The organism is Mycobacterium sp. (genome assembly GCF_965229265.1).
Classification (GTDB): Bacteria; Actinomycetota; Actinomycetes; order Mycobacteriales; family Mycobacteriaceae; genus Mycobacterium.
Window position 1 is genome coordinate 509907 of the sequence record NZ_CBDDIY010000012.1, and the last position, 55234, is coordinate 565140.

The 55234-nt window shown below is 67.1% G+C and carries 61 protein-coding genes (2 of these 61 only partly in view); 28 read left to right on the forward strand and 33 right to left on the reverse strand.

Features of this window, described 5'->3' with window-relative positions; genetic code table 11:
- The 7 genes from ADBZ9K_RS20130 to ADBZ9K_RS20160 form a co-directional block, all read right to left on the reverse strand.
- A protein-coding gene (locus ADBZ9K_RS20130; RefSeq protein WP_526623554.1) for a catechol 2,3-dioxygenase crosses the window boundary here: on the reverse strand, positions 1–491 show its 5' portion. Its footprint begins 424 nt before the window's first position; 491 of the gene's 915 nt are visible here — the first part of the coding sequence; its start codon is at positions 489–491; its stop codon lies off the left edge, out of view.
- Positions 488–853, reverse strand: a complete 366-nt coding sequence (locus tag ADBZ9K_RS20135) for a 2Fe-2S iron-sulfur cluster-binding protein (protein ID WP_526623556.1) — start codon at positions 851–853, stop codon at positions 488–490. Before ADBZ9K_RS20135 ends, ADBZ9K_RS20130 begins: the two co-directional genes overlap by 4 nt.
- A gap of 1 nt (position 854) precedes the next feature.
- Positions 855–1178 (reverse strand): phenol hydroxylase subunit P4, encoded by a 324-nt coding sequence (locus tag ADBZ9K_RS20140; RefSeq protein WP_526623558.1) that lies wholly within the window; start codon positions 1176–1178, stop codon positions 855–857.
- A 1-nt stretch (position 1179) separates the two neighbouring features.
- Positions 1180–2700 carry a YHS domain-containing protein gene (locus tag ADBZ9K_RS20145; protein WP_526623560.1) on the reverse strand — a complete coding sequence of 507 codons (1521 nt, stop codon included), beginning with the start codon at positions 2698–2700 and terminating at the stop codon, positions 1180–1182.
- Positions 2701–2745: 45 nt separating this feature from the next.
- Positions 2746–3030, reverse strand: a complete 285-nt coding sequence (locus tag ADBZ9K_RS20150) for an MmoB/DmpM family protein (protein WP_526623561.1) — start codon at positions 3028–3030, stop codon at positions 2746–2748.
- Positions 3031–4041: a ferritin family protein gene (locus ADBZ9K_RS20155; RefSeq protein WP_526623563.1), complete on the reverse strand. Its 1011-nt coding sequence runs from the start codon at positions 4039–4041 to the stop codon at positions 3031–3033.
- A gap of 67 nt (positions 4042–4108) precedes the next feature.
- A complete protein-coding gene (locus ADBZ9K_RS20160) occupies positions 4109–4555 on the reverse strand; it encodes a hypothetical protein (protein WP_526623565.1) in 447 nt (148 codons plus the stop codon).
- Between the two features lie 214 nt (positions 4556–4769).
- On the opposite strand from ADBZ9K_RS20160, the gene ADBZ9K_RS20165 reads away from it, so the two are divergent.
- Genes ADBZ9K_RS20165 through ADBZ9K_RS20190 form a run of 6 tightly spaced genes read left to right on the forward strand, consistent with a single transcriptional unit; the run spans position 4770 to position 9693 of the window.
- Entirely contained in the window at positions 4770–6281 is a 1512-nt protein-coding gene (locus ADBZ9K_RS20165) for an aromatic/alkene/methane monooxygenase hydroxylase/oxygenase subunit alpha (protein ID WP_526623567.1), read from the forward strand.
- Between the two features lie 18 nt (positions 6282–6299).
- Positions 6300–6557, forward strand: coding sequence for a toluene-4-monooxygenase system B family protein (locus ADBZ9K_RS20170; protein ID WP_526623569.1), 258 nt, complete (start codon positions 6300–6302; stop codon positions 6555–6557).
- Complete coding sequence (locus tag ADBZ9K_RS20175) at positions 6554–6946, forward strand: Rieske 2Fe-2S domain-containing protein (protein ID WP_526623571.1); 393 nt, start codon at positions 6554–6556, stop codon at positions 6944–6946. Before ADBZ9K_RS20170 ends, ADBZ9K_RS20175 begins: the two co-directional genes overlap by 4 nt.
- A complete protein-coding gene (locus ADBZ9K_RS20180; protein WP_526623572.1) occupies positions 6946–7254 on the forward strand; it encodes an MmoB/DmpM family protein in 309 nt (102 codons plus the stop codon). Before ADBZ9K_RS20175 ends, ADBZ9K_RS20180 begins: the two co-directional genes overlap by 1 nt.
- Positions 7251–8297: a ferritin family protein gene (locus ADBZ9K_RS20185; RefSeq protein ID WP_526623574.1), complete on the forward strand. Its 1047-nt coding sequence runs from the start codon at positions 7251–7253 to the stop codon at positions 8295–8297. Before ADBZ9K_RS20180 ends, ADBZ9K_RS20185 begins: the two co-directional genes overlap by 4 nt.
- A 34-nt stretch (positions 8298–8331) precedes the next feature.
- Complete coding sequence (locus tag ADBZ9K_RS20190) at positions 8332–9693, forward strand: lipase family protein (protein WP_526623576.1); 1362 nt, start codon at positions 8332–8334, stop codon at positions 9691–9693.
- 59 nt (positions 9694–9752) lie between these two features.
- Here ADBZ9K_RS20190 and ADBZ9K_RS20195 read toward each other — a convergent pair whose 3' ends face one another.
- From ADBZ9K_RS20195 to ADBZ9K_RS20225, 7 genes are all read right to left on the reverse strand, one after another.
- Entirely contained in the window at positions 9753–10592 is an 840-nt protein-coding gene (locus ADBZ9K_RS20195; protein ID WP_526623578.1) for a putative endonuclease domain-containing protein, read from the reverse strand.
- 178 nt (positions 10593–10770) lie between these two features.
- Positions 10771–11940: a 17-hydroxy-3-oxo-4-pregnene-20-carboxyl-CoA lyase gene (gene ltp2, locus ADBZ9K_RS20200; RefSeq protein WP_167097356.1), complete on the reverse strand. Its 1170-nt coding sequence runs from the start codon at positions 11938–11940 to the stop codon at positions 10771–10773.
- On the reverse strand, positions 11940–12344 hold the full coding sequence (locus ADBZ9K_RS20205; RefSeq protein WP_526623580.1) for a MaoC family dehydratase: 405 nt from the start codon (positions 12342–12344) through the stop codon (positions 11940–11942). Before ADBZ9K_RS20205 ends, ltp2 begins: the two co-directional genes overlap by 1 nt.
- Positions 12341–13303, reverse strand: coding sequence for an OB-fold domain-containing protein (locus tag ADBZ9K_RS20210; protein WP_526623582.1), 963 nt, complete (start codon positions 13301–13303; stop codon positions 12341–12343). The genes ADBZ9K_RS20205 and ADBZ9K_RS20210 overlap by 4 nt, the downstream gene beginning before the upstream one ends.
- 60 nt (positions 13304–13363) lie before the next feature.
- Positions 13364–14527 carry an acyl-CoA dehydrogenase FadE29 gene (gene fadE29 / locus ADBZ9K_RS20215; protein ID WP_526623584.1) on the reverse strand — a complete coding sequence of 388 codons (1164 nt, stop codon included), beginning with the start codon at positions 14525–14527 and terminating at the stop codon, positions 13364–13366.
- Positions 14512–15531: an acyl-CoA dehydrogenase family protein gene (locus ADBZ9K_RS20220; protein ID WP_526623586.1), complete on the reverse strand. Its 1020-nt coding sequence runs from the start codon at positions 15529–15531 to the stop codon at positions 14512–14514. Before ADBZ9K_RS20220 ends, fadE29 begins: the two co-directional genes overlap by 16 nt.
- A gap of 23 nt (positions 15532–15554) precedes the next feature.
- Positions 15555–16805 (reverse strand): cytochrome P450, encoded by a 1251-nt coding sequence (locus ADBZ9K_RS20225; RefSeq protein WP_526623588.1) that lies wholly within the window; start codon positions 16803–16805, stop codon positions 15555–15557.
- 121 nt (positions 16806–16926) lie between these two features.
- On the opposite strand from ADBZ9K_RS20225, the gene ADBZ9K_RS20230 reads away from it, so the two are divergent.
- The 3 genes from ADBZ9K_RS20230 to ADBZ9K_RS20240 are packed head-to-tail and all read left to right on the forward strand — an operon-like array spanning position 16927 to position 18984.
- Positions 16927–18090, forward strand: a complete 1164-nt coding sequence (locus ADBZ9K_RS20230; RefSeq protein WP_526623590.1) for a steroid 3-ketoacyl-CoA thiolase — start codon at positions 16927–16929, stop codon at positions 18088–18090.
- Positions 18091–18133: 43 nt separating this feature from the next.
- Positions 18134–18514 (forward strand): DUF8021 domain-containing protein, encoded by a 381-nt coding sequence (locus ADBZ9K_RS20235; protein ID WP_526623592.1) that lies wholly within the window; start codon positions 18134–18136, stop codon positions 18512–18514.
- Between the two features lie 14 nt (positions 18515–18528).
- Positions 18529–18984 carry a nitroreductase family deazaflavin-dependent oxidoreductase gene (locus ADBZ9K_RS20240; protein ID WP_526623594.1) on the forward strand — a complete coding sequence of 152 codons (456 nt, stop codon included), beginning with the start codon at positions 18529–18531 and terminating at the stop codon, positions 18982–18984.
- Positions 18985–19134: 150 nt separating this feature from the next.
- On the opposite strand, the gene ADBZ9K_RS20245 is transcribed toward ADBZ9K_RS20240, so the two are convergent.
- Both ADBZ9K_RS20245 and ADBZ9K_RS20250 read right to left on the reverse strand, forming a co-directional pair.
- Entirely contained in the window at positions 19135–20040 is a 906-nt protein-coding gene (locus tag ADBZ9K_RS20245) for an SDR family oxidoreductase (protein WP_526623596.1), read from the reverse strand.
- A gap of 12 nt (positions 20041–20052) precedes the next feature.
- Positions 20053–20871: an SDR family oxidoreductase gene (locus ADBZ9K_RS20250; protein ID WP_526624266.1), complete on the reverse strand. Its 819-nt coding sequence runs from the start codon at positions 20869–20871 to the stop codon at positions 20053–20055.
- 23 nt (positions 20872–20894) lie between these two features.
- Between ADBZ9K_RS20250 and echA20 the strand changes: the two genes are divergently transcribed.
- Genes echA20 through ADBZ9K_RS20285 form a run of 7 tightly spaced genes read left to right on the forward strand, consistent with a single transcriptional unit; the run spans position 20895 to position 26267 of the window.
- A complete protein-coding gene (gene echA20 / locus ADBZ9K_RS20255) occupies positions 20895–21650 on the forward strand; it encodes a (7aS)-7a-methyl-1,5-dioxo-2,3,5,6,7,7a-hexahydro-1H-indene-carboxyl-CoA hydrolase (protein WP_526623598.1) in 756 nt (251 codons plus the stop codon).
- Between the two features lie 34 nt (positions 21651–21684).
- A complete protein-coding gene (gene ipdA / locus ADBZ9K_RS20260; RefSeq protein ID WP_526623600.1) occupies positions 21685–22563 on the forward strand; it encodes a cholesterol ring-cleaving hydrolase subunit IpdA in 879 nt (292 codons plus the stop codon).
- Positions 22560–23309: a cholesterol ring-cleaving hydrolase subunit IpdB gene (ipdB, locus tag ADBZ9K_RS20265; RefSeq protein WP_526623602.1), complete on the forward strand. Its 750-nt coding sequence runs from the start codon at positions 22560–22562 to the stop codon at positions 23307–23309. The genes ipdA and ipdB overlap by 4 nt, the downstream gene beginning before the upstream one ends.
- Positions 23306–24364, forward strand: coding sequence for a (3aS,4S,5R,7aS)-5-hydroxy-7a-methyl-1-oxo-octahydro-1H-indene-4-carboxyl-CoA dehydrogenase (gene ipdC / locus ADBZ9K_RS20270; protein ID WP_526623604.1), 1059 nt, complete (start codon positions 23306–23308; stop codon positions 24362–24364). The genes ipdB and ipdC overlap by 4 nt, the downstream gene beginning before the upstream one ends.
- A 58-nt stretch (positions 24365–24422) precedes the next feature.
- A complete protein-coding gene (locus ADBZ9K_RS20275) occupies positions 24423–24836 on the forward strand; it encodes a nitroreductase/quinone reductase family protein (RefSeq protein ID WP_526623606.1) in 414 nt (137 codons plus the stop codon).
- Positions 24837–24879: 43 nt separating this feature from the next.
- Positions 24880–25530, forward strand: coding sequence for a SatD family protein (locus ADBZ9K_RS20280; RefSeq protein ID WP_526623608.1), 651 nt, complete (start codon positions 24880–24882; stop codon positions 25528–25530).
- Positions 25527–26267, forward strand: coding sequence for a hypothetical protein (locus tag ADBZ9K_RS20285; RefSeq protein WP_526623610.1), 741 nt, complete (start codon positions 25527–25529; stop codon positions 26265–26267). Before ADBZ9K_RS20280 ends, ADBZ9K_RS20285 begins: the two co-directional genes overlap by 4 nt.
- Positions 26268–26381: 114 nt before the next feature.
- Here ADBZ9K_RS20285 and fadA6 read toward each other — a convergent pair whose 3' ends face one another.
- The 4 genes from fadA6 to ipdE1 are packed head-to-tail and all read right to left on the reverse strand — an operon-like array spanning position 26382 to position 30067.
- A complete protein-coding gene (gene fadA6 / locus ADBZ9K_RS20290) occupies positions 26382–27530 on the reverse strand; it encodes a steroid 3-ketoacyl-CoA thiolase FadA6 (RefSeq protein ID WP_526623612.1) in 1149 nt (382 codons plus the stop codon).
- Between the two features lie 10 nt (positions 27531–27540).
- Positions 27541–28146, reverse strand: a complete 606-nt coding sequence (kstR2, locus tag ADBZ9K_RS20295; RefSeq protein ID WP_526624268.1) for a TetR family transcriptional regulator KstR2 — start codon at positions 28144–28146, stop codon at positions 27541–27543.
- A complete protein-coding gene (gene ipdF, locus ADBZ9K_RS20300; RefSeq protein ID WP_526623614.1) occupies positions 28128–28919 on the reverse strand; it encodes a (5R,7aS)-5-hydroxy-7a-methyl-1-oxo-2,3,5,6,7,7a-hexahydro-1H-indene-carboxyl-CoA reductase in 792 nt (263 codons plus the stop codon). The genes kstR2 and ipdF overlap by 19 nt, the downstream gene beginning before the upstream one ends.
- Positions 28919–30067, reverse strand: a complete 1149-nt coding sequence (gene ipdE1, locus ADBZ9K_RS20305; protein WP_526623616.1) for an acyl-CoA dehydrogenase IpdE1 — start codon at positions 30065–30067, stop codon at positions 28919–28921. The genes ipdF and ipdE1 overlap by 1 nt, the downstream gene beginning before the upstream one ends.
- 80 nt (positions 30068–30147) lie before the next feature.
- Here ipdE1 and fadD3 point away from each other — a divergent pair, with 80 nt between their 5' ends.
- From fadD3 to ADBZ9K_RS20335, 6 genes are read left to right on the forward strand one after another with little or no spacing between them, the layout of a single operon-like run.
- On the forward strand, positions 30148–31728 hold the full coding sequence (gene fadD3, locus ADBZ9K_RS20310) for a 3-((3aS,4S,7aS)-7a-methyl-1,5-dioxo-octahydro-1H-inden-4-yl)propanoate--CoA ligase FadD3 (protein WP_526623618.1): 1581 nt from the start codon (positions 30148–30150) through the stop codon (positions 31726–31728).
- Positions 31728–32882: an acyl-CoA dehydrogenase family protein gene (locus ADBZ9K_RS20315; protein WP_526623619.1), complete on the forward strand. Its 1155-nt coding sequence runs from the start codon at positions 31728–31730 to the stop codon at positions 32880–32882. The genes fadD3 and ADBZ9K_RS20315 overlap by 1 nt, the downstream gene beginning before the upstream one ends.
- The gene (locus ADBZ9K_RS20320) at positions 32879–33835 is read left to right on the forward strand and encodes an acyl-CoA dehydrogenase family protein (RefSeq protein WP_526623621.1); all 957 of its coding nucleotides are present in this window, start codon (positions 32879–32881) and stop codon (positions 33833–33835) included. The genes ADBZ9K_RS20315 and ADBZ9K_RS20320 overlap by 4 nt, the downstream gene beginning before the upstream one ends.
- Positions 33832–34791, forward strand: coding sequence for an acyl-CoA dehydrogenase IpdE2 (ipdE2, locus tag ADBZ9K_RS20325; RefSeq protein ID WP_526623623.1), 960 nt, complete (start codon positions 33832–33834; stop codon positions 34789–34791). Before ADBZ9K_RS20320 ends, ipdE2 begins: the two co-directional genes overlap by 4 nt.
- Positions 34792–34800: 9 nt before the next feature.
- The gene (locus tag ADBZ9K_RS20330) at positions 34801–35688 is read left to right on the forward strand and encodes a patatin-like phospholipase family protein (RefSeq protein WP_526623625.1); all 888 of its coding nucleotides are present in this window, start codon (positions 34801–34803) and stop codon (positions 35686–35688) included.
- Between the two features lie 5 nt (positions 35689–35693).
- Complete coding sequence (locus tag ADBZ9K_RS20335; RefSeq protein ID WP_526623627.1) at positions 35694–36857, forward strand: pyridoxal phosphate-dependent aminotransferase; 1164 nt, start codon at positions 35694–35696, stop codon at positions 36855–36857.
- Here ADBZ9K_RS20335 and ADBZ9K_RS20340 read toward each other — a convergent pair.
- The 5 genes from ADBZ9K_RS20340 to ADBZ9K_RS20360 all read right to left on the reverse strand — a co-directional run bounded on the left by ADBZ9K_RS20340 (position 36854) and on the right by ADBZ9K_RS20360 (position 41697).
- The gene (locus ADBZ9K_RS20340) at positions 36854–37213 is read right to left on the reverse strand and encodes a hypothetical protein (RefSeq protein WP_526623628.1); all 360 of its coding nucleotides are present in this window, start codon (positions 37211–37213) and stop codon (positions 36854–36856) included. The two genes, ADBZ9K_RS20335 and ADBZ9K_RS20340, sit on opposite strands and share 4 nt — an antisense overlap.
- A gap of 177 nt (positions 37214–37390) precedes the next feature.
- Positions 37391–38137: a 3-hydroxybutyrate dehydrogenase gene (locus ADBZ9K_RS20345; protein WP_526623630.1), complete on the reverse strand. Its 747-nt coding sequence runs from the start codon at positions 38135–38137 to the stop codon at positions 37391–37393.
- Positions 38134–39489: an MFS transporter gene (locus ADBZ9K_RS20350; RefSeq protein ID WP_526623632.1), complete on the reverse strand. Its 1356-nt coding sequence runs from the start codon at positions 39487–39489 to the stop codon at positions 38134–38136. The genes ADBZ9K_RS20345 and ADBZ9K_RS20350 overlap by 4 nt, the downstream gene beginning before the upstream one ends.
- 133 nt (positions 39490–39622) lie before the next feature.
- Positions 39623–41140, reverse strand: coding sequence for a GMC family oxidoreductase (locus ADBZ9K_RS20355; protein ID WP_526623634.1), 1518 nt, complete (start codon positions 41138–41140; stop codon positions 39623–39625).
- Between the two features lie 119 nt (positions 41141–41259).
- Positions 41260–41697 carry a dioxygenase gene (locus tag ADBZ9K_RS20360; protein WP_526623636.1) on the reverse strand — a complete coding sequence of 146 codons (438 nt, stop codon included), beginning with the start codon at positions 41695–41697 and terminating at the stop codon, positions 41260–41262.
- On the opposite strand from ADBZ9K_RS20360, the gene ADBZ9K_RS20365 reads away from it, so the two are divergent.
- Positions 41623–42513 carry a MerR family transcriptional regulator gene (locus ADBZ9K_RS20365; protein ID WP_526623637.1) on the forward strand — a complete coding sequence of 297 codons (891 nt, stop codon included), beginning with the start codon at positions 41623–41625 and terminating at the stop codon, positions 42511–42513. The genes ADBZ9K_RS20360 and ADBZ9K_RS20365 overlap by 75 nt on opposite strands.
- Before the next feature lie 50 nt (positions 42514–42563).
- On the opposite strand, the gene ADBZ9K_RS20370 is transcribed toward ADBZ9K_RS20365, so the two are convergent.
- Together ADBZ9K_RS20370 and ADBZ9K_RS20375 are read right to left on the reverse strand one after the other, a co-directional pair.
- The gene (locus ADBZ9K_RS20370; protein ID WP_526623638.1) at positions 42564–43406 is read right to left on the reverse strand and encodes an SDR family oxidoreductase; all 843 of its coding nucleotides are present in this window, start codon (positions 43404–43406) and stop codon (positions 42564–42566) included.
- 3 nt (positions 43407–43409) lie between these two features.
- Positions 43410–43772, reverse strand: a complete 363-nt coding sequence (locus ADBZ9K_RS20375; protein ID WP_526623640.1) for a nuclear transport factor 2-like protein — start codon at positions 43770–43772, stop codon at positions 43410–43412.
- An 83-nt stretch (positions 43773–43855) separates the two neighbouring features.
- On the opposite strand from ADBZ9K_RS20375, the gene ADBZ9K_RS20380 reads away from it, so the two are divergent.
- Together ADBZ9K_RS20380 and ADBZ9K_RS20385 are read left to right on the forward strand one after the other, a co-directional pair.
- A complete protein-coding gene (locus ADBZ9K_RS20380; protein ID WP_526623642.1) occupies positions 43856–44773 on the forward strand; it encodes a LysR family transcriptional regulator in 918 nt (305 codons plus the stop codon).
- A 44-nt stretch (positions 44774–44817) separates the two neighbouring features.
- The gene (locus tag ADBZ9K_RS20385) at positions 44818–45588 is read left to right on the forward strand and encodes an alpha/beta hydrolase (RefSeq protein WP_526623644.1); all 771 of its coding nucleotides are present in this window, start codon (positions 44818–44820) and stop codon (positions 45586–45588) included.
- Positions 45589–45598: 10 nt separating this feature from the next.
- Here ADBZ9K_RS20385 and hsaB read toward each other — a convergent pair whose 3' ends face one another.
- From hsaB to hsaA, 4 genes are read right to left on the reverse strand one after another with little or no spacing between them, the layout of a single operon-like run.
- Positions 45599–46165, reverse strand: a complete 567-nt coding sequence (gene hsaB / locus ADBZ9K_RS20390) for a 3-hydroxy-9,10-secoandrosta-1,3,5(10)-triene-9,17-dione monooxygenase reductase subunit (protein ID WP_526623646.1) — start codon at positions 46163–46165, stop codon at positions 45599–45601.
- 1 nt (position 46166) lies between these two features.
- Positions 46167–47078, reverse strand: a complete 912-nt coding sequence (hsaC, locus tag ADBZ9K_RS20395; protein WP_526623648.1) for an iron-dependent extradiol dioxygenase HsaC — start codon at positions 47076–47078, stop codon at positions 46167–46169.
- Positions 47075–47965 carry a 4,5:9,10-diseco-3-hydroxy-5,9,17-trioxoandrosta-1(10),2-diene-4-oate hydrolase gene (gene hsaD / locus ADBZ9K_RS20400; RefSeq protein WP_526623649.1) on the reverse strand — a complete coding sequence of 297 codons (891 nt, stop codon included), beginning with the start codon at positions 47963–47965 and terminating at the stop codon, positions 47075–47077. The genes hsaC and hsaD overlap by 4 nt, the downstream gene beginning before the upstream one ends.
- Positions 47966–47977: 12 nt before the next feature.
- Positions 47978–49162: a 3-hydroxy-9,10-secoandrosta-1,3,5(10)-triene-9,17-dione monooxygenase oxygenase subunit gene (gene hsaA, locus ADBZ9K_RS20405; protein ID WP_526623651.1), complete on the reverse strand. Its 1185-nt coding sequence runs from the start codon at positions 49160–49162 to the stop codon at positions 47978–47980.
- Between the two features lie 146 nt (positions 49163–49308).
- Here hsaA and ADBZ9K_RS20410 point away from each other — a divergent pair, with 146 nt between their 5' ends.
- Complete coding sequence (locus ADBZ9K_RS20410; protein ID WP_526623652.1) at positions 49309–50376, forward strand: 2Fe-2S iron-sulfur cluster-binding protein; 1068 nt, start codon at positions 49309–49311, stop codon at positions 50374–50376.
- Positions 50377–50394: 18 nt separating this feature from the next.
- On the opposite strand, the gene ADBZ9K_RS20415 is transcribed toward ADBZ9K_RS20410, so the two are convergent.
- Positions 50395–52512, reverse strand: a complete 2118-nt coding sequence (locus ADBZ9K_RS20415) for an acyl-CoA dehydrogenase family protein (RefSeq protein WP_526623654.1) — start codon at positions 52510–52512, stop codon at positions 50395–50397.
- Between the two features lie 208 nt (positions 52513–52720).
- Here ADBZ9K_RS20415 and kstR point away from each other — a divergent pair, with 208 nt between their 5' ends.
- Together kstR and otsB are read left to right on the forward strand one after the other, a co-directional pair.
- Positions 52721–53377, forward strand: coding sequence for a cholesterol catabolism transcriptional regulator KstR (kstR, locus tag ADBZ9K_RS20420; protein ID WP_526623656.1), 657 nt, complete (start codon positions 52721–52723; stop codon positions 53375–53377).
- Positions 53378–53383: 6 nt separating this feature from the next.
- A complete protein-coding gene (gene otsB, locus ADBZ9K_RS20425; protein ID WP_526623658.1) occupies positions 53384–54154 on the forward strand; it encodes a trehalose-phosphatase in 771 nt (256 codons plus the stop codon).
- On the opposite strand, the gene ADBZ9K_RS20430 is transcribed toward otsB, so the two are convergent.
- On the reverse strand, positions 54151–55234 hold the 3' portion of the coding sequence (locus ADBZ9K_RS20430; protein WP_526623660.1) for an Rv3575c family transcriptional regulator. It continues 17 nt past the right edge of the window; the window shows 1084 of its 1101 coding nt (coding positions 18–1101); its start codon lies beyond the right edge, outside the window; the stop codon is at positions 54151–54153. The genes otsB and ADBZ9K_RS20430 overlap by 4 nt on opposite strands.

A 55234-nucleotide genomic window follows, 5' to 3' on the forward strand; every position in this document is an offset into this window, starting at 1 on the left:
TTGAAGAAGCGTTCCGAGGTATCCATGTCCTCGCAACAGATCAGCGCGTGGTCGACCCGCGGCACCCCGACACCGATCAGGTCGCGCGGCCAGGCCTCCGGATTGAGGACCCCGGTGGCCGTCCCGGTCTGCTCGGCCTCGTGGTAGAGCTCCAGGACGTGGTCCGAGGGCAGCACGATCCGCAATCCGTCACTGATGGCCAGGTTTTCACCTTTGCTCATCCGCTCCGTGATGGCGCCGAATGCCTGGGCGCGCTTCTCGTAGGTCTCGATGTCCTCCGGGCGCTCGACCTTGTAGCCGAGCTTCACCAGGCCGACACCGCCCTCCTCGAGGACGACCGAATGGTGGTCGTACTCGTCCCACGCCTTCAGGAAGACCTTGCCCGGCTGTTCGGCAACCTTCTGCAGGCCGAGGGTGTGGCAGTAGTGACTCAACGCATCGTCCATGTCGGTGACCCGGGTGTGGACGTAGCCCAAACGCATGACGCTCATTCGACTGTGGTTCCTTTCGATTGGAGACCGGCAGCGGACCTGATGCCGCTGGCCAGCCGGAAGATTCCGGCACGGCGGAGCTGGTCATCGTCGCCGAGCCGGATCACGACGTCGGTGACGGGAACTGCCCGACACGTCAGGCACACGCCGTCGGTGCGATCAGACTCCGGCAGAACGGATTCGGCGACGGTCTTCGGGTAGGTCACTTGACCGGAGACCAGGTGCACCTTGCACACCCCGCAGCCTCCCCGCCGGCAACCGAACTTGTAGGAGTAACCGCGCCGGCAGAGCGCGCCGAGAATGGCTTCGCCCGGCTGAGATTCGACTTCGGCGTCATAGCCCTCGACCGACACCGATGGCATGTCAACCGACCTGGAACGACAGGGTGTGCTTGTGACCGATTCCGAGTTCGGTCAGGGACGCGTCGTCGCGGACCCGCAGCGGGTCGTCGTCGATGAACCAGTCCCGCTCGGATCCCGGCTCGAAGTCGGGATCCGATGCGGCCCAAGGCTCGACAACGGAGCTGACGAAGTCACCGAAGAGCATCGCCTTGGGAACCCGGAACGTTGCGGCCGAGGCCAGGTACCGGTTGTCGCGCCACCAGACGTGGACGAGCTGGTCGTCGCCGTAGAGTTCGACCCGCGACCGGGACGGGAACTTGTACTCCCCGATGGCCCGCACACTCATCTCAGCCACCCACTTTCGCTGTCTCGACACCGGACCCGTTGTGCCAGCCGACCCAGTTGCGGTGGTCGATCGAGCCGAGGTATTCGCCGCCGTCACCCTCCTCGATGCCGTACCAGTCGAGGACCTCGGGGACGCTGGGTCCCCCACAGTTGCCCTGGAAGATCTGGTGCACCGGCAGCCAAGCCTGCACATACTTCTCCGGCTCGCGCTCGAAGATCCACTGGCAGCCGTCGGAACAGAAGTTGTAGTTCTCGCCCTCGAACTCGGTGTTGCGCTGGCAGAGCTTGTTCGGGTCGCCGGGCTCAGTCAGGAACATCGGCAGCTGGCACACCTGGCACAGCTGGGGCAGGCCCTGGAAGAAGGTCCGGCCGCCGTTCTCGGCGATGCGGGCCGCCTTCTCCCACTTGGGCCGGTAGATGGTGTCGAACGTGCCGGGGTACTGCTCGGCGAACCAGTCCATCTCCTCGGGCTCGGGAATGGTGGTGGTGAACGCCGCCGCGAAGGAGAACTGGTAGAGCGTCCAGTACACCTGGTGGCTGTAGATGTCCTTCTCGGCGACCGCATGCTCGACGTGGCGCGGCGGCTTGATGCCGTAGTAGGCCAGATCGGGGAAAAGACCGTTCAGCATCTGCTTTTCGAAGTACAGCTCGAAGGCCTCCTTCCAGCTGATCACCTTCTTGGGCAGCATGTAATCCATCATTCCGGCGATGAGCGAGGTGAGCCGGTATCCGCGCCAGAACCACTTGTCGATCCAGGCCTGCACGATCGGCACGTTGGCCTCATCCTGCTCGAGCAGGAATTTGATGGCCTCCAAGCCGAAGGTCATGTGCCGGCTCTCGTCGCTCTGTGCCGAAAAGCCGAATGTCATCGTCGACAGATCGCCGTTGAAGCTCGCGCCGCTCATGAACGGAACGAACAGCAGGTTGGTCAGCAGGTACTCGAACGAGAATCCGATGGCGATCAGGAACTCGAACGGTCCGGCGGTGACGGCGTCTTCGAAGAACGATTTGGGCACCGACAGGTACCAGACCCGGTCGAACTGCTCGAAGGCGTTGTGCAGCCCGCTGTAGTACTTGTTGTAATTCGACAGGGTGTGGATCTGGGTCTGGGCGTGCCGCATCTCGTCCAGCGACTGACACAACGCCGCGAAGCGTGGCCCCGCGCCGTTGAGTTCCCTTCCCAGATAAGCGAAGTGCCGGTGCGCGGTGTACTCCAGCGAGGTTACGCCCTGCAGGAACAGCTTCATCGCGTTGAGGTAGCGGGCATCGGTCAGGCTCAGATGCCCCTGCGACTGCGCGAACCCGTCGAGCACGGCATAGAGTCGCTTGTCCTTCTCAGCCTGGTATTTGAAGTACGAGTCGACGGTGAGGCGGAACGGATCCTCCCACTTCGACCAGTCGTGGACCTTGATGCCCTCAAAAGTGGTGTGCGGGAACATGTCGTCCTCGCTCACATAGGTGGGGTCCCAGGACAGATCGCGGGTCAGCGCCGAGTAGCGCGCCTTCATTGACATCTTCGCCATGGCTAATTCCCTCGAGATTCGGTGAATGGAATGGTCATTGGAGGCCTAGTGGCCCCAGCTGATGACGATCTCGTCGTCGTCGTAGTCGCTGATGTTGCCGTAGTAAGAGACGATCGACAGCTGGAACTCGTGGGTCTCCCACTCACGGCCCAACTCGTCCTCGATGGTCTCGCGCTTGATCACCAGCCTGCCCGGCGAGAAGACCTTGATCAGCCCCGGCAGGTGCTGGACCCGCATGCCTGGGTTGTCCTTCTCGATGGCGGTCACCATCCGCCGGACGTCTTCGCCGGACTCCTGCAGATCGACGCCGACTTCGCGTGTGGTGGTCACTCAGGCCTCAATTCCGCTGGCGCGCAGCGTCTCGTTGACGGTGTCGGCCGTGCTGGCGACGAATTTCTCAGCACCCACATCGCCGATGCTGTCCATCTCCTGGGCCAGGTCGATCACGGCTGCGGTGGCCTGCGGCAGGTACTTCGCGACACTGGCCTGCAGGGCTTCGATGTTGGCGGTGCCGTGCTCGGGGTCATTGACCCACGCACTGATCAGCGAATCGAGCCATTTGCGCTGGTCGGTCCACCAGAGGCCGAGCTGCTGGATCAGCAGACTGTAGGCGCCGGCGCCGCCCAGCAGGGCCGCCTCGTCGAGGTGCGCGGTCAGCAGCGGGAACAGCAGCCGGTCACACAGGTCCAGGCCCACGTTCGACAGCGCCCAGTCCGGCTCGACCAGCAGTTCCTCGATCAGCCGGCGCAGGCCCTGCAGGCCTGCGTCATCCATCCATGCGGGCTTGGTGCTGGTCAGCACTGCGTCGGTGTTCTCCCCCAGCGCGATGCCGATCCGGCTGAGGATCTGCGCGTTGCCGATCCGGTCGAAGGAAGCGTAGGTGAAAACCTGCTCGATGGTGGTGCCGTAGGCGAACCGGCCGCCCTCGACATTGATCAGCTGTGCACCGGACTCGTAATAGCGCAGTGGCAGTACGGTTTTGGCCACCAGGTCCTGCCACGGTTGAGGCATCTTGGTCAGCAGGCCGCGATCGACGACGTAGCTCAGGTTGCGGCCGAACGCCTCGTGTAGCGCTGCCCGGTTGACTACGTAGGGCGTGTAGTAGAACTGCCGCGGGTCGGTGTAAGCGTCCGGGTCGGACAGCTTGAGCGCCGAGTAGTCGGCGTCGTAGATCTCGTGCTTGGGGTCCCACAGCGGCCGGTAGTGGAAGTGCTCGGTGGACTGGATGCCCACCGAACCCTCCTCGTAGCGAGTTGCCGGCCGGTCGCCGTAGCGCTTGACCAGGGGGGTGAACGTCTGGCGAACAGGCTCGATGACCTGCTGGCGAAGCTCGAACTGCACGGACAGCCTCCGGGTTTCCTAGTGGTGGCTCGGGTGGGTTAGCAAAAGAATGTCGATGCGACGGCGATCACAGTGCCAACGTTCCGGGTGCCGGAACGGCCACGTTGTCGGCGTCATCCGGGTCGCCCCCGATCAGCAGCAGGATCAGCTTCTCGACCTGCTCAGCGCCGGTGAGCTCGACATTGCCCAGGTGCCGGGAGCCGATTCCGTAGAGGTGACCGACCGCCACGTCGTGGCCGATGTTGGTGACGATCCGGGCTTGGCGCTGCCCGTAGGACATGGCGAAAGACAGCTGCCCGGCCTTCACCTCGTCAGTCAGGTCGATGCGTTCGCGGTCGTTGGCCGTCAGCACGACGTTGGCCTCGCATACCAATTGCTCAGCGAGCGAACGACATTCGACGTGCTCGTCGGCACCGATCGCGGCCGGCAGTCGCCGGCTGGCCTGGATATCGGGCAGCTCGACGTCGGCCGGAAGGTCCAGAACGTCGCTCACCCGCAGCATGAAGGGGGTCATTCGCTGAATTGTCGAGCGCTGTGACCGTCGTCTCTCCCCGCGGTTCCGCATTGCGGAACGCCAGATCCGCCACCGCCCCTCGGGCGCCTGTTCCTGCTTGCGGAACAAATTCGACATCTGCCGTGACGGCGTTGACATAGTTCCGAGCACGAACTGTGACCCAAACCACGACTGAGGGCGCCCTTGCCCTCAGACCACACAGGAAGGCGCCGCGATGCCGCAACTAGCCCGTTCGGACTGGTATGAGCTGACTCGAGACATGAACTGGAACTTCTCCTACGTCACCGACGAGCAGGTCTTCCCGCAGGAGATGTCGGATAGTTTCGGCGTGCCCAAGGAGTCCTGGTGGACCTGGGACGAGCCGTACAAGATCACCTATCCGGAGTACGTGCACATCCAGGCGGGCAAGGACACCAGCGTCTACGCCATCAACTCGGTGGTGAACCGGTCCAAGCTCTACGAGCAGCTCGACCCGGGCTGGAAATCGGCGATCCTGGCGCACTACGGCGCGATCGCGGTCGCCGAGTACACCGCCGGCATGGGTGAGGCCCGGATGGGGCGGTTCGGCCGGGCGGCCGCCTGGCGGAACATGGCCATGTACGGGACCCTCGACGAGACTCGGCACGGCCAGATCCAGACCTACTTCCCCTACACCTTGCTGGCCAAGGAACCCAAAGCCGACTGGGCGCACAAGGCGTACCACACCAACGAGTGGGGCGTGCTCGCCGCCCGATCGCTGTTCGACGACATGTTCGCCGGCAACGACGCGGTGTCGACGGCCATCCAGCTCACCTTCTGTTTCGAGACCGGGTTCACCAACCTGCAGTTCCTCGGCATGGCTGCCGACGCGATGGGGGTTGGCGACATCGAGTTCAGCTCACTGATCTCCTCGATCCAGACCGATGAGGCCCGGCACGCCCAGCAGGGCGAGCCGACGATGAAGATCCTCATCGAGAACGGCCAGAAGGACGTCGCACAGAAGCTGATCGACCACATGTTCTGGCGGTCGTGGAAGATCTTCTCGCTGCTGACCGGGCTGTCGATGGACTACTACACCCCGCTCGAGCACCGCAGGCACTCCTTCAAGGAGTTCATGGCCGAATGGATCAACAAGCAGTTCGTCGACCAGTTCACCGACTTCGGCCTGGAGCTGCCCTGGTACTGGAACGACCACTACCAGAAGGAGATCAACTGGCTGCACCACGCCTACCACCTGGGCGTGTGGTTCTGGCGTCCGACCGTGTGGTGGAACCCGGACGCCGGCGTGTCCCCGCAGGAGCGCGACTGGCTGGAGGAGAAGTACCCCGGCTGGAACGACTCGTTCGGAAAGTACTGGGACGTCATCACCGAGAACGCCCGCTCCGGCAACATCGCGATGACCTACCCGGAGACACTGCCGATGGTGTGCAACATCTGCCACGTGCCGGTCTGCACCCCGTCGGGATTCAACGCCGGATATCTGGACAGCCCGGCCCCGCTGATCCACGACCACAACGGCCGGCGCTACACCTTCTGCTCGGAGCCGTGCAAGTGGATCTTCACCGAGAGCCCGCACCGCTTCCAGGGACACCTCGGGATCGTCGACCGCTTCCTGGCCGGCATGATCCAGCCGCCGGACCTCAATGGGGCGCTGGCCTACATGGGCATCTCACCGGAGGAGGCCGGCGTCGACGCGACCGACTTCGCGTGGGCCCACCAGCCCGCTCCGCTGGTGATTGCTCGCTGAGAATCGAAGGGAAACAACATGGCATTGATGCCGGTACAGGGTCAGGTTCTGGGCGACTTCGTCATCAACCTGGTACCGATCGACAGTGACGACACCATGGATGTGGTGGCCGAGAAGATCGCCTACCACTCGGTGAATCGTCGAGTCGCCAAGCAGGACAGGCCGTTACGCGTTCGCCATCACGGGCATGTCCTGCCGGCCGACGCCACCCCGGAAAGCGCCGGGGTGGCACCGCTGGACTACCTGGAGGCGTTCTACTCCGACGGTGCCCAGTGACCGAGCCGGACGTGCGCTGGTACGACGTCGCCGACGCCGACGAAGTGTGGGAAGGCGAGGTCCTCGACTTCGACGTCGCGGGCGAGGAGGTGATGGTCGCCCACCTGCTCGGCGGTGACCTCCGAGCCTTCCAGGGCATGTGTCCGCACCAGGAGATCTCGCTGCTCGACGGCGAATGGAACGCCGACACAAGCGAATTGACCTGTGGCGGCCACGCCTGGGTGTTCGACCTGCGCACCGGCAAAGGCATCAACCCGGCGGGTTGTCAGCTGTACCAGTTCCCGGTGCGGGTGGCCGACGACAAGATCCAGATCGGCGTCCCTCAGGACGGCCAGCGCCACTACAACCGTGACAACGTCACGACAACCAGCGCCCGCGAGGAGGGCTAATGACAACGACCGATGAGCACGTCAAGCGGGTGGGTCCCATCATGCGTGGCGTCGACGGCGAGTTGTGCGATGCGGTGATCAACGCCATCGAAGACGACAACCCGGACTCCGACGTGGAGGTCGACGACCAGGTCGGCTACGTCAAGATCACCACACCCTGGCGCTGCCGGCTGACTCGAGCATCGCTGGAGCGTGAACTCGGCCGGTCCTTCCGGCTGGCCGACATCGAAACCAACCTGGCCGGGTTCGCCGGCCGAATCATCGTCGGCGACGACGAGATCGTCTGGCATCTGGATAGAGAGGCATGATCGTGGCCACCGACACTGGCAGGAATAGGCGCGCTCCCAAGACCTGGAGCATGCTCGGCGATGTCAAGCGCAAGCCCAGCCCGTACGAGGCGGTCACCGCCAAGTTCCACTACCACTTCCGCCGCGATCCGGCACCGTTCGAGATGGACCCCGACACCCCGATCAACCAGTGGTATCTGCGCAATCGGGAGGGATCGCCGCTGCAGCTCGACGACTGGGAGCAGTTCCGGGATCCGCACAAGCTCACCTACAAGGACTACGTCGCCACTCAACGCGACCGGGAGACCTTCGTCGACGGGCTCATCGACCAGGCTGAGGCGTCCCACGTCGCTCGCCAGCTCAGCCCGGGATGGGTCGGTACGCTGCGCGATGTTCTTGTGCCGTTGCGCTTCCCGCTGCATGTGTTGCAGATGGCGGCACTCTACGTCGGCCAGGTGGCCCCGTCGTCGTTCATCACCAACTGCGCCTACTTCCAGGCCTCCGACGAGCTGCGGCGCATCCAGCGCCTGGCCTACTGGACCAAGGTGCTGGCGATCACCCACGGCGACGATCTCGCCGAGACCGCCACCGCCCGCGGTCCGTGGGAGGCGGCGCCACAGTGGCAACCGCTGCGAAAGGCTTTGGAGGAGTTGCTCATCGCCTACGACTGGGGTGAGTCCTTCACCGCGCTGAATCTCACCGTGAAGCCGATGATCGATGCGCTGGTCAACGAGCAGCTCGCCGCCTTGGCGGCGGCAAACGGTGATCCGTTCCTGTCGGCCCTGCTCACCGAGTTCGACCTCGACAGCAGACGCAGCCAGGACTGGTCACAGGCGCTGGTGACCTATGCGATCGACCGCGACCCGAACCTGCGCGACGTCTTCGACGGCTGGCTGGGGCGCTGGCAGCCCGCCGCAAAGGCTGGGATCGACGCCCTGGCACCGCTGTTCGGTGGTGCACCCAACCCGCTTGCGCCGGAAGCGGTGTCGGACAACGTGGCGAGGCGCTATGCGAACTTCGTCGAAGAGTGCGGGTTGACCGTCCACACCCAGACGCCGGCCTAGGCCTGGCCGATCGGCTGTTTGGCAGAAAGTGAGTATGTCTGTGACCCGAACGCTCAACGATGCGCGCCGTGCCCGGTGGGCGGTGCTGCGGCTCCTGACGGTGGCACTGGCCGCCGTCCTGGTGCTGCCCGCCGTCCTGCCGGCGCCGCCGGCGTCCGCGGACGAGACCAAGTACCTCGAGTTCTATACCCCACCGGATCCGCTGCCCGCCGGCAAGCCCGGCGACCTGATCCGCACGGAGCCGATGCACCTGGTCTACGAGCCGTCGGGACAGCTGGGCAGCTGGGTGGCGACCGGGACGCGGATCATGTACCGCACCACCAACGCCAAAGGCCAACCGGTAGCGGCCACCGGGGTGTATCTGGAGCCGGATAACCCGTGGCCGGGTAAGGGGCCGCGCCCGTTGATCGCCTACGCGCCCGGCCCGTACGGCATCGGCGAGCAGTGCGCGCCGTCGCGGTTGATGGATCAGGGCATCCACTTCTCCCAGGGGTTCGACCTGACCTTTAACTACGAGGAGACGTTCCTGGCCACGATGGTTGCCCGTGGGTACGCCGTCGTCGTCGCCGACGGCGTCGGCATGGGAGTGCACATCCCGGGCGGGCCGGAGTTCGCCAACCGGCTCTCGGCCGGCACCGGACTGCTCGACGCCGCGCGGGCGGCCATGCAGCTGCCCGGAACCTCGCTGGATCCCCATGGGCCGGTGGCGTTCTGGGGCTGGCTGACCGGTGGGCAAGCCGCCGGGTCGGCGGTGGAGCAGGCAGCCACCTACGCACCCGAGCTCAACATCGTTGGCGCCGCATTGAACACGCCGGTGGCCAACCTGTCGCTGATGCCGCCGTTCCTGGACGGCAATCTGCTGGTCGGCGCCCTCGGCTATGTACTCAACGGCATCGTCAACGCCTATCCGGAGACCGCCCAGCTGCTGATGGGCACGCTGACCGATCGGGGTATGCACTTCGTGCAATGGTCCAGCTACATCTGCCTGGTGCAATCGGTGGCCGACTTCGGGTTCCGGCATTTCTACTTCCCGGACAACACCGGCTGGTTCAACGTGAACCCCGCCGATCTGTTCGGCAACGACCCGGTCAAGAGCCTGCTCTTGGCACAGAACCTCGGGTCGCTGAAACCAACTGGGCCGGTGTATATCTCGACGAACAGGTTCGACACGTTCAACCCCTATCAAGCGTCGGTGGACGTGGCCAACCAATGGTGTTCCCTTGGCGGTGACGTGCAGCTGTGGACCAACGAGGAGCCACCGTTCCTCAACAAGGTCTCGGTGAACACGCTGCTGCCGTACTTCGTCGACGGGGAGCGCTCCATGCAGTGGTTGTCCGATCGGTTCAACGGACTGCCGACCACACCCAACTGCGGCCACGTGGACTCCAACGTCTAACCGGCCCCGCGACGAACGTAACGCCATGGCGGGCAATGCCCCGAAATTCCGCCATGGCGTTACTTTCGGCGATCCAACGCCAGCTGAATCCGGCGGACAATACCCGCGCGCGTGTCCTCGGCGGTGACGCGCACGACGATCCAGCCCAGTTCGATGAGCGCATCGTGGCGGTGGATGTCCTTGTTGAACTGCCGGCGGTCGGTGCGGTGGTGGTCACCCTCGTACTCGAACGCGATCTTGAGATCTTGGTAGCCCATGTCGACCTCGGCGATCAGCACGCCATACTCGTTGTAGACCGGGAGCTGGGTCCGCGGTCGGGGAAACCCGGCGCGGACGATCAGCAACCGCAACCAGGTTTCGCGCGGGGACTCCGCACCGCCATCGACGAGTTCGAGGGCGGCACGGGCGCGCCTGATCCCACGCCTGCCCCGGTACCGCTCAGCCAGCAGATCGACGTCGGGAATCTTCAGCCGCGTTGCCCGGGCCAGCGCGTCCACCGCCGGTATCGCGGTGTCCGCGGGATACCAGCACAACAGGTCCAGTGCGGTACGCGCAGCAGTGGTGACGGCCATGCCCGCCTTTTCACAGATCTCATCCTCCTGGAGCCGGCCGGCGCGGGCGATCACACCGGGCGTCGGCCGGCGATTCACGTCATTGATCTCCGCGGCTCGTCGGTCGCTGATCCATTTCGCGCCGTGCAGCGCGGCGGCGGAGAACCCGACGAGCACGCCCCGCCTGCGTGACCGCAGCCAGCAGGCCTTCGCACGCACCACCGGCGTCAGCGTCACGTCGGCCGGCAGGTAGACGTCCTGATGCACGACGCGGTACCTGGTTCGCAGCTGATGACGGGTCAGCAGTCCCACCGCAACCGCTTCACTGCCGATGATCGGCTCCTCCATGGCGGCAGTGTGCCGCCACGGACCGACAGAAATGGGACCGCGTTCCGGCGATCACGGCACCAGATTCACTGCAGGCTCACGTGACTGGTTCCGCTCAACGGCTGACGGCCTCACGACAGTAACGCCACGGCGGGAAATCGAGTGATTTCCCGCCGTGGCGTTACGTTCGTTGAGAGACCTAACCCAGGATCAGGCCCGACGTCGGGACTCCGGTGCCGGCGGTGACGAGCACGTGCTCGACGTCCGGCACCTGATTCACCGAGGTACCCCGCAGCTGCCGCACCCCCTCGGCGATGCCGTTCATCCCATGGATGTAGGCCTCACCGAGCTGACCGCCGTGGGTGTTGATCGGCAACCGCCCGCCGATCTCGATCGCACCGTCGGCGATGAAGTCCTTGGCCTCGCCCCAGCCGCAGAATCCCAACTCCTCCAACTGGATCAGGGTGAACGGTGTGAAGTGGTCATAGAGGATCGCGGTCTGGATATCGGTCGGCTTGAGCCCCGACTGCGACCACAGCTGCTTGCCGACCAGACCCATCTCCGGCAACCCGTCCAGCTCCGGGCGGTAGTAGCTCACCATCGAGTACTGGTTCGGGCTGGAACCCTGCGCCGCAGCCTCGATGACGGCCGGCCGGTGCTTGAGATCCTTGGCCCGCTCTGCTGAAACAACCACGATCGCTACCCCGCCGTCGGTTTCCTGACAGCAGTCCAGCAGTCGCAGTGGCTCGGCGATCCACCGCGAATTCTGGTGATCCTCAATGGTGATCGGCTTGCCGTAGAAGTAGGCCTTCGGGTTGTTGGCCGCGTGCTTGCGGTCGGCCACCGAGATGGCACCGAAGTCACGGCTGGTCGCACCCGACAAGTGCATGTACCGCTTGGCGATCATCGCCACCTGCGCCGCCGGCGTCGAGAGCCCGTGCGGGTAGGAGAACGAGTTGTCCACGCTGGTCGAGTCGGCACCCTGGATCAGCCGCAGCTGCACCTGGCCGAACCGCATACCGGAGCGCTCGTTGAAAGCACGGTATGCCACAACACAATCCGCAACGCCGGTGGCCACTGCGATAGCCGCCTGCTGGACGGTCGCACACGCCGCACCGCCCCCGTGGTGGATCTTGGAGAAGAACTTCAGATCACCGATGCCGGTGGCGCGTGCCACGGCCACCTCGGTGTTGGTATCCATGGTGAACGTCACCATGCCGTCGACATCGGCGGGGGTCAGACCCGCATCGTCGAGTGCGGCCGTCACCGCCTCGGCGGCCAGCCGCAGCTCGCTGCGTCCGGAGTCCTTCGAGAAGTCCGTCGCGCCGATCCCGGCGATCGCCGCCTTCCCCGACAGCTCACCGGGCATCAGGCGTCTCCTCCGATCGTCAGCGTCGACGTCGCGATCACATGGTCGCCGAGGCTGTTGCTGCCCACCACTTTCACGGTGATCAAGCCGTCCTCCACCGCGGTCACCTCACCTTTGAACGTCACCGTGTCGTAGGCGTACCACGGCACACCGAGCCGCAGCGCGATCGACTTGAGAACGGCGTTGGGTCCTGCCCAGTCGGTCACATAGCGCTGCACCAGACCGGTGTCGGTCAGGATGTTGACGAAGATGTCCTTGGATCCCTTGGCCTGCGCCTTGTCCCGGTCGTGGTGCACGTCCTGGTAGTCGCGGGTGGCGATGGCCGTCGAGACGATGAACGTCGGGTCGCCGTAGAGCGCCAGTTCGGGCAGCTTGGTGCCCACCTCGACAGTTGGTGCACTCATGCTTGCGGCTCCCACGCATACAGGGTCCAGGCCGGACCGTCGTCACCGTCGGGAAAGTCGATATAGGTTGCCCGAACCGGCATTCCGATCTCCACCTTGGCGGGGTCGACGTTACGGAGCTCACCGAGCATCCGGACGCCTTCCTCGAGTTCGACGAGCGCGATCACGAACGGCAATGTGCGACCGGGCACCTTGGGCGCGTGGTGCACGACGAAGCTGAAGACCGTTCCGTTGCCGCTGGCCACCACATAGTCGGTCGTCAATTCCTTTGCCTGCCACAGGGCTGGCACCGGCGGATGCTGCAGGGTCCCGTCCGGGCGCTTCTGCAGGCGCAGCTCGTGGGCGTTGACGCCGTCCCAGAAAAACTGGGTGTCCTTCGACGGCGCGGGCCGCATCATGAACGCTGGGTCCAAATCGTCTGGAACGGAAGAGACAGCCTCAGCCTTCTCGGCAGGCTTGAACTTCATGATGCGCCACATCATTTCGGCGACATCTTCGTCGCCAACCGACCAGGTGATCTTCTGGGTGATGAAGAACCCCTCGCCCAGAGCCGTGCGTTTGGGACCGATGACCTCGGTGAGTTCGGCGCTGACGCTAACCTCTTCGCCCGGACGCAGATACCGGTGGTAGGTCTGTTCGCAGTTGGTGGCCACCACACCGATGTAGCCGGCCTCGTCGAACAAGCCGATGATCTTGCCGAGCGGATCGTCGTCGGGGCGCACGCCGCCGAGCCCCATCATGGTCCACACCTGGATCATGGCGGGCGGTGCGACGATGCCGGGATGTCCGGCCGCCTTCGCGGCCGCCTCGTCGACGTAGATCGGGTTCTGGTCGCCGATCGCGTCCAGCCAATGGTCAATCATCGGCTGGTTGACCTCGTGCCGGCCGGTGCGCGGCTTGCTCTTGCCCTCGGCCTTCACCTTCTCCGCGGCCGAGCGAATGTCCTCGATGGCACTCATGGTTGTCCGTTCTTCGCGCAAGCGCTCATCCGTCTCTTCTGTTCTTCGCGCAAGCGCTCATCACCGCGGAACCCTCGGCACCTTCAGACCCGACGCGGCGACCTGTTCGCGCATCACCTCATTGACGCCGCCACCGAAGGTGATGACGAGATTGCGCTTGGTCTGCGAGTCCAGCCACTCCAGCAGTTCGGCGGTCTCGGGCTCGCCCGGGTTGCCGTACTTGCCGACGATCTCCTCGGCCAGTCGGCCGATCCGCTGGATCCGCTCGGTCGAAAAGACCTTGGTAGCAGCGGCATCCGCGATGTCGATGGTCTCGCCGGAGGCCGCGACCTGCCAGTTCAGCAGCTCGTTGACCCGCCAGATCGCCTTGATCTCGCCCAGCAACCGGCGCACATCGTCGTGGTCCAACGGCGTCACGCCGTTGCCGCCCGGCTTCGACGCCCACTCGTGCACCCGGTCGTAGATGCCGGCGATCCGGCCAGCTGGTCCGAGCATCACCCGTTCGTGGTTGAGCTGGGTGGTGATCAGTCGCCAGCCAGCATTCTCCTCGCCGACCACCATGTCGACCGGAACGCGAACGTCGTTGTAGTAGGTCGCGTTCGTGTGGTGCGCGCCGTCGGACAGGATGATCGGCGTCCATGAGTAGCCCGGGTCGGTCGAGTCGACGATGAGGATCGAGATCCCCTTGTGCTTCACCGCATCCGGGTCGGTCCGGCAGGCCAGCCAGACGTAGTCGGCGTCGTGGCCGCCGGTGGTCCAGATCTTCTGCCCGTTGACGATGTACTCATCGCCGTGGCGCACCGCGGAGGTCCGCAGCGACGCCAGGTCGGTACCGGCCTCCGGTTCGGAGTAGCCGATCGCGAAATGCACCTCACCAGCCAGGATCGCGGGAAGGAACTTCTTCTTCTGCGCCTCGGTGCCGTACACCTGCAGAGTCGGGCCGACGGTCTGCAGGGTGACCGCGGGCAGTGGCACGTCAGCGCGGGCGGCCTCGTTGACGAAGATCGACTGCTCGACCGGTCCGAATCCGTGGCCGCCGAACTCCTTGGGCCAGCCCACCCCGAGCTTGCCGTCGGAGCCCATCCGCTTGATGATCGCGCGGTAGGCCTTGCCATGCCGGTCGACCTCCATCTCCGCCCGCTCCTCGGGCGAGATGAGATTCGAGAAATACTGCCGCATTTCGGCTTGCAGCTGCCGCTGCTCGGGGGTCAGTTCGATGAACATTGCGCTCCCACCAGGTCGAGTCGATACGACGGTCCACCCAGCAGGCGGGTGAGGTCCTTGATCGTGGAGTAGTAGCGGTGCATCGGGTAGGTGATGTCCATCCCCATACCGCCGTGGAGGTGATGACAGGTCTGCATCACCGGTGGCGCCTGCGACGACAGCCAGTAGCCCAGCACGTCGAGATCATCGTCGGCGTCCCGGCCTTCGGAAAGCCGCCAGATCACCGAGTTCGACGCCAAAGCAAGTGTGCGCGAGGCGATGTAGACCTCGGCCAGCTGGGCAGCCACCGTCTGGAACGTCGACAGCGGGCGGCCGAACTGCTGGCGGTTGGCCACATAGTTGGCCGTGAGCTTCAGCGCCCCGGCCACCACGCCCGCCGCGAACGCGCCGATCGCGGCCAGTGCCAACTGGTTGACCCGGTGCGGGGTGGCACCGTCCAGCACGGCGTCGGGGTCAACGGCCACGTCGGTGAAGGTGACCGCGTATTCCTCGCCGCCAGTCGAGGCGGGGGTCTTGGTCAGCCGGACACCGTCGGCGCTCGGCGAGACCACCACAACACCGCTGTCGGTGGTGACGACCAGCCAGGCGGCCTGCTCGGCGTAGGGAACCGCGACCTTGGTGCCGCTGAGCTTGCCGTTCGCCAGCTTGGTCGCCGGCCGGTCCGGCAGCGAGGCGCCGGGCTCGTTGAGCGCCGCAGACAGGATCGCGCCCTTGGCAACACCGCTGAGGAAGCGATCCTGCTGCGCCTCAGACGCCAGGTCGAGCAGCGGAAGCAAGCCCAGGCCCAGGGTCGCCAGCGCCGGGGAGATGGTGCCGTGCCGGCCGATCTCGGTCAGCGCCGTCGTAATCTCCGGCAACCCGACCCCGTCACCTCCGAGCCGCTCCGGCACGCCGAGGGCTGCCACACCCCCGGAAACCAATGCCTCCCAGCTGTTGTCGCGATCCAGCACGGACGTCACCACATCGGCGACAGCCTGCTGCTCCGGGTCGGGAGTGAAATCCACCCGAGTCCTCCTTGTGTTGTTGTCTAGAGTGCTGCGGGCGTCTTTCCGGTGTAGTCGACCTGCCAGTGCTTGATGCCGTTGAGCCACCCCGAACGTAGCCGTTCCGGGTTCCCGATCGGGGTGAGATCGGGCATGTGGTCAGCAATCGCGTTGAACATCAGGTTGATCGTCATCTTGGCCAGGTTGGCGCCGACGCAATAGTGCACCCCGGTCCCACCGAACCCGACGTGAGGGTTGGGGTTGCGCAGGATGTTGAAGCTGTGCGGATCCTCGAACACCTCTTCGTCGAAGTTGGCCGACCGGTAGAACATCGCCACCCGCTGGCCCTTCTTGATGGTCACGCCACCCAGCTCGACGTCCTCGGTGGCGGTGCGCTGGAACGCGGTGACCGGAGTCGCCCAGCGGACGATCTCGTCGGCGGCGGTCTCGGGCCGGTCCTTCTTGTAGAGCTCCCACTGATCGGGATTGTTGGCGAAGGCAACCATCCCGTGGGTGATCGAGTTGCGGGTGGTCTCGTTACCGGCGACCGCCAGCATCATCACGAAGAATCCGAACTCGTCCTCGGAGAGCTTCTCGCCGTCGATGTCGGCGTTGACCAGTGCGGTCACGATGTCCTCGCCGGGGTTCTCGGTTTTGACCCCCGCCATGTGCATCGCGTAGGCCAACACTTCCATCGACGACTGCTTGGGGTCGACGTGCGCGAACTCGGGATCCTCGCCACCGGTCATTTCGTTGGACCAACGGAACAGCTTCTCGCGGTCTTCCTGCGGGACACCCAGCAAACCGGCGATCGCCTGCAGCGGAAGCTCGCAGGAGACCTGCTCGACGAAGTCGCCGGTGCCCTCCGCGGAAGCGGCCTTGGCGATGGCCTGGGCGCGCTCGTTGAGCTCGTCCTGCAACCGGCCGATCGCGCGCGGGGTGAAGCCCTTGGAGATGATCCGGCGGAGCCGGTCGTGGTGCTCACCGTCCATGTTGAGCATGACGAAGCGCTGCAGGTCGATGTCCTCGCGCGACATGTCGTCCGCGAACTGCGGGATGGCGCCGTTCTCCCAGCTCGAGAAAACGTCGTTGCGGCGCGAGACCTCTTTGACGTCCTTGTGCTTGGTGACGACCCAGTAACCGCCGTCGTTGAACCCGCCCTTTCCGATAGGCTGCTCGCACCACCAAATCGGCGCGACTTTGCGCAGCTCGGCCAGTTCTTCGACCGGCAGCTTTTGCAGATTCCGGTCCGGATCCAGGAAATCGAAGCCGTGCGGCAGGTTGGGGGTTGGCATGATCGCGCGCTCCTCAAATATGACGTGTTCTAGTGCCAGTAAAACATGGCTTCACCGCAGACAAAAGGCACTGTGGCATCCTCGCTTGTCAGAGTAATGAAACGTGTTCTAGCCTGACCGCATGGGTAATCCTGTCATCGTCGAAGCCACCCGCAGCCCGATCGGTAAGCGGGGCGGCTGGCTGTCCGGTCTTCATGCCACCGAGTTGTTGGGTGCGGTCCAGCGGGCCGTGGTCGAGAAGGCCGGCATCGACCCAGCCGAGGTCGAGCAGGTCATCGGCGGGTGTGTCACCCAGTACGGCGAGCAGTCCAACAACATCACCCGGGTGGCGTGGCTGACCGCGGGGTTGCCCGAGCAGGTCGGTGCCACCACCGTCGACTGCCAGTGCGGCAGCGCCCAGCAGGCCAACCACCTGATCGCCGGTCTGATCGCCACCGGCGCGATCGACGTCGGCATTGCCTGCGGCATCGAAGCTATGAGCCGGGTCGGCTTGGGCGCCAACGCCGGACCGGACCGCTCGCTGATCCGCGCCGCATCGTGGGACATCGACATGCCCGACCAGTTCACCGCCGCCGAGCGCATCGCCAAGCGGCGCGGTATCACCCGTGCCGACCTCGATGGACTGGGGCTGCTGTCCCAGCAACGCGCCAAGCGGGCGTGGGACCAGCACCGCTTCGACCGGGAGATCTCCCCGATCGAGGCCCCGGTGATCGACGAGAACAAGCGCCCCACCGAGGAACGCCACCTGGTCAGCCGGGACCAGGGGCTGCGCGAGACGACCCTGGAGGGGCTGGCCGGGCTCAAGCCGGTGATGGAAGGCGCAAGCCACACCGCGGGCACCTCCTCGCAGATCTCCGATGGCGCCGCGGCGGTGCTGTGGATGGACGAAGACAAGGCCAGGGCCCTGGGGCTGCGGCCGCGTGCCCGCATCATCAGCCAGGCCCTCGTCGGCGCAGAGACCTACTACCACCTCGACGGGCCGGTGCAGTCCACCGCCCGCGTGCTGGAGAAGGCCGGCATGAAGCTGGGCGACATCGACCTGGTGGAGATCAACGAGGCGTTCGCATCGGTGGTCCTGTCCTGGGCCCAGGTCCACGACGCCGATATGGAGAAGGTCAACGTCAACGGCGGCGCCATCGCGCTGGGCCACCCCGTCGGCAGCACCGGCAGCCGGTTGATCACCACCGCGCTGCACGAGTTGGAGCGCACCGACCAGAGCACCGCGCTGATCACCATGTGTGCCGGCGGCGCGCTGTCGAGCGGCACCATCATCGAGCGGATCTAGTGACCGGCGGGCAGGAGCGCAGCGACTTGGGGAAAACCGAGCGGTGACCCAACCTGTTTCGGATGACACCCGGATCGCGGCGGCGCAGGCCTATATCAGCGCGCTGGCCAGCCACCGGGCGGACCACGTGCCGTTCGCGCCCGGGTGCACCCGTATCGAAGTGGGCCTCAAGACCGGCTTCTCTGGAGATCACCTGCGCCGCAGCCTTAATCGCGGACCCCAGTACCGGATCATCGAGACCACGACCGCACCGGAGTTCACCGTCAGCGGTGACGAGATCCGGGCCCGATTCGATGTCATCACCAAACCCTCGCTGGGTGGCCGCCGGGTGTGCGCGCACGTCGACGAGACGTTCCTGATCCCCGTCGCCGATGGCAAGATCCATCACATCCGGGCCCACATCCGCCCGTTCATCAAGCGCTAGCCCGAGGAGCTTTCTTGCCTAAACCGCGCCCCAAGGGCCTCGACACACCGACGACGAAATTCATCATCAAGTGGATGTCAAAAGCGCAGACCGCGGTCTACACAGCCAGCAAGGGCAAGATTGGCGGCAGTTTCCTCGAAGGCGCGCCGGTGGCGCTGCTGACGACCATCGGACGCAAGAGCGGTGAGCCGCGGGTCGCGCCACTGCTGTTCCTGCGCGAAGGCAATCGGATTGTGCTGGTCGCTTCCCAGGGCGGCAGCGACAAGCACCCACTGTGGTACCTCAACCTCAAGGCGAACCCTAAGGTGAAAGTCCAGATCAAGGACGAGGTGCTCGAGTTGACGGCGCGCGACGCCACCGAAGAAGAGCGCGCCGAGTACTGGCCCAAGATGACCGCGTTCTACTCGGGTTTCGAAGACTACAAGTCCTGGACCGACCGGGTCATTCCGATCGTGATCTGCGACCCGTAAATGGGGCACCTTGACGGGGTGTCCGAGCTGTCACATGTTGTCGTGAGTCGCTAATCCGCTCCAACTGTCACGACTTCGCCCAGACTGTTCTTATCGAGCAAAAGTCCGGGTAACCGTCGCGACAGTTACAGGCTCGCGGTTGTGTGGAAACTAAGCGCCGAAGACCGGCAGCGGTGTCCGGGACTCGGCCAGCAGATCGCCGACGACCGGGCCGAGCTCGGCCGGATCCCACCGGGCGCCCTTGTCGGCCTCCGCGCCACGGGCCCAGCCCTCGGCGACCCGGATGATGCCGCCCTCGACCTCGAACACCCGTCCGGTGACATCCTTGGCCTCTACACTGCCGAGCCAGACCACCAGCGGCGAGATGTTCTCCGGGGCCATGGCGTCGAAATCGTTGTCCTGCGTGGCCATCATGTCCGCAAAGACTGTCTCGGTCATCCGGGTACGCGCTGACGGGGCGATCGCGTTGACCGTCACGCCGAAGCGGCCCATCTCAGCGGCGGCCACCAGGGTCAAGGCGGCGATCCCCGCCTTGGACGCGCTGTAGGTCGCTTGCCCGACACTGCCCTGCAGACCGGCACCGGAGCTGGTGTTGATGATGCGAGCGTCCACGGCATTGCCTGCCTTGGACTGCGCGCGCCAGTACGCGCCGGCGTGCTTCATGGTGGCGAAGTGTCCCTTGAGATGCACGGCGGTAACGGCGTCGAACTCGTCCTCGGTGGCGTTCACGAACATCCGGTCCCGGACGATGCCGGCATTGTTGACCAGAACGTCGAGCCCGCCGAAGGAGTCGACGGCGGTCTGGATCAACTCGGCGGCCTGGGCCCAGTCGGCGACATTGGAGCCGTTGGCGACGGCTTCGCCACCGGCCGCGGCGATCTCGTCGACCACCGACTGCGCGGCACTGCCGCCGCCGGCAGGCGAGCCGTCCAGCCCGACGCCGATGTCGTTGACCACCACCCGCGCGCCCTCAGCGGCGAACGCCAGTGCGTGCGCGCGCCCGATGCCGCCACCAGCACCCGTGACGATGACCACCCGGCCGTCGAGCAAACCCATTCCCGTGTCTCCTTACTTGTTGGCATTCGAGGCGGACAGATAGGCGGGCGGCTCTCCGCCGCCGTGCACCGCCACCTTGGCTCCACTGATGTACGCGGCCAGGTCGGAGGCCAGAAACGCTGCCGCCCAGCCGATGTCGGCCGGTTTGGCCAGCCGCCCCAGCGGCACGGTGGCCGCGACGGCGGCCTGCGACTCGGCGTCGCCGTAGAACAATTCGGCCTGCTCGGTTTCGACCATGCCGACCACGAGCGCGTTGACGCGGACCTTGGGTGCCCACTCCACCGCCAGCGTGGTGGTCAGGCTTTCCACCCCGGCCTTGGCCGCACTGTAGGCCGCGGTACCCGGCGAGGGCCGGCCCGCGCTCACGCTCGAGATCGACACGATCGAGCCGCCGTGCGGCTGGGTCTGCATGACGGCGTTGGCCGCCTGCGAGACATGCAGCATGCCAAGAAGATTGAGCTCGACGATCTTCTGGTGGAACTTCGGGGAGGCCTCGGCCGCCAGTGCATACGGCGAGCCGCCGGCGTTGTTCACCACGATATCGAGGCGGCCGTACTTGTCGACGATGGACCCGATGAGGGCGGCGACGGCGTCCGGATCCCGGACATCGCAGCTGTGAAAGTCATACGGCAGTCCGTCGACCGCGCGGCGCGCGCAGGTGACGACGGTGGCGCCCTGCTCGGCGAAGACCGCGCTGATTCCCGCACCCACCCCGCGCACACCACCGGTCACCAGCACCACACGGCCGTGTAGGCCCAGGTTGACAGCAGCGGGAGTGTCAGCGGCCTCGATCACTGTGCTAGCGTACCAAGCAAGTGCTTGCTTAGGTATTCGCCCCCATTCAGGAAGAGCCAATGACCATCACGTCCAGCACCGTCGAACCCGGCATCGTCGCCGTCACCGTCGACTACCCGCCCGTCAATGCAATCCCGTCCCGAGGCTGGTTCGAACTGGCCGACATCATCACCGCCGCCGGCCGGGACCTGACCACCCACGTGGTGATCCTGCGGGCCGAGGGCCGCGGGTTCAACGCCGGCGTGGACATCAAGGAAATGCAGAAGACCGAGGGCTTCACCGCGCTGATCGACGCCAACCGCGGCTGCTTCGAGGCCTTCCGGGCCGTCTACGAGTGCGCGGTCCCCGTGGTCGCCGCCGTCAACGGCTTCTGCGTGGGCGGCGGCATCGGCCTGGTCGGCAACGCCGACGTGATCGTCGCCTCCGACGACGCGAAGTTCGGCCTGCCCGAGGTCGAGCGCGGCGCACTGGGTGCGGCCACCCATCTGTCCCGGCTGGTCCCCCAGCACATGATGCGCCGGCTGTTCTACACCGCGGCGACGGTGGACGCCGCAACCCTGCACCACTTCGGTTCCGTGCACGAGGTGGTCCCGCGTGCCGAGCTCGACGAGGCCGCCCTTCGGGTGGCCCGCGACATCGCGACCAAGGACACCCGGGTGATCCGTGCCGCCAAGGAGGCGCTGAACCTGATCGACGTGCAGCGGGTCAACTCCAGCTACCGCATGGAACAGGGATTCACCTTCGAGCTGAACCTCTCCGGGGTCGCCGACGAGCACCGCGATGCCTTCGCCGGCACCGAGAAGGGGTCGAAATGACTCGGCTGGCCGGAGCGAAGCGTCAGGGGGAACAGTGGTAGACAAGCGAACGACACTCGACGAGGCGGTCGCCGAGATCGAGAGCGGCATGACGATCGGCGTCGGCGGCTGGGGATCCCGGCGCAAGCCGATGGCCTTGGTGCGGGCGCTGCTGCGTACCGACGTCACCGACCTGACGGTGGTCAGCTACGGCGGACCCGACATCGGGCTGCTCTGCTCGGCAGGCAAGGTCAAGCGGGTGTATTACGGCTTCGTGTCGCTGGACTCACCGCCGTTCTACGACCCATGGTTCGCCAAGGCCCGCACGACGGGCGCGATCGAGGCGCGCGAGATGGACGAAGGCATGTTGCGCTGTGGCTTACAGGCCGCCGCCCAGCGGCTGCCGTTCCTGCCCATCCGTGCCGGGTTGGGCAGTGACGTGCGGGCGTTCTGGGGTGACGAGCTCAAGACCGTGAAGTCCCCCTACCTGACCGGTGGTGGTTTCGAAGAGCTCATCGCCATGCCGGCGCTGAACCTCGACGTCGCTTTGGTACACCTGAATCTTGGTGATGCCCAGGGCAATGCCGCCTATACCGGGATCGATCCGTACTTCGATGACCTGTTCCTGATGTCGGCGCAGCAGCGCCTGCTGTCAGTAGAGAAGGTGGTGACCACCGAAGAGCTGGTGAAATCCGTTCCACCGCAAGCCCTGCTGATCAACCGGATGATGGTCGACACCGTCGTCGAGGCCCCCAACGGCGCACACTTCACCACCGCCGAGCCTGATTACCGCCGCGATGAGAAGTTCCAGCGCCACTATGCCGAAGCCGCGGCGTCCGAAGACACCTGGGCAGAGTTCGTCTCGACCTACCTGTCGGGCAGCGAGGCTGATTATCAAGCCGCCGTACGCAAGTTCAAGGAGGACCGAGCATGATCTCCGTGACCCGTGCCGAGGTGTGCGCCGTCGCCTGCGCCGAACTGTTCCGCGAGGCCGGCGAGATCATGGTCAGCCCGATGACGACGATCGTGTCGATCGGCGCCCGGCTGGCCCGGCTGACCTTCTCCCCCGACATCGTGCTCACCGACGGCGAGGCCCGGCTGATCGCCGACACCCCCGCCATCGGCGCTCCCGCCGCGATCGAGGGCTGGATGCCGTTCGGGCGCGTCTTCGAAACGCTCGCCTGGGGCCGGCGCCATGTCGTGATGGGCGCCAACCAGATCGACCGCTACGGCAACCAGAACCTGTCGGCCTTCGGCCCGCTACAACATCCGACCCGACAGATGTTCGGTGTGCGCGGCGCACCGGGCAACACGATCAACCACGCCACCAGTTACTGGGTCGGCAATCACTCCAAGCGGGTATTCGGCGATGCCGTCGACATCGTCTCTGGGATCGGCTGGGACAAGGTAGATCCGGACAACCCCGCTTACCGCTTCGTGAATGTCTACCGCGTGGTGACCAACCTCGGAGTGTTCGACTTCAACGGACCTGACCACCAGATGCGGGCGGTGTCGCTGCACCCCGGTGTCGATCCGGAGCAGGTCGTGGAGAACACCTCGTTCGAAGTGCACGGCCTGGGCGAGGCGCAGACCTCCCGCCTGGCGACCGAGGAAGAACTTACCCTCATCCGCGAGCGGATCGATCCGAAGGGCTTGCGCGACAAGGAAGTCAAGGTATGAGGTTGCGGACCCCGCTGACCGAGCTGGTCGGCATCGAGCACCCGGTCGTACAGACCGGAATGGGCTGGGTCGCCGGGGCACGGCTGGTGTCGGCGACGTCCAACGCCGGCGGCCTGGGTATCCTGGCCTCGGCCACAATGACCATCGATGAGCTCGCGAGGGCGATCGGCAAGGTCAAGGCCACCACCGACCGGCCCTTCGGGGTCAACATCCGCGCCGACGCGGCCGACGCCGGGGACCGGGTGGACCTGATGATCCGCGAAGGCGTCAAGGTTGCCTCGTTCGCGCTGGCCCCGAAGCAGGAATTGATCGCACGCCTCAAAGAAGCCGGCTCCGTGGTGATTCCGTCCGTCGGTGCAGCCAAGCACGCCCGCAAGGTGGCCGGCTGGGGTGCCGACGCGGTGATCGTGCAGGGTGGCGAGGGCGGCGGGCACACCGGCCCGGTCGCTACCACGCTGCTACTCCCCTCGGTGCTCGACGCCGTGGACATCCCAGTGGTCGCCGCGGGTGGGTTCTTCGACGGCCGCGGGCTGGCCGCGGCGCTGTCCTATGGCGCCGCCGGCGTGGCGATGGGCACCCGGTTCCTGCTGACGTCGGACTCGACGGTGCCCGAGGAGATCAAGCAGCGCTACCTGAAGGCCGCCCTCGACGGCACCGTGGTCTCCACCCGGGTAGACGGAATGCCGCACCGAGTGCTGCGGACCGAACTCGTCGAGAAGCTCGAGAGTGGCTCGCCGGTAAGGGGTTTCGCCGCCGCGGTCCGCAACGCGGCCAAGTTCAAGAAGATGTCGCAGATGACCTGGACGGCGATGATCCGCGATGGCCTGGCCATGCGCCACGGCAAGGATCTCACCTGGGCGCAGGTCCTGATGGCGGCCAACACGCCGATGCTGCTGAAGGCCGGCCTGGTCGAGGGCAACACCGAGGCGGGGGTGCTGGCCTCCGGGCAGGTCGCCGGGATCATCGAGGATCTGCCGTCGTGCGCGGAGCTGGTCCAGACCATTGTCGGCGACGCTATCAAGCATCTACAGGCAGCCGCCGCGCTCGTCGAATAGGGCGTAACTTGGGTTTGTACGCCAGCCCAATGAGTTCGTCTCGACGTCGGGGGACGTTATGGCACTAGCACCGAACACCTGGCCGCGGCAGTTCCGCGACCTGATCCTCCTGTCCAACAAATACCTGCTCAACCCCGTGATGCTGCGGCTCTCGGGGACCCGCTACTGGTACGCGTCGGTGGTGCACCACACCGGGCGTCAGTCCGGCAAGGAGTACGCCACGCCCGTGGTGGCCGACCGCGTCGGCGACTGGTTCATCGTTCCGCTGCCCTACGGCACGCAGGTCGACTGGCTGCGTAACGTGCTGACGGCCGGGCGGGCCCGCATCACGACCAAGGGCCAGACCTACGAGGTCGTCTCACCCGAGATCATCGACGCCACTGAGGCCCTTCCGCTACTTCCGCGCGATCGGCGGCGGACATTCGAGCGCACCGGAATCGACCATTTCCTGCGCGCCACACTCTCCCAGTGAAGTAATACGCTGAACTTTGACAGAATGAAGCTATAATCTTCACATGAAGGGCGTGAAGGCCGGAGCTTCGTCGATGCGCGCGGCCCTCATCGGGGACGTGGTCGGCTCGCGGCAGGCATCCGACCGTGGCGATCTGCATCGCCGCGTGACCCGTGCTCTCGCCGATGTCGCCGCCACCGCCATCGACCCGCCCGCGTTCACGGTCGGTGACGAATTCCAGGGCAGCTATCCCGCTGTCGGTGCGGCGATCGACGCCGCGCTGTCGGTGCGGCTGGCACTGGCGCCCGACGTCGACGTCCGCTTCGGCGTCGGCTGGGGCGAGGTCACCATCCTCGACCCCGACACCGGCATCCAGGACGGCCCTGGCTGGTGGTCGGCGCGAGAAGCCATCGAGTGGACCGCCGGTGCCCAGCAGCAGCCCGGCCTCGCCCACGTCCGCACCACCTACCGCCGCGCCGACACCGAAGGTCCCGAACCCGACGCCGTCAACGCCGCCCTGATGTGTCGGGACCATCTGCTTGGATCGCTGGATGGACGGTCCCTGCGCTTGCTGCGGGGGCTCCTCGAGCACAGGACGAAGAAGGAACTGGCGGCAATGGAAGGCATCAGCGCCTCCGCGGTGTCGCAGCGGACGGCACGTGACGGGCTGGATCTTCTGGTGCTGGCCAGCGGGCAACTGCGGGCCCTCCGATGAGCAGTGTCGCCGTCTTCCTGATCGCTGTGGGGTGCGCCGACATCCTGCGCCGGCTGACGTCACAGGCTTGGCCCGCGGTGCTCGCCGGCCCGCTCACCGCGGTCGCGACGGCAGCACTGTGCGGGCTGTGGCACCTCGGCGACGTCATGGTTGTCGGGATCGCGGCCGTCGCGGCAGCCTCGTGGGAACTGGCCTGTACCCGTGCCGAACGGATCGGCGGCCGCTGGCAGGTCGGGCCGCTGGTCCTGTTCGCCGGCGTCATCGCCACCTTGATCGTGCTGTCCGGGCTGGGCTCGCCGGTGGGCGGCCCGGTCGCGGCCTGGGTCACCTGGGCTGCGCTGCCGGGGCTGCACACCGTGGAACCAGGCCGCGTCGTCATGGTGGTCGGCGTGGTGCTGCTGCAACTGGTGACCGGAAACCAGTTGGTGCGGCTGCTGCTCGGGTCGGTCGGTTCGCTCAAACCGGCCGGCCAGCCGCAGGCGTCCGACCGCCTCAGGGGCGGCCGGCTGCTCGGTCCCATGGAGCGGCTGCTCATCCTCGGACTGAGCCTGGCCGGGCAGCTCGCCGCCGCGACCGCGGTCGTGGCAGCCAAGAGCATCATCCGATTCCCCGAGATCAACGCCCAAAAAGTCCGGGAAAACGGCGGTATCGGCATCGACGACGTCACTGAGTACTTCCTGGTCGGCAGCTTCGCCAGCTGGATCGTCGCGCTCGGCGGCCTCGCGCTCGCCCAGTAGCAGCACGGCGCCACCCACTTCGTGACGTCGACCACTGACCCCGTCGACTGTGCGATCCCATACGCCCGCGACGGCGCGTCGCGTATGAAACCGCACAGTCGGCGCTGAAGAGCGTCAGAGCCTTTCGATGATGGTGACGTTGGCCGTCCCGCCGCCCTCGCACATCGTCTGCAGGCCGTACCGGCCGCCGGTGCGCTCGAGCTCGTTGAGTAGCGTCGCGAACAGCTTGGCCCCGGTGGCGCCCAGTGGGTGGCCCAGAGCGATCCCGCCGCCGTTCGGGTTGACCTTCGCCGGGTCGGCCTTGGTCTCCTTGAGCCAGGCGAGCACGACTGACGCGAACGCCTCGTTGATCTCCACCACGTCGATGTCGTCGATCGTGAGCCCGGCCTTGTCCAGCGCGTACCTGGTGGCCGGAATCGGACCGGTCAGCATGATCACGGGATCGTCGCCGCGGGCACTGATGTGGTGGATGCGGGCCCGCGGAGTCAGATTGTGATCCTTGACCGCCTGCTCGGAAGCCAGCAGCACCGCGCTTGCGCCGTCGCAGATCTGGCTCGCCATGGCGGCGGTCAGCCGGCCGCCGTCCACCAGCGTCTTGAGGCCGGCCATCTTCTCCAGGGTGGTCTCGCGCGGGCACTCGTCGACGGCAAAGCCGTCGATCGGCAGGATCTCGTTGGCGAAGTGCCCGGCACGGATCGCAGCGAACGCACGCTCATTGCTGTCCAGCGCGAACCGTTCCATGTCCTCACGGGTGATCTCCCATCGCTCGGCGATCATCTCCGCGCCGCGAAACTGTGAAACCTCCTGGTCGCCATAGCGTTTGAGCCAACCCTTCGACTCGTTGGTCGGCGAGGTGAAGCCGAACTGCTCGCCGACGGTCATCGCCGAGGAGATCGGGATCTGGCTCATGTTCTGCACGCCACCGGCCACGATGAGGTCCGCGGTGCCGGCCAAGATGGCCTGCGCCCCGAACGAAATCGCCTGCTGGCTCGACCCGCACTGACGATCCACGGTCACCCCGGGCACGGCTTCGGAATACCCGGCGGCCAACCAGGACAGCCGTCCGATGTTGCCTGCCTGCCCACCGATCGCGTCGACGCACCCGGCGATCACGTCATCGACGGCGTCCGGGTCGACATCCTGGCGGCCCAGCAGCCCCTGCCAGGCGGCGGCACCCAGGTCGATCGGGTGCACGCCGGCCAGCGATCCGTTGCGCTTGCCCACCGCGGTGCGCACGGCGTCGATGACGTAGGCCTCAGCCATGTCGATCTCCTTACTTTGGGGCGGCTATTCCGCCGAGGACGATGGAAAGGTATTGGCGGCCAACCTCTTCGGCCGTCAGCGGGCCACCCGGCTGATACCAACGCACGGAAACCCACGTGGTATCCCGGATGAACCGGTACACCACGTCGACATCGATGTCGGGCCGGAAGTAGCCCTGTTCGACGCCGGAGTTGAGCAGGTCGAGCCACATCTTGCGCTGTTCTTTGTTGCGAACCTCGACGAAATCGAACTGCGGCAGCGCGGACAGCCGCTTGGCCTCGTCCTGGTAGATCACCACTTGCGCGTGCCGGTCTTCGATCGCCTCGAAGGACGTCATGAACAGACCCTTGAGCCGCTCGAGCGGATTGGGCTCGGTGGTGATGATCTGCTGGTAGCGGTCGAACAGCCAGTCCAGGAAGTCGCGCAGGACCTCCTCGACCATCTGCTCCTTGCTCTTGAAGTGGTGATAAAGGCTGCCGGACAGAATGCCCGCCGAGTCGGCGATGTCGCGCACGGTGGTCGCACGCAGGCCGCGTTCGGCGAACATCGTCGCGGCGAGCACCAGAAGCTCGTCGCGACGGCTGACCGGCTGCTCGGTCACGCGCGTTGGCTCGATACCGAAATGACTTCGCCGGTCAGGTAACTCGAGTAGTCACTGGCCAGGAACGCGATGGTGGCCGCCACCTCCCACGGCTCGGCGGCACGGCCGAAGGCCTCGCCCTCCGAGAGCCGGTCGAGCAGGTCGGAGGAGCTGACCTTCTCGAGGAACTTATGCCGCGCGATGCTCGGCGACACGGCATTGATGCGCACCCCGTACTCGACGGCTTCGATTGCGCTGCACCGGGTCAGCGCCATCACGCCCGCCTTGGCGGCGGCGTAGTGCGACTGCGAATGTTGCGCCCGCCAGCCCAGGACGCTGGCGTTGTTGACGATCACACCGCCGTGACCGGCGTCGCGGAAGTAGCGCAGCGCGGCGCGGGTCGCCCGCATGGTCGAGGTCAACGTGACGTTCAGGACGCGATCCCAGTCTTCGTCGGTCATGTCGACGACCGGGGTTTCACCGCCGAGGCCGGCGTTGTTCACCAGGACATCCAGCCGGCCCATGACGGCCACCGCGTCGGCGACCAGTGCGTCGACGGCGGAAGTGGAGGTGACGTCGCACACCACGCTCTCCACCCGGCCGAGGCCCAATTCCGCCAACTGGTCCCGGGTTTCGCCGAGCCGGCGCTCGTGGTGATCGGAGACGACGACGTCGGCACCCTCAAGCAGCGCGCGCCGTGCCGTCGCCGAGCCGATGCCGGTGCCGGCCGCCGCGGTCACGACGACGACCTTGCCGGTCAGCAGGCCGTGGCCGTCAATCTCTGTGGGGACGTCCGCTAATGACGGCACTAGCCCTTCACCTCTCGAGGCAGGCCGAGTACGCGCTCGGCGATGATGTTGCGCTGGATTTCGTTGGAGCCGCCGTAGATTGTGTCAGAGCGGGAGAACAGGAACAGTCGCTGCCATTCGTCGAATTCGCCGCCGGGCATGAGCAGGCCGGACTTGCCCTTGATCTCCATGGCCAGCTCGCCGAGGTCGCGGTGCCAGTTGGCCCACAGCAGCTTTGACACGTTATCTTGACCGGGCTGCTCCACGTCCATGGTCGCCAGCGCATAGGACCGCATGGTCTGCAGGCCGGCCCAGGCCCGGGTAAGCCGCTCTCGGATCAACGGGTCGTCGATCGCGCCGTTGGCCTTGGCGAGCTCGGCGACCCCGGAAAGCTCACGGGCATAACGGATCTGCTGACCCAGCGTGGACACGCCGCGTTCGAAGGTCAACGTCCCCATCGCGACCCGCCAGCCGTCGCCCGGCTCGCCCACCACCAGGTCGGCGCCGGTGCGGGCGTCGGTGAAGAACACCTCGTTGAACTCGGAGTCGCCGGTCAGCTGGATGATCGGGCGGATCTCCACACCCGGCTGGTCCAGCGGCACCAGCAGGTATGACAGGCCGGCGTGACGTTTGGAGCCCTTCTCGGTGCGCGCCACCACGAAGCACCACTGTGCCCAGTGCGCCAGCGACGTCCACACCTTTTGCCCGTTGATCACCCACTCATCGCCGTCGAGAACGGCCGAGGTGGCGACGTTGGCCAGGTCACTGCCGGCGCCGGGCTCGGAGTAGCCCTGCGACCACAACTCGGTGACGTCGAGGATCCGGGGCAGGAAGCGCTGCTGCTGCTCGGGGGTTCCATAGGCGATCAGCGTGGGGCCGAGCAGTTCCTCGCCGAGGTGGTTGACCTTGTCCGGCGCGTCGGCCTTGGCGTACTCCTCATAGAAGGCCACCCGGTGCGCCACGGACAGACCCCGGCCGCCGTGCTCGACGGGCCAGCCCAGACAGGTGAGCCCCGCGGCCGCCAGGTGGCGGTTCCACGCGAGCCGCTCTTCGAAGGCTTCATGTTCGCGGCCCGGGCCGCCGAGGCCCTTGAGCGCGGCGTATTCGCCGACCAGGTTGTCGGCCAGCCACTGGCGGACCTCCGCCCGGAACTCCTCGACCGTTATCACCCCTGTAGGCTAACCTACCAAGCACTTGCTTTGTTAGCCCGGTGACTCTGCAGATCGGGCAAGTCCCATGAGGAGCCTCAATGACGAGACCCGGCGGGCAGGAGCGCAGCGGCACGGGGCTGTCAGCGCGCACCACACCCGCGGTGCTGGACCGGATGGCCCTCGACTACGCCGACCACCAGGCGCTGGTCACCGAGGATCGCAGCTTCACCTTCGCCGAACTGCGTGACGAGGTCCGCCGGGCCGCGGCGTCCATCATCGGGCTCGGCGTACAGGCCGGCGACAAGGTCGCCATCTGGTCGCCCAACACCTGGCACTGGGTGATCGCCTGCCTGGCCACTCACTACGCCGGTGCGGTCATGGTGCCGCTGAACACTCGCTACACCGCCGACGAGGCCTCCGACATCCTGGCTCGCACCAAGGCGCCGCTGCTGTTCGGGATGGGCCGCTTTCTGAATGCGGACCGGGTGGCCGCCCTCGACCGCGCCGCCCTGCCGGCGCTGCGGCACATCGTCCGCATCCCGATCGAGTCGGACCCCCCACATGAGGCTGGCACCTGGGACGAGTTCCTCGCCGGACCGCAGCCGCCGCTGTCGGAGGTCGACGCCCGCGCGGCGGCAGTGCGCCCCGACGACGTCTCCGACGTCCTGTTCACCTCCGGAACGACCGGGCGCAGCAAGGGCGTGCTGTGCGCACACCGGCAGTCGCTGGCTGCCTCGGCCGCGTGGGCCGCGTGCGGCGAACTCACCAGCGCTGACCGCTACCTGTGTATCAATCCGTTCTTCCATAACTTCGGCTACAAGGCCGGCATCCTGGCCTGCCTGCAGACCGGGGCCACGCTGATCCCTCAGCTCACCTTCGACCCCGAGCAGGCGATGCGGGTGGTCGCCGAGCAACGCATCACCGTGCTGCCCGGGCCGCCGACCATCTTCCAGACGCTGCTCGACCACACCGCCCGCAAGAACTACGACCTGAGCTCGCTGCGGTTCGCGGTGACCGGTGCAGCCACGGTGCCGGTGGTGCTCATCGAACGCATGCAGGCCGAACTCGACTTCGACATCGTGCTGACCGCCTATGGGCTGACCGAGGCCAACGGGTTCGGGACCATGTGCCGTGCCGACGACGACGCCGTCACCGTGGCGACCACCTGCGGACGCCCGATCGCGGACTTCGAACTGAGAATCGACGGGACCGCCGGAGCCGCCGGGGAGGTACTGCTGCGCGGGCCCAATGTGATGCTGGGCTACCTCGAGGACCCCCAGGCCACCGCGGCCGCGATCGACGCCGAGGGCTGGCTGCACACCGGGGACGTCGGCACCGTCGATGAGGCGGGGAATCTGCGCATCACCGACCGGCTCAAGGACATGTACATCTGCGGCGGCTTCAACGTCTATCCCGCCGAGGTGGAGCAGGTGCTGGCCCGGCTCGACGGAGTGGCCGACGCCGCCGTCATCGGGGTACCCGACGAGCGTCTCGGCGAGGTCGGCAAAGCCTTCATCGTCCGCCGTCCCGGCAGCGAGCTCGACGAGCAGGCCGTCATCGACTACACCCGAAAACACCTGGCCAACTTCAAGACACCCCGCTCGGTGGTCTTCGTGGCGACGCTGCCCCGAAACCCCGGCGGCAAGGTGGTCAAACCCACACTGCGAGAGATGGTTTGATGGATCTGAGCTACGACGACGCCACCGAGACCTTCCGCGATGAGGTGCGCACGTTCCTCGCGGAGAACAAGAACTCGTTCCCGACGAAGTCCTACGACACCGCCGAGGGGTTCGAGCAGCACCGGCACTGGGACCGGGTGCTGTTCGACGCCGGCCTGTCGGTGATCACCTGGCCCGAGAAGTACGGCGGCCGGGATGCCAGCCTGCTGCAGTGGGTGGTCTACGAAGAGGAGTACTTCCGCGCCGGGGCGCCGGGACGGGCCAGCGCCAACGGCACCTCGATGCTGGCGCCCACACTGTTCGCCCACGGCACCGAGGAGCAGCTCGACCGCATCCTGCCGAAAATGGCCAGCGGCGAGGAGATCTGGGCGCAGGCTTGGTCGGAGCCGGAGTCCGGCAGCGATCTGGCGTCACTGCGTTCGACGGCCACCCAGACCGACGGCGGGTGGCTACTCAACGGCCAGAAGATCTGGAGTTCGCGGGCGGTGTTCGGCGACCGGGCGTTCGGGCTGTTCCGGTCCGATCCCACCGCTGAGCGCCACCGCGGCCTGACCTACGTCATGTTCGATCTGAAGGCCGACGGGGTGACGGTGCGCCCGATCGCACAGTTGGGCGGGGACACCGGTTTCGGAGAGATCTTCTTCGACAGCGTGTTCGTGCCGGACAACGACGTCATCGGGAGCGTGCACGACGGCTGGCGCGCCGCGATGAGCACGTCGAGCAACGAACGCGGCATGTCGCTGCGCAGCCCGGCCCGGTTCCTGGCGCCCGCCGAGCGGCTGGCATCGACGTGGCGAAGCCACGGCGCCGACCCAGCATTCGCCGACCGGGTAGCCGACGCCTGGATCAAGGCCCAGGCCTACCGGTTGCACACGTTCGGCACCGTGACCCGGGTGGCCGGCGGTGGTGAACTCGGCGCCGAGTCGTCGGTGACCAAGGTGTTTTGGTCAGACCTCGACGTGGCGATCCATCAGGCGGCATTGGAGCTGCGTGGCGCTGACGCCGAGCTCACCAATGCCTGGACCGATGGGCTGCTGTTCGCCCTCGGCGGCCCGATCTATGCGGGTACCAACGAAATTCAGCGCAACATCATCGCCGAGCGTCTGCTCGGGCTGCCTAGAGAAAGCTCGGCGAGCGCAGGAGTGAAGAAATGAGATTCGCACTCGACGAACAGCAGCGTGATTTCGCGGCCAGCATCGACGCCGCGCTGGGCGCCGCGGACATGCCGGCGGCGGTCCGCGCCTGGGCGCAGGGTGACACCGCACCCGCCCGCAAGGTGTGGTCGACGCTGACCGATTTGGGCGTGACCGCGCTGCTGGTCCCGGAGAAGTACGACGGTATCGAGGCCCACCCGGTCGATCTGGCGGTCGCACTCGAGCGCCTCGGCCGCTGGTGTGTGCCCGGGCCCGTCGCCGAATCCATCGCGGTCGCACCGGTTCTGCTCGCAGACGATGACCGCTCGGCCGCCCTCGCCGCCGGCGAACTGATCGCCACGGTGGCCCTGCCGCCCGCGGTGCCCCGCGCGGTCAATGCCGACTTCGCCGGGCTGACCCTGCTGGCCCGCGACGGCCAGGTCGCCGACGCCACCGCCGGCGAGGCGCACGAGTCCGTCGATCCCACCCGCACGCTCTTTGACGTCACCGCCGCCGGGGACACCCAGCCGGCCGACGTGGCGCGCGCCTTCGAGTTCGGGGCGCTGGCCACCGCGGCGCAGCTGATCGGCGCCGGCCAGGCAATGTTGGACATGTCGGTCGAATACGCCAAACAGCGCAGTCAATTCGGCCGCCTCATCGGCAGTTACCAGGCGATCAAGCACAAGCTTGCCGACGTGCACATCGCGCTGGAGATGGCTCGCCCGCTGGTCTACGGTGCCGCGCTCTCGCTGGCCGACGGCTCGGCCGACACCACCCGGGACGTCAGCGCCGCCAAGGCCGCCGCATCCGACGCCGCACTGCTGTCGGCGCGGTCGTCGCTGCAGACCCACGGTGCCATCGGGTTCACCTCCGAGCACGATCTGTCGCTGTGGCTGTTGAGAGTCCAGGCCCTGCACTCGGCGTGGGGCGACCCCACCACCCATCGACGTCGCGTACTGGAGGCGCTGGCATGACCTCTACCGAGGAACGGCAGATGCTGCGCGACACCGTCGCCGCGCTGGCGGACAAGCATGCGTCGTCGGCGGCGGTGCGCGCGGCGATGCAGTCCGACCGCGGCTACGACGAGTCGCTGTGGACGATGCTGTGCGAGCAGGTCGGCGTCGCCGCCCTGGTGGTGCCCGAGGAGCTCGGCGGCGCCGGTGGCGAATTGGCGGACGCGGCAGCGGTTCTCGAAGAACTGGGCCGCGGCCTGGTTCCCACGCCGCTGCTCGGCACGACACTGGCCGAACTGGCTTTGCTGGCCGCCTTGGAAACTGGGGGGGCCCAAGACGCCGACACCCTCGAAGGGCTGGCCGCCGGCGCGCTCGTCGGCGCGGTGGTGTTCGACCCCGGCTATGTCGTCAACGGCGAGGTGGCCGACGTGGTGGTGGCCGTCGAGGACGGCTCGCTGGTCCGCTGGGCCGACGTCACCGCCGAGGCCGTGCCGACCGTGGACCCGACCCGTCGACTGGCCCGGCTGGCCCCCGGCTCGACCGAGGTGATCGGCACCGATCCCGGTCTCGCCGACATTGCGGCGATCCTGCTCGCCGCCGAGCAGATCGGGGCCGCCACCCGCTGCCTGGAGCTCACCGTCGACTACACGAAGGAACGTGTGCAGTTCGGCCGGCCGATCGGCAGCTTCCAGGCCCTCAAGCACCGGATGGCCGATCTGTACGTCGCGGTCCAGTCGGCCCGCGCACTCGTCGGCGATGCGGTCGCCCAGCCCACGCCGGTGTCGGCGGCGCTGGCCCGGCTGGCCGCCAGTGAAGCGTTCAGCAAGGTTGCTGGCGAGGCCGTGCAGATGCACGGTGGCATCGCGATCACCTGGGAGCACGACATCCAGCTGTACTTCAAGCGGGCGCATGGCAGCGCTCAGCTGTTCGGTCCGCCGCGCGATCAACTGCGCCGGCTGGAGGCCGAAGTGTTCTAGCCTGCTTGGGTGCAGACCGACAGCGTCGAGAGCCTTCCGCGGCCGATCGGTTACGTACTCGGCGGGGGCGGCAGCCTGGGCGCGGTCCAGGTGGGCATGCTGCAGGCGCTCAGCGAGCGGGACGTCCAACCCGATCTGGTGATCGGCACCTCGGTGGGGTCGATCAACGGGGCGGTGCTGGCATCGGATCCCCTGGGGGCAGCCAACCGGCTCTCGCATGTATGGGCCCGGATGACGAGGGCGAAGGTATTCCCAGGCGGTCTCATCGCGCAGGCGCTGCTCTTGCAGCGGGCCAAGACCCACCTGTTCCCCAACACCGGACTCGCCGAGATGATCGCCGAATTTCTGGGCCCCACCATTGATTTCGCCGACTTGACAGTGCCGTTCGCGGCCGTGACGGTGGACGTCGCGACCGCACGGCCGTATGTGATACGCCAGGGCCCGCTGCTGCCCGCGCTGTTGGCCAGCTCCGCCATTCCTGGTATCTATCCGCCGGTGGATCACGACGGCCGCCGCCTCTACGACGGCGGTGTGGTGGCCAATGTCCCGATGCGCCAGGCCGTCGAGATGGGCGCCCGGTCGCTGATCGTGCTCGACTGCTACTTCCCCGGCCAGCTACCCGGCTCGACCGACACCATCGCCGACGTCCTGCTCTACACGGCGTTGGTCACCATGCGCTCGCAGGCGGTGGCCGAGGCCACCTTGGTCGCCGAGTCGCTGCCGGTGGTGTACCTGCCCGGGCCGGCACCCAAATTGGTCTCACCGCTCGATTTCACCCATACCACCGACCTGATCGCGGACTCCTATTCCTCGGCACGGCGGTTCCTGCAGGACGTCCGAATCGCCGGCGCCGGGCTGTACCATCGGCTGCCGCCCGAAGCCGGTGGCCTAGCCTGACTCAGGTGAATAGTCGCGTTGCCCTGCGAGCCGGTATCCCGCCGTTCTATGTCATGGACGTGTGGCTGGCCGCCGCCGAACGGCAACGCACCCACGGCGATCTGGTGAACCTCTCCGCCGGCCAGCCCAGTGTCGGGGCACCCGAGCCGGTGCGGGCCGCCGCAGCGGCCGCACTCGAGGCCAATACGCTGGGCTACACCGTCGCGCTCGGCATCCCGCAGCTGCGGGAGGCGATCGCCGCGTCCTACGCCGACCGGTACGGCCTGGACGTCACCGCCGACGACGTGGTGGTGACCACCGGATCCTCGGGCGGCTTCCTGCTGGCCTTCCTGGCCTGTTTCGACGCCGGAGACCGGGTGGCCATCGCCAGCCCGGGCTATCCCTGCTACCGCAACATCCTCTCCGCGCTCGGGTGCGAGGTGGTGGAGATCCCGTGCGGACCCGAGACCCGCTTCCAGCCGACCGTGCAGATGCTGGCCGAACTGGATCCACCGGTGCAGGGAGTCATCGTGGCCAGCCCGGCCAATCCGACCGGCACCGTGATCGCGCCGGAGGAACTCGCGGCGATCGCGTCGTGGTGCGACGAGACCGGGGCCCGGCTGATCAGCGATGAGGTCTACCACGGGCTGGTGTACCCCGGCGCTCCGGAGACGTCGTGCGCGTGGCAGACGTCGCGAAACGCCGTGGTGGCCAACAGTTTTTCCAAGTACTTCGCGATGACCGGCTGGCGGCTGGGCTGGATGCTGGTTCCGCGGGAGTTGCGCCGGGCGGTGGACTGCCTGACCGGGAACTTCACCATCTGCCCGCCGGTGCTGCCGCAGTACGCCGCGGTGGCGGCATTCACCCCCGAAGCGATCGCCGAGGCCGAGGGCCATCTGCACCACTACGCAGCGAACCGCGAGACGCTGCTGAGCGGATTACGGCAGATCGGCCTCACCCGACTGGCGCCAACCGACGGCGCGTTCTACGTCTACGCCGACGTGTCCGACTTCACCTCGGACTCGTTGACGTTCTGCGAAAACCTGCTGGCCGATACGGGATTGGCGATCGCCCCGGGCATCGATTTCGACACGGTGCACGGCGGATCCTTCGTCCGGCTGTCGTTCGCCGGACCGTCGAGCGATATCGACGAGGCGCTGCGCCGACTGGGGCCATGGCTGGCGCGTTAGCCGCCGATTCCGTTGTCAAGGCCGAGATGGGTTCCGAAGTACCAGGGAAGGCCGGCCCAATAGGCCAGCGCGAGCAGCATCGATACGCCGAGGGTGAGCAGGCACGCGATCAGTCGCGCTCGCGCGCCGATAGGGACTAGGGCAAGCAGGACGAACAGCGCTGCGAATGCGAACTGCACCCGCTCCAGAACCTGTTTCGGGTTGAGCGACGCCTTGTCGTAGTCGGTGAGGTGCCCGTCGGGAAAGCCGATCGTGTAGAGATCGGATGCCATGAACAGCGCCAACCCCAAGACCACCACGGCGCACACCGCGCACAAGATCCGTGCGCCGACCGGTGGGGCCACCCGCGCCATCATCCCACGGATGCTAGCCCTACCGCAGCAACGCCGCCTCCGACTGCGGCCAGGTACTGGGTACGCCTGCTTCTGACCGGGGAGGCCTCGGCTGCGGCGCGCCGGTGTCCGGGCGTTCCGCGGAAGAATACGGACACCCAGCCCACCCAGCCATCTGAACAACGGCGCTGAACCGCGGTCTCAACGGGCGCTCCAGCCGCCATCCATGGTGTAGGACGCGCCGGTGACCATCGCCGCGGCGGGCGAGGCCAGCCACCCGACCAGGCCGGCGACTTCTTCGGGCTCGACGAGTCGCTTGATCGCGCTCTCGCTGAGCAGGATCTTTTCGACGACTTCCCGCTCACCGATGCCGTGGGTACGAGCTTGGTCGGCAATCTGCTTGCTCACCAACGGCGTTCGCACATACCCGGGATTGACGCAGTTGCTGGTGACCCCACGCTGGGCGCCCTCGAGAGCGGTCACCTTGGACAGCCCTTCCAGCGCGTGCTTGGCGGTGACGTAGGCGACCTTGAACTCCGAGGCGCGGATACCGTGCACCGACGAGATGTTCACGATCCGGCCAAATCCCCGCTCGTACATTCCCGGCAACACTGAGCGGATGAGCAGAAACGGCGCCTCCACCATCAGCGTGAGCAGCATCCGAAACTTCTCCGGCGGGTAGTCCACGATCGGGTCGATAACCTGCATGCCGGCGTTGTTGACCAGGATGTCGGTGTCCAACCGGGCGTCCTCGAGCGCTGCGACGTCGAGAAGGTCCACCGCCCAAGCCTTTCCGCCGATCTCGTCGGCGAGTACCGTGGCACCCGCTGCGTCCACGTCGGCGACGGTGACGACCGCCCCGCGGGCAGCCAGCTCTCGCGCACAGGCCGCACCGATCCCGCTGGCCGCCCCGGTGATCAGGGCGGTGCGCCCTTCCAGGCCGGTCATACCGCCGCCCTGGCCGAGGTGGGCAGGCCGTGGCGCTGCGCGTCGGCGCTGTCGACGTCAGCCAGGTCGATGCCCTTGGTCTCGCGGGCGAAGGCCAGCGCAACGAGGGTGATCACCGCCGCCGCCGCGAGGTAGATCGCGATCGGGACCGCCGAGTCATAGATGTCCAGCAGCTTCACCGCGATGATCGGGGCGAGTGATCCGGCGAAGATCGCTGTGACCTGATAGCCAAGGGACACACCGGAATACCGCATCCGGGTGGGGAACATCTCGGCCATCAGCGCCGGTTGCGGCGCATACATCAAGGCGTGAATCATCAAGCCGAGGATGATCGAGCTCATGATCAGCAGGTACTGGCCGCTGTTCATCATCGGGAACGCGAAGAACCCCCAGGCGCCGGCGCCGACCGCCCCGACCAGGTACACCGGCTTACGCCCGAACCGATCCGAGAGCCGCCCGGCATACGGGATCACCAGGAAGTGCACCGCGTGTGCGGCCAGCAGCCACCACAAGATGTCGCTGGTGTCGGCGTGCACCTGGACCTTGAGGTACGTGATGGAGAAGGTGACCACCAGGTAGTACATGATGTTCTCGGCTACCCGCAGACCCATGGCGGTGAAAACCCCACGCGGATAACGCTTGAGGACCTCGAATACACCGTAGGAGGCAGCCTTGGTCAGTTCGGCCTCGCGCTGGGCCTCGACGAAGATCGGCGCGTCGGTAACCTTGGTACGCACGTAGTAGCCGACCAATACCACCACGGCCGACAACCAGAACGCCACCCGCCAGCCCCACGAGAGGAACGCGGCCTCGGTCAGCGTGCCCGTCAGCGTCAGCAGCACCACCGTCGCGAGCATGTTGCCCACCGGCACCCCGGCCTGGGGCCAGCTCGCCCAGAACCCGCGATCGCGGTCCGGGCTGTGCTCGGCGACCAGCAGCACCGCACCGCCCCACTCACCGCCGACCGCGAAGCCCTGGACGAAGCGAAGCACGACCAGCAGCGCCGGTGCCCAGTACCCGATCTGGCCGAATGTGGGCAGGCATCCCATCAGGAAGGTCGAGACACCGACCAGCACGAGGCTGAATTGCAGCAGCTTCTTGCGCCCGTGTTTGTCACCGAAGTGCCCGAACACCACGCCGCCCAGCGGTCGGGCGGCGAAGCCGACCGCGTAGGTGACGAACGCGGCGAGGATCGCGTCGAGGTCACTGGTGCCTTTGGCGAAGAAGACCTTGTTGAACACCAGCGTGGCTGCGGTGCCGTAGAGGAAGAACTCGTACCACTCGACGACGGTGCCGGCCATCGAGGCGACCACCACCCTGCGCAGCCCACTTGCCACATTCGTCACGCTCATCGCTGCCCCTCCTCGGCGCCCAGTGCCCCTCGACTGCCCATCTGTGATGACGGCCACACCTGACTGAGTATTGGTGCACGCCGCGGCGAGATGCAATGGCGAAAACCGCAGGACCTATCTGCGATTGTGCAGATCAGCGCAGAAGGTCGGCGGCCTTCTCGCCGATCATCATCGCGGCCGCGTTGGTGTTCACCGGTACGAGCCGCGGCATGATCGACGCGTCCGCCACCCGCACACCGGTCAAGCCGTGCACCCGCAGATCCGGTCCGACCACCGCGTCCGGACCGACTCCCATCGCACACGAGCCGACCGGGTGGTAATAGGTGCCCGTGCCGCGGGCGACGAAGTGCCGCAGCGCGGCCTCGTCGGTGGCATCGGGCCCCGGGAGTACCTCGCGCGCACGCCACGGTGCGAACGGCTCCGCGGCGGCGATCTCGCGCGCCACCTCGACCCCGTGCACCATTCGCCGCATGTCGGATTCCGCACCGAGATAGTTCGGATCGATCAGCGGTGGTGTCACCGGGTCGGGTCCGGCCAGCCGGACCGAACCGCGCGCCTCCGGCACCGTCGCGACCGCGAGCGTGAAGCTGTTCGCGGGCGCAGCCAAGTGCGGTGGATGAAATGGCACGTGGATGAACATCAGTTGCATGTCCGGGCCGGCCAGTGCCGCCGAGCTGCGCCACAACAACGACGCCTCGGCATGGTTGGTTCGACCCGCCGGAATCGGCTGCGCCGCCTCGTAGACGACACCGCACAGCGGATGGTCGTGCAGGTTGCGGCCGACGCCGGGCAGGTCGTGGATGACGCCGACGCCCGCGGCGCCCAGTTCCGCGGCGGGGCCGATGCCCGACAGCAGCAGCAGACGCGGCGAGTCCACGGCGCCGGCGCTGATCACCACCTCGGCCTCGGCGTAGACGGTCAGTTCGCGCCCGCTCTGCACGAGATCAACACCGACGCAATGACTTCCCACGAACCGCAGTTTGTGGGCGCGGGAATCCGTCATGACGGTCAGGTTGGGCCTGTCGCGCACGGGATGCAGGTAGGCGGCGGCGGTGCTCTGCCGAGTGCCACCGCAGATCGACAGATCATGCCAGCCGGCCCCCTCGGCGTCGGTGCCGTTGAAGTCGCCGGTCGGCGGGAATCCGGAGGCGATGGCGGCATCGAGGAACACCTGTGAGAGCGGATTGGCCAGCTCGGTCCCGGCCGGGGCCGGGAGCATCGGGCCGTGGGTGCCCCGGTAGCGCGAATCACCGGCCGGGACGGTCTCCATGCGCCGAAAGTAGGGCAGGACCGACTCGTAATCCCACCCGGTGCAACCGGCTTCGGCCCAGCTGTCAAAGTCGTTCGGGTGCCCCCGCAGATAAACCATCGCGTTGATGCTGCTGCTGCCACCGAGCGTGTGCCCGCGCGGCCAGTTGTGGGTGAACCCGGCTGTCCCCATCTGCGGGACGGTGTCATAGGCGTAGTCAATCTCGCTGCCCCACAACGCCGGCCACGCGGGTGGCGCACCGATCTCGGGCTTGGTGTCCGGCGGCCCGGACTCGAGCAGCAGCACCCGGATGCTCCGATCCTCGGACAGCCGGGCGGCGATCACCGACCCTGCAGATCCGGCACCGATCACCACGTAGTCGAATTCACTGAGTGCGATCACCTTCGGGACCTTTCGTGGGTTCCAACACGAAGTCGTAATTTGCTTGCAGCCAAGGCACTTCGGAGCTGCGTCCGTCCGGAGTCGGGCCGGGCTGCTGATGCTCGAACTCCACCACCAGATCAGCCTTGGTGCCGAAGACGACATCGGAGTCGAGATAGGGCGCCCCGGCTCGGAACAGGTGTCTGCCCGGTGCGAGCCAGCCACCGCATCGCAGCACTCCACTCGGACTCGGTGAGGCACACCTCCCGCGCGAACCCGTGCAGGTGGCGCACCAGCGCTTGCATGATCGTCGAAAGCCGCGGATCGTGGGCGGTAGCCCAGCGTGCGGTGGCGAGAGTGGTGATGTCGCGATCGAAAGCCGACGGCACTTCGTATCTCCTCGGAAGTCGTGTGTCAACACGCGGGCGACGATGGTTGCGCTGCGCGATATGTTGCGTATGGAGGTCGGGTCTCCCCCCGCAGAGAAGGCAAGGAGGCAAGTCGTGCGTTCCCGACTGACCATTGGAGAATTCGCCACCGTGACGCACCTGAGTGTGCGGACGCTGCGGCGCTACCACGAGGCCGGACTGCTCGAGGCCGCAACGGTCGACCCGGTGTCGGGCTACCGGTACTACGAGCCTGAGCAGATCCCCACCGCTCAGGTGATCCACCAACTCCGCCGACTCGATCTGCCGCTCGCCGAGGTCCGGTCGATCCTCGCCACCGACGATCCGCAGGAACGGGCCGAGGTCATTGCGGGCCACCTGCAGCGGCTGGAGGCCGAGCTGACCCGGACCCAGGCGGCCGTCATGTCGCTGCGCCGCCTGCTGCGCCCGGACCCGGCTGACGTTCACGTCGAGTTGCGGTCGGTGCCCGCGCGGACCGTCGCAGCGATCACCGAGCAGGCGCGCCTTGGCGATTCGCTGCTCTGGTACGACGCCGCGATGGCCGAGCTCGACGAGGCATTCCCGCCGGAGGAACGCACCGGGGCGCCCGGCGGGCAGTACGCGAACGCACTGTTCGCGCACGGAGCCGGGGTGATGATGGTCTTTCGGCCCGTGCGTTCCCCACGCGCATCCGGCCGGATCGAGGTCGTCGAGCTTCCGGCGGCGGATCTCGCCGTCGCGGTCCATTCCGGACCGCACGACGACATCGACGTGACCTATGGCCGCCTCGGCGCCTGGGTCGTCACGCATGCCCTTGCCGTCGCTGGACCGATCCACGAGACCTATGTGGTCGGACCGCGCGACACCGACGATTCGGCCCGGTGGCGGACCGAGATCGGCTGGCCTGTGTTCCCGCTCGCCCCGGTGTCCGAGTCCGGTGACGAAGGCGACCACGTCGTCGCGGCACGCGCGGCTCCGTCGGCCAGATCGATGAGAACCTCGGGATGACAGACGGTCACGGGACGTTGGTGGCGCGAAACTCGGCCTGCCTCTAGGGGTCACTGTTCGGGAAAGTCGGCGCCGCGGGACAACGTCTCGAGAGCGCGGACCTCGGCGAGCGAACCTTCGAGCGCCTTCACGACCGTGTCGTAGCCGCCGGCGCCCAGAACCAGCCGCCGAGGGGGCGGATCCTGGGCCATGGCAGCGATGACGGCACGAACTCCGCGCTGCGGGTCTCCGGGCTGAGAGCCGTTCTGCTGCAACATCGCCGAGCGAACCTGCTCCAGCATCGGCCGGTAGTCGGCGATGGGTTCGGCGATCGGCTGGTCGGAGAAACCGGCATAGGCGTGGGTCCGGAAAGCTCCCGGCTCCACCGCCATCACCTGAATACCCAGCGGCTCAACCTCTTCGGCGAGCACCTCGGTGACGGCCTCTACCGCGAATTTCGTCGCACTGTAGTGGCCGAATCCAGTGACGCCGCGGCGGCCGGCGACCGAGGACATGTTGACGATCCACCCGCTTGCGCGGGCGCGCATACCGGGCAGCACCGCCCGGATCACGCCGAGCAGTGCAAAGAAGTTCAGCTCGAACATCGCGCGGACATCGGCGTCCGCCATGCTCTCGATCGACCCGTACCAGCCGCGCCCGGCGTTGTTGACCAGGACGTCGATCCCGCCGAAGTGTTCTTCGGCCGCGCGAACGGCGGCCTGCACCTGGGCGGCATCGGTGACGTCGAGGGGCACGACCAGCACCCGGTCACCATGTGCCTGGGCCCAGGCATCGAGCTCCGCGGGCCGCCGTGCGGTGAGCACCACCCGGTCACCGATCTCCAATGCCGCCTCGGCGTAGGCCATTCCGAATCCACCGGGGGTACCGCCGGTGATGAACCAGTTCTTCATCATCGTTCAGGGCTCGATCACAAGTCGGCTGATCAGGCCGTCGTCCAGGGTGAACCGGTAGTGCAGATCGGCCACTGCACCCGGAAAATCACCTTCCAGGCGCTGGAGCACGTCGATGTGCGCCGCGTCCGTCGCAGTCGCTGCGATGAACTCGGTGGTGAAGGTGTACTCGCCACCCGCGTCGCGCAGCCAGAACCCGATCGCCTCCCGGCCATGGACGGTGTGGCCCTCGTCGGTCACCGCGGCGTCGGCGGTGAAGGTGCCGATCGCCGTGGCCGAATCCCGGGACCGGTGTGCGGTGAGGTATGTCCGGACCGCGCCAGGAAGCGTGTTCCAGGCCAGGATGCTGTCGCTGTTGTGCGTTGTCATACCGCCACGCTGGGCCCTCCCCCAGGGAGAGAGTCAAGCCCAGGACGCCACAATCGCAAGCAGGTTTCTGCGACCATGCAGCTATGTCTGTGCCGCCCGCACGGCCGAGCGCCGACGACCTGCTGGTGTTGCTGGCCGTCGGCCGATCGGGCCGGTTCGTGACCGCCGCCGAGGAGCTGGGGCTAAACCACACCACGATCTCGCGGCGGATCGCCGCGCTGGAGCAGACGCTCGGCGGCCGGGTGCTGGGCCGGGGCGCCGGAGGCTGGGAGTTGACCGATCTGGGGCGAGAAGCGCTGGTCGCCGCGGAGAGCATCGAGTCGGCGATGCGCGCGCTGGCCGCGGGCACCGACGGATCCCGCTCGCTGGAGGGGGTGGTGCGGCTGTCGGCCACCGACGGGTTCAGCGCCTACATCGCCGCGCCTGCCGCCGCCCAGATGCGGCGGCGCCACCCGGGGGTGACGGTCGAGATCGTCACCGCCACCCGCCGCGCCTCCCAGCAGCGCTCCGGCCTCGACATCGAGGTGGTGGTGGGCCGACCGCGGGTGCGCCGCGCTGTCGCCACCCGACTCGGCGACTACCGCCTCGGGCTCTACGGATCACACGTCTACCTCTCCCAGCACGGGTCCCCCGCCACCCTCGCTGAGCTGGCACACCACCGGCTGGTGTACTTCATCGACTCCATGCTGCAGGTCGACGATCTGGACCTGGCGTCGAGTTTCGTTCCGGCCATGCAGGAATCGGTGACGTCGACCAATGTCTTCGTCCACGTCGAGGCAACCCGGTCGGCCGCCGGCCTGGGGCTACTGCCCTGCTTCATGGCCGACCGTCACGACGACCTGGTCCGGGTGCTGCCCGACGTGGTGGCTGTCGACCTGAGCTACTGGCTGGTGGCGCGCGAAGAGACCCTGCGCCGGCCGGAGGTGGGGGCACTGGTCGAGGCGATCACGGTTCGCGTGCGCGAGATGGCCGGGGCACTGGCCGGAACCGGCGCGCGCTGAGCCTAAATCTTGCGACGCACCGCAACAGCTGGTGGGCTCATGGCATGCCCTTCATCGACCATGACCGCGGCCGCGCCTACTACCGGCACTGGGCCGCCGCCCAACCGCGAGCGGCCGTCATCTTCTTGCACGGGTTCGGCGAGCACACCGGCGTCTACCACCGGCTGGGTTTTTCCCTCAACGCCGCCGGCATCGACCTGTGGGCCGTCGACCAGTTCGGGCACGGCCTGTCCCCCGGCGCGCGCGGGGACTTCGGGACGCTCGAGGACAGCTCGGCACTTGCCGACTCGCTCACCACCCTGGCCGAGCAGGAGACGCCGGGAATTCCCCTTGTTGCACAAGGACATTCGTATGGGGCAGTGGTGACCCTGTTCCGCCTGCTCGACCAGCCCCAGCGCTACCGCGCCGGGATCGTCTCGGGAGCGCCGGTGGTCCCGGTGCCCGAACTGCTCGACACCGACACCTCGCTCGACCTCGACCCGCACTGGCTGTCCGGCGATCCGTTCTACCTCGACGCGATGGAGACCGACCCGCTGGCATTCGTCGAGGCCGACAGCGTGCCCCTGGCCCGGGAACTCGAGCGGGCCTGGGATCACTTCGGCGCGCAACTACCCAAGCTGACCGTACCGACCCTGGCCATCCACGGCGAACTCGACCCGATCGCCCCGGTGAGCGCACTACGTGCCTATGCCGACCAGATCGGGCCCCTGCGGCTGCGGGAGTTCCCGCGGGCCCACCACGACATCCTCAACGAAACGGTGCACCGTGAGGTGGCCGCGGCGATCATCGACTTCGTCGGCGAGCACACCCGCTGACGACGGCTCGCTAGAGCCAGGTGTCGGGGGTGGTGGCGGTGAGGAACGCCTCGAGGTCATCGCGCCACTGCGCCGGAGTGTTCTTGTCCGGTTCGATACCGGTGTACTCGCCGCGATAAAACAGCAGCGGCCTGGGCTTGACCTTCGGCACCTCCGAAAGGGAGTGCACCGCGCCAAAAACCACGAAATGGTCACCGCCGTCGTGCACCGAAGCCACCGTGCAGTCGATGTGCGCCAGCGATCCGTCCAGAATCGGGGAGCCCAGCGCGGAAGGCTGCCAACCGACACCGGCGAACTTGTCGGGCTCCTTCGAGCCGAACCGCGCGCAGACCTCGCGCTGCTGCTCGGTCAGCACGTTGACGCAGAACTTGCCGCTGGCCTCGATGGCCTGCCAGGACCGCGACACCTTCGTGGGACAGAACAGCACCAGCGGCGGATCCAAGGACAGCGCGGCGAAGGACTGGCAGGCGAAACCCACCGGTTGGTCCTCGTGAACGGTGGTGATGATCGTGATGCCGGTACAGAACTGCCCCAGCACATGCCGGAACGTGCGTGGGTCGATGGGGGCGGATGACATGTCAGCTGGTTCGGTGGGAGCCGACGGAGAAGTCGTGTCCCCACAAGCTCACCGCGGTGCTCTCCCGAGCGATCCAGCTGAGATCGTCTTCGACCTGCAGACCCTCACAACCGAATTCGACGTCGAACCCGCCGGGTGTCTTGATGTAGAACGACAGCATCTTGTCGTTGACGTGGCGCCCCAGGGTGGCCGACATCGGGACCTTGCGCCGCAACGCCCGATCCAGGCACAGCCCGACGTCGTCGCTGTTCTCCACCTCGAGCATCAGGTGCACGATGCCGGTCGGGTTGGGCAGTGGCAGGAACGCCAGGCTGTGGTGGCGCGGGTTGCATCCGAAGAACCGCAACCAGGCCGGTGGGCCGTCGGCGGGACGGCCGACGAGCTGTGGCGGCAGCCGCATCGAGTCACGCAGCTTGAACCCGAGCACATCCCGGTAGAAATGGGTGGACTCGGCGTCGTCCTTGGTGGTCAGAACCACGTGGCCCAGACCCTGCTCCTCGGTGACGAACCGGTGACCGTAGGGGCTCACCAGGCGACGGTGTTCCAGGGCCACCCCGTGGAAGACGTCCAAGACGTTTCCCGACGGATCCTCGAAGGTGATCATCTCGTCGACGCGGCGCTCGGCGAGCTCGGCGGCGCTGGCCTCCTTGTACGGGGTGCCCTCGGCTTCCAGCCGAGACCGGATGTCCTGCAGGCCAGCGGCATTGGCGGCTTCCCACCCTGACTGCAGCAGCCGGTCGCGCTCGCCGGGAATGATCACCAGCCGCGCCGGGTGTTCGTCCATCCGCAGATACAGCGCACCTTCGGTGGCCCCCGAGCCCTCGACCATGCCGAGCACCTTGAGGCCGTACTCCCGCCACGCGGCGACGTCGGTGGACTCGATCCGCAGATACCCCAGCGAACGAATACTCATGCCGCACCTCCGAGAAAATCAATGGTCAGCTTGTTGAACTCGTCGAACTTCTCCAACTGAGCCCAATGTCCACACTGCCCGAAAACGTGCAGTTGCACGCGCGGGATCTGTTTGAGGGCGACCAGCGCCCCGTCGAGCGGGTTGACCCGGTCTTCCCGGCCCCAGATCAGCAGTACCCGCTGCCGCAGCTTGTACACGTCGCGCCACATCATGCCGAGTTCGAAATCGGCTCCCGCGAAGGACTTTCCCATTGCCCGCGCGGCGGCCAGTGATTCGGGGGTGCTGGCGATCGCGAAACGCTCCTCGACCAGTTCCGGCGTGATCAGCTTCTGGTCCCAGACCATGATCCGCAGGAACTTCTCCATGTTCTCCCGGGTCGGGTCGGCGGTGAACCGGCCCAGTAATTTCACCCCTTCGGTGGGATCGGGCGCGAACAGATTCACCGACAGCCCACCGGGACCCATCAGCACCAGCCGGCCGGCCCGCTCGGGGTTGTCCAGGGCGAACCGCACGGCAGTGCCCCCACCCAGCGAGTTGCCCACCAAGGCGGCCCGCTCGATCCCGAGATGGTCGAACAGGTTGAGCAGAGCCGTTGCGCTGTAACGGTTGTACTGCTCGTGCTCGGCGTGCTTGTCGGACAGTCCGTAGCCGGGCTGGTCGACGGCGAGCACGTGGAAGTGCTCGGCCAGCACGCCGATGTTCTTGGCGAAGTTCGACCAGCTGGACGCACCGGGGCCGCCGCCGTGCAGGAGCACCACGGTCTGGGCGTTGCCGACACCGGCCTCGTGATAGTGCAGCCGCATGTCGGCACGCACCTGTGCGTAGCGCGACGTGGATTCGAACGTCAGCTCCCGCTGGTGTTCGGCTTCCTCGATGAAGGATGTCATCAGCGTGGCCAGTTAAACCATCGTGTCGCCGAGCGGCAGCCCGAACTCCTGGTTGCCGAACATCACGTAGGCACGTTCCGCGTCGTTGGCGGCGTGAACGCGCCCGGCATGGGCGTCACGCCAGAACCGTTGCAGCGGTGTGTCGATACCCAGCGCGGTGGCACCGGCGCTCTCGAAGAGCCGGTCGATGGCCGCGATCGCACGCTGGCTGGCCCGCACCTGATCACGGCGGGCGTTGGCGCGCAGCGACAGCGGAATGTCCTGGCCGGCACACAGCAGTGCGTACTCGTCGGCCAGATTGCCTGACAGCTGGCGCCAGGCCGCGTCGATGTCACTGGCCGCCTCGGCGATGCGGACCTTGGCGAAGGGATCATCCTTGGCCTTCTCGCCCGCGTAGGCGGCACGCACCCGCTTGCCCTGGTGCTCGATGTGTGCGGCATAGGCGCCGTAGGCCATTCCGACGATCGGCGTGGAGATCGTCGTGGGATGCATGGTGCCCCACGGCATCCGGTAGACGGGCGCGGTGTTCTGCTGCAGACCGGGCGCGGTCAGGTCACTCATGGCCTTGAAGGAGACGAACCGGTGCCGGGGCACGAACACATCCTTCATCACCAGGGTGTTGCTGCCGGTGCCCTTCAGGCCGACCACATGCCAGTCGTCCTCGATCTGATAGTCGCTGATCGGGATCAGGAAGCTACCGAAGTCGACCGGCCTGCCGTCCTTGATCACCGGGCCGCCGACGAACGTCCAGGTGGCGTGGTCGCATCCCGAGGACCAGTGCCAGGCTCCGTTGACGATGTAGCCGCCGTCGGTGACGACGCCGGCGCCCATCGGGGCGTAGGAGGATGAGATCCGGACCGTCGGGTCCTCACTCCACACGTCCTCCTGAGCTTGCTGCTCGAACTGCGCCAGGTGCCAGTTGTGCACACCCAGGATGCCGGCCACCCAGCCGGTCGACCCGCAGGCGCTGGCGACTCGGCGGACCGCCTCGTAGAACAGCGTCGGGTCGGTCTGCAGGCCGCCCCACTGCTCGGGCTGCAACAGCTTGAAGAAACCGACCTGATCGAGGTCGCTGATGGAGGCGTCGGGGATCCGGCGGAGGTCTTCGGTCTGCTGGGCGCGCTCGCGCAGTTTGGGGAGCAGCTCATCGATACCGGCTAGAACCGCCTGCGCGTCACGCTGTTGAATGGACGTCACTGCATGCCTCCCAGAGTGTGCGTTACTGGACCCAAGACTAGAACACGTTACGATTTGTGTCGAGCAGCGCGAGCCTGCGGCTGGTAGCGATATGTAATGGCATTTCTGTAACCTGTTCTAGTTCAGCTGAAGGAAGGCTAAGCAACGTGACGCAGGCTCCACTGGACGAGCCACTCGGCAGCCACGTGCTCGAGTTGGAAGTGACCGACGTGGTCGAGGAGACCGACGATTCCCGGTCGTTGGTGTTCGGCGTCCCGGCCGGCTCCGAGATCCCCGCCGAGCGGCTGCGCTACGCACCGGGCCAGTTCCTCACCCTGCGGATCCCCAGCGACCGGACCGGCTCGGTGGCGCGTTGCTACTCGCTGTGCAGCTCCCCCTTCACCGACGGCGCGCTGGCAGTCACGATCAAGCGCACCGTCGACGGTTACGCCTCCAACTGGCTGTGCGATCACGCCCACAAGGGCATGAAGATCCACGTGCTGGCGCCGTCGGGCACCTTCGTACCCAAGACGCTCGATGACGACTTCCTGCTGATCGCTGCGGGCAGCGGGATCACGCCGATGTTGTCCATCTGCAAGTCGGCACTCGCACAGGGCAGTGGCCAGGTCACCTTGCTCTACGCCAACCGTGACGAACGGTCGGTCATCTTCGCCAGCGCTCTTCGCGAGCTGGCCGCCAAGTACCCGGACCGGCTGACCGTCGTGCACTGGCTGGAGTCGGTGCAGGGTTTGCCCAGCACCCCGGCGCTGAGCAGGCTGATGGCCCCCTACACCGACCGGCAGGCCTTCATCTGCGGGCCAGGTCCGTTCATGCAGGCCGCCGAGGCGGCCCTGGACGCGCTGTCGGTGCCGACCAAACAGGTGCACATCGAGGTGTTCCGGTCGCTGGAAACCGATCCGTTCGCGGCGGTGACGATCACCGACGACGGCGACGAACCGCCGGCCACCGCCGTCGTCGAACTCGACGGGCAGACCCACACCGTGCCCTGGCCGCGCAGCGCCATGCTGCTCGACGTGCTGCTCGACAAGGGCCTGGACGTGCCCTTCTCGTGCCGCGAAGGACACTGCGGTGCGTGCGCGGTGGTCAAGCGCAGCGGCGAGGTGGCAATGGACGTCAACGACGTCCTCGAGCCCAGCGATATCGCCGAGGGCCTGATCCTGGCCTGCCAGGCGCGGCCGACCTCCGATTCGGTCGACGTCACCTACGACGAGTAGGCCGCCGGCCCGCCCGCCTCAGCGCGGGAGACCGAGCAGCCGTTCCCCGGCCATGGTGAGCAGGATCTGCTCGGTGCCGCCGGCGATGGTCAGGCAGCGGGTGTTGAGGAAGTCGTGGACGAAGGCGTCGATGACGAGCCCGCCGGACTCGGAGAGCTCCAGGCGGAACTCCGCCAGCTCCTGACGGTGTCGCACGCCGATCAGCTTGCGGGCGCTGGCTTCTGCGCTGGTGTCCTGACCGCCGACGGCGAGCTGGGCGATGCGCTTGTCGAGCAGAGCGCCCGTTTGCGCGGACAGGATCAGGCTGCTCATCCGGTCCTGCAAGGCCGTATCCAGCTCGCGCGCGGCCACCGCGCGCAGCATCTCCTCCATCGGGTTGCCCAGCGCAGTGCCCTGGGCCATCGCGACCCGCTCGTTGGCCAGGGTGGTGCGCGCCAGCCGCCACCCGTCGTTGACGGTGCCGACCACCATCTCGTCGGGGACGAAGACGTCGTCGAAGAACACCTCGTTGAACAGCTCGTCACCGGTGATCTCCCGCAGCGGGCGGATCACGATGCCCGGCGTGCGCATGTCGACGAGGAAGTAGGTGATGCCCTTGTGCTTGGGCGCCTCGGCATCCGTTCTGGCCAGGCACACCCCCCAGTGCGCCTTCTGCGCGGCCGACGTCCACACCTTCTGACCGGTGAGCTTCCAACCGCCTTCGACCCGAACGGCTTTCGTGCGCAGCGAGGCCAGGTCCGAGCCGGCGCCGGGCTCACTGAACAGCTGGCACCAAATCAGCTCGCCGCGCAGGGTGGCCGGCACGAAACGGGCGATCTGCTCGGGCGTCCCGCCCTCCAGAATCGTGGGCACCGCCCACCAGCCGATGACCAGGTCCGGGCGCGCCACCCCGGCGGCGGCGAGCTCGGCGTCGATGAGTAGCTGTTCGGCCGGCGACGCCTCGCGGCCGTGGGGCTTGGGCCAGTGCGGTGCCAGCAAGCCGTTGTCGGCCAGCGCGGGCTGACGCTGCTCGACCGGCAGCGCGGCCACCTGGGCAACCGCGGCGGCGATCTCGGGCTGCAGATGAGCCACCGAATCCAGGTCGATGTGCAGTTCGCGGCGCACCCCGTCGAGCGTCAACGACCCGACCCGGCGCAGCCACGTCGACCGGCCGCCGAGGAACTGCCCGATGCTGTAGGCCCGGCGCAGGTAGAGGTGGGCGTCGTGCTCCCAGGTGATGCCAATCCCGCCGAGCACCTGGATGCAGTCCTTGGCGTTGGCCTGCGCGGCCCCGATGCCGACCGCGGCGGCCAGCGCGGCCGCGATCGAGAGCTGCTGGTCGGCGACATCGGATGCCGCGCTCGCCGCGGCGGCCGCGGCGTCGGCGGCGGCGACCGCGGCTTGCTGGGAACGCAACAGCATTTCGGCGCACATGTGCTTGATGGCCTGGAAGCTGCCGATCGGCTTGCCGAACTGCTCGCGGACCTTGGCGTATTCGGTGGCGGTGTCCAGGGTCCAGCGGGCCAGGCCGGCGGTCTCGGCGGCCAGCACCGTGGCGGTCAGGTCTTCGAAGCGGCGCCGCGAGACAGCCAGCGCCGTCGCCGGTGCAGCGTCCAGGCTCACCCGGGCAAGGGGACGGGAGAAGTCGGTTGCCGCCAGCGGCTCGACCGTCACACCGTCGCCGGCGGCGTCGACCACGACGACGCCCTCCCCGACCGGCAGCAGCAGCACACCGGCGCTATCGGCACCCAGCACGTACTCGGCGGTGCCCGACACCCGGCCATTCTGCTCAGCGAGATTCCCGGTCAGCGCCACACCGGCGGTGGTCTCCCCAGAGGCCAGCGCCTCGAGCAGATCCGGGTCGGCGATCACGAGCGTGGCCAGTGCCGTCGACGCCACCGGCCCGGGGATCAGCGCACGGGCGGCTTCCTCGACCATGGCGCAGAGGTCCTCTACGGAACCGCCGGCCCCACCGGCCTCCTCGGCGACCGCGACGCCGAACAGCCCCAGCTCGGCCAGCCCGCGGTACACCGGACGCCACGCCTGCGGCGTGCCCTGTTCCACGTCGCGCACGGCGGCGGGGGCGCCGACAGAGGCCGCCCAACTCCGGACCAAATCGCGCGCGGCAAACTGTTCGTCGGTGATGGTCGCAGACACCGCGGGCTCCTAGGCTCAGGGACAAGGGCTCTGGAATAAATCTCGTAGGCCCACTAGAACGTGTTCTAATAGTGCCAGCGATCACCAGTCAAGTCGACCGGCATCGCAGCAGGACACTCGGCTGTCCCGGGGGATGGAGCGGCGCGCAAAGCAGTGTGGCGATGCGTATCGTTTTCTCGTGACCGCCCACGGAAGGAGCTGACCGGCCATGTCATCGCCAGCGCAGAAGTCATCGGCCGGCTCGCAACCGCGTGAAGTTTTGCCGGTTTCCGTCCTCGCCGAATCCGAACTCGGCTCAGAAGCTCAGCGTGAGCGCCGCAAGCGCATCCTCGACGCGACGATGGCCATCGCCTCCAAAGGCGGCTACGAGGCCGTTCAGATGCGTGCGGTCGCCGACCGCGCCGACGTCGCGGTCGGCACTCTCTACCGCTACTTCCCGTCGAAGGTGCACCTGCTGGTTTCGGCGCTGGCCCGCGAGTTCGAACGCATCGACGCCAAGACCGACCGGTCGGCCGTCGCCGGCGGCACGCCGTTCCAGCGGCTGAACTTCATGGTCGGCAAGCTGAACCGGGCGATGCAGCGCAATCCGCTGTTGACTGAGGCCATGACGCGGGCATACGTGTTCGCCGACGCCTCGGCCGCCGGTGAAGTTGATCACGTCGAGAAGATCATCGACAGCATGTTCGCCCGCGCCATGAGCGACGGTGAACCGACCGAAGACCAGTACCACATCGCCCGCGTCATCTCCGATGTGTGGCTGTCGAATCTGCTGGCGTGGCTGACGCGGCGGGCCTCGGCCACCGACGTCAGCAAACGTCTGGACCTCGCAGTGCGGCTGCTGATCGGCGACGAAGGCCAGCCGTAGGTCTTCGTGCCTGAGCTTCCGCAGGATCTACACCGGGCGCTGACCGACGTCGCGCAGGTCCGGTACCTGTTGGTGGCCTCCGACTTCGACGGCACGATCGCCCCGATCGTGTCCAACCCGGCCGACGCGCGCCCCCTCCCCGCGGCGGCCGATGCCCTCGGCGCCCTGGCGGCGCTGCGCTCCACCAGTGCCGCCCTGATCTCCGGGCGGGCCTTGCGTGACCTCAACGTGCTCTCCGGCGCCCCGGCCAGCGTTCACCTGGTCGGCAGTCACGGCTCGGAATTCGACGCCGACTTCCTCGACGCGGTCGACGAGTCGGCCAAGGCCCTGCTGACCGATCTCGAACAGACCATGGCCGGGCTGGCGCAGCGCTACCCGGGCGCGACCATCGAGACCAAACCGGTCAGCGTCGCCTTCCACGTCCGCAATGCCGCGCCCGAGCACGCTCAGGAGGCCCTCGATGCCGCGCTGGCAGCGGTGCGCGACTGGGATGTGCACGTCACCGAGGGCAAGGCGGTCCGGGAGTTCGCGGTGATCGACACCGACAAGGGCGCGGCGCTGGAGCTGTTGCGCCAGCGGGACGACGCCGACGCGATCGTGTTCTTCGGCGACGATGTCACCGACGAGAAGGCCTTCAGCCGGCTCGACGCGACCGATGTCGGCGTCAAGGTCGGGTCGGGTGACACCCGTGCCGGCTACCGCGTCGAGACCCCCGACGACGTCGCCACGGCCCTGCAATTCCTACACGACGCCCGTCGGCGGTGGCTGGCCCGCTAGCCGGGCGGGCCCGCGGTGCGCCCGCGCACCAGTTCGGTGGGCAGCACGTCGATCACCGGAAGTCCGTCGCGCGGTGGGTTGTGCAGCAACCGACCGGCGCGCTTACCCTTCTCCAGGCTCGGCTGCGACACCGTGGTCAAGCCCCGGCTCAGCGCATCGGGAATGCCGTCGAATCCGGTGACGGTCATCTGGCCGGGCACGTAGATGCCATGCGCGCGAAGGAAATCCATCGCCGAGAGCGCGAGTACGTCGGCGGTGCACATCAAGGCCGTGATGCGCGGATTGGCCTGGAGGGCCAGCTCGGCGGCCACCGCCCCCGAGGCCGGCCGGTGCTCGTAGCTCTCGACGATGGTCAGCGCGTCGCGATCCAGTCCGGCGGCGATCATCGCGTCCCGGACACCGGCGATGCGCTCGCTCTGCGCATGAAACCGCGAACTGCGCAGCCGGTCGTCGGTGACCACCCCGGCCGTCTGATCGCCGGCACCCCGCTCGGCGCCCAGGCGCATGGTGAGCAGCCCGATCTCGTGGTGGCCCAGACCGATGACATAGTCGGCCAGCTCGCGCATGGCCGCGCGGTCGTCGATACAGACCCGCGAGACGCCGGGAACGTCCCGGGGCTGGTCGACGACGACGACCGGCACCTGCCGCTCCAACACCGTCTGCAGGTATGGGTCGTCGTCGGCGGCGGCGTACACGACGAAACCGTCCACCCCGGCGGCCAGCACCGCACTCGTGCCGTCGGTCAGACTCCGGCCCGGCCCGGCCGCAACGAGTAACAGGCCCTGCCCCGCCTCTTCACACGATTCAGCAAGTCCGGCAACGAAATTCAGCGCGGCAGGATCACTGAACGCGTAGGTCAGCGGCTCGGTGATCACCAGGCCGACCGCACCGGCCCGGCGGGTCCGCAGCGAGCGGGCCACCGGGTCAGGTCCGGGATACCCCAGCCGCTTCGCGGTGGCCAGCACCCGGTCACGCAGATCGGCCGACAACTGGTCGGGCCGGTTGTAGGCATTGGAGATCGTGGTCCGCGAAACCTTGAGCTCGGCGGCCAATGAGGCCAGGGTGGCCCGGCGCCGCGGC

Bases quoted from the DNA above. Each gene is read 5' to 3' on its own strand.
- ADBZ9K_RS20140 (WP_526623558.1), bottom strand. From the start codon at position 1,178: ATGAGTGTGCGGGCCATCGGGGAGTACAAGTTCCCGTCCCGGTCGCGG.
- ADBZ9K_RS20350 (WP_526623632.1), bottom strand. From the start codon at position 39,489: ATGAGCGTGACGAATGTGGCAAGTGGGCTGCGCAGGGTGGTGGTCGCC.
- ADBZ9K_RS20135 (WP_526623556.1), bottom strand. From the start codon at position 853: ATGCCATCGGTGTCGGTCGAGGGCTATGACGCCGAAGTCGAATCTCAG.
- echA20 (WP_526623598.1), top strand. From the start codon at position 20,895: ATGACCATCACGTCCAGCACCGTCGAACCCGGCATCGTCGCCGTCACC.
- ADBZ9K_RS20245 (WP_526623596.1), bottom strand. From the start codon at position 20,040: ATGGGTTTGCTCGACGGCCGGGTGGTCATCGTCACGGGTGCTGGTGGC.
- ipdC (WP_526623604.1), top strand. From the start codon at position 23,306: ATGAGGTTGCGGACCCCGCTGACCGAGCTGGTCGGCATCGAGCACCCG.
- hsaB (WP_526623646.1), bottom strand. From the start codon at position 46,165: ATGTCATCCGCCCCCATCGACCCACGCACGTTCCGGCATGTGCTGGGG.
- ADBZ9K_RS20190 (WP_526623576.1), top strand. From the start codon at position 8,332: ATGTCTGTGACCCGAACGCTCAACGATGCGCGCCGTGCCCGGTGGGCG.
- ADBZ9K_RS20380 (WP_526623642.1), top strand. From the start codon at position 43,856: ATGTCTGTGCCGCCCGCACGGCCGAGCGCCGACGACCTGCTGGTGTTG.
- ADBZ9K_RS20315 (WP_526623619.1), top strand. From the start codon at position 31,728: ATGGATCTGAGCTACGACGACGCCACCGAGACCTTCCGCGATGAGGTG.
- ADBZ9K_RS20210 (WP_526623582.1), bottom strand. From the start codon at position 13,303: ATGAGTGCCATCGAGGACATTCGCTCGGCCGCGGAGAAGGTGAAGGCC.
- hsaD (WP_526623649.1), bottom strand. From the start codon at position 47,965: ATGACATCCTTCATCGAGGAAGCCGAACACCAGCGGGAGCTGACGTTC.
- ADBZ9K_RS20230 (WP_526623590.1), top strand. From the start codon at position 16,927: ATGGGTAATCCTGTCATCGTCGAAGCCACCCGCAGCCCGATCGGTAAG.
- ADBZ9K_RS20340 (WP_526623628.1), bottom strand. From the start codon at position 37,213: ATGATGGCGCGGGTGGCCCCACCGGTCGGCGCACGGATCTTGTGCGCG.
- ADBZ9K_RS20345 (WP_526623630.1), bottom strand. From the start codon at position 38,137: ATGACCGGCCTGGAAGGGCGCACCGCCCTGATCACCGGGGCGGCCAGC.
- ipdB (WP_526623602.1), top strand. From the start codon at position 22,560: ATGATCTCCGTGACCCGTGCCGAGGTGTGCGCCGTCGCCTGCGCCGAA.
- ADBZ9K_RS20170 (WP_526623569.1), top strand. From the start codon at position 6,300: ATGGCATTGATGCCGGTACAGGGTCAGGTTCTGGGCGACTTCGTCATC.
- ADBZ9K_RS20160 (WP_526623565.1), bottom strand. From the start codon at position 4,555: ATGACCCCCTTCATGCTGCGGGTGAGCGACGTTCTGGACCTTCCGGCC.
- ADBZ9K_RS20385 (WP_526623644.1), top strand. From the start codon at position 44,818: ATGCCCTTCATCGACCATGACCGCGGCCGCGCCTACTACCGGCACTGG.
- fadA6 (WP_526623612.1), bottom strand. From the start codon at position 27,530: ATGGCTGAGGCCTACGTCATCGACGCCGTGCGCACCGCGGTGGGCAAG.
- ipdE2 (WP_526623623.1), top strand. From the start codon at position 33,832: ATGACCTCTACCGAGGAACGGCAGATGCTGCGCGACACCGTCGCCGCG.
- ltp2 (WP_167097356.1), bottom strand. From the start codon at position 11,940: ATGCCCGGTGAGCTGTCGGGGAAGGCGGCGATCGCCGGGATCGGCGCG.
- ADBZ9K_RS20165 (WP_526623567.1), top strand. From the start codon at position 4,770: ATGCCGCAACTAGCCCGTTCGGACTGGTATGAGCTGACTCGAGACATG.
- ADBZ9K_RS20205 (WP_526623580.1), bottom strand. From the start codon at position 12,344: ATGAGTGCACCAACTGTCGAGGTGGGCACCAAGCTGCCCGAACTGGCG.
- ADBZ9K_RS20370 (WP_526623638.1), bottom strand. From the start codon at position 43,406: ATGATGAAGAACTGGTTCATCACCGGCGGTACCCCCGGTGGATTCGGA.
- ADBZ9K_RS20145 (WP_526623560.1), bottom strand. From the start codon at position 2,700: ATGGCGAAGATGTCAATGAAGGCGCGCTACTCGGCGCTGACCCGCGAT.
- fadD3 (WP_526623618.1), top strand. From the start codon at position 30,148: ATGACGAGACCCGGCGGGCAGGAGCGCAGCGGCACGGGGCTGTCAGCG.
- ADBZ9K_RS20180 (WP_526623572.1), top strand. From the start codon at position 6,946: ATGACAACGACCGATGAGCACGTCAAGCGGGTGGGTCCCATCATGCGT.
- ADBZ9K_RS20280 (WP_526623608.1), top strand. From the start codon at position 24,880: ATGAAGGGCGTGAAGGCCGGAGCTTCGTCGATGCGCGCGGCCCTCATC.
- hsaC (WP_526623648.1), bottom strand. From the start codon at position 47,078: ATGAGTATTCGTTCGCTGGGGTATCTGCGGATCGAGTCCACCGACGTC.
- fadE29 (WP_526623584.1), bottom strand. From the start codon at position 14,527: ATGTTCATCGAACTGACCCCCGAGCAGCGGCAGCTGCAAGCCGAAATG.
- ADBZ9K_RS20225 (WP_526623588.1), bottom strand. From the start codon at position 16,805: ATGCCAACCCCCAACCTGCCGCACGGCTTCGATTTCCTGGATCCGGAC.
- ADBZ9K_RS20375 (WP_526623640.1), bottom strand. From the start codon at position 43,772: ATGACAACGCACAACAGCGACAGCATCCTGGCCTGGAACACGCTTCCT.
- ADBZ9K_RS20285 (WP_526623610.1), top strand. From the start codon at position 25,527: ATGAGCAGTGTCGCCGTCTTCCTGATCGCTGTGGGGTGCGCCGACATC.
- ADBZ9K_RS20195 (WP_526623578.1), bottom strand. From the start codon at position 10,592: ATGGAGGAGCCGATCATCGGCAGTGAAGCGGTTGCGGTGGGACTGCTG.
- ADBZ9K_RS20320 (WP_526623621.1), top strand. From the start codon at position 32,879: ATGAGATTCGCACTCGACGAACAGCAGCGTGATTTCGCGGCCAGCATC.
- kstR (WP_526623656.1), top strand. From the start codon at position 52,721: ATGTCATCGCCAGCGCAGAAGTCATCGGCCGGCTCGCAACCGCGTGAA.
- ADBZ9K_RS20275 (WP_526623606.1), top strand. From the start codon at position 24,423: ATGGCACTAGCACCGAACACCTGGCCGCGGCAGTTCCGCGACCTGATC.
- ADBZ9K_RS20185 (WP_526623574.1), top strand. From the start codon at position 7,251: ATGATCGTGGCCACCGACACTGGCAGGAATAGGCGCGCTCCCAAGACC.